The 57671-nt window shown below is 34.1% G+C and carries 51 protein-coding genes and 1 riboswitch (1 of these 52 only partly in view); of the genes, 16 read left to right on the top strand and 35 right to left on the bottom strand.

What is annotated here, in order from left to right; translation table 11 throughout:
* The first annotated feature begins 411 nt into the window (after positions 1-411).
* Positions 412-1113: a hypothetical protein gene (locus AC23MB_RS08770; protein WP_487787028.1), complete on the top strand. Its 702-nt coding sequence runs from the start codon at positions 412-414 to the stop codon at positions 1111-1113.
* A 47-nt stretch (positions 1114-1160) separates the two neighbouring features.
* Here AC23MB_RS08770 and AC23MB_RS08765 read toward each other — a convergent pair whose 3' ends face one another.
* From AC23MB_RS08765 to AC23MB_RS08740, 6 genes are all read right to left on the bottom strand, one after another.
* Entirely contained in the window at positions 1161-1766 is a 606-nt protein-coding gene (locus AC23MB_RS08765; protein WP_487787027.1) for a hypothetical protein, read from the bottom strand.
* Positions 1767-1801: 35 nt separating this feature from the next.
* Positions 1802-2404 (bottom strand): tetratricopeptide repeat protein, encoded by a 603-nt coding sequence (locus AC23MB_RS08760; protein ID WP_312323330.1) that lies wholly within the window; start codon positions 2402-2404, stop codon positions 1802-1804.
* A 116-nt stretch (positions 2405-2520) separates the two neighbouring features.
* The gene (locus AC23MB_RS08755) at positions 2521-2949 is read right to left on the bottom strand and encodes a hypothetical protein (RefSeq protein WP_313029002.1); all 429 of its coding nucleotides are present in this window, start codon (positions 2947-2949) and stop codon (positions 2521-2523) included.
* 434 nt (positions 2950-3383) lie between these two features.
* Positions 3384-5147 (bottom strand): arginine--tRNA ligase, encoded by a 1764-nt coding sequence (argS, locus tag AC23MB_RS08750; protein WP_487787026.1) that lies wholly within the window; start codon positions 5145-5147, stop codon positions 3384-3386.
* A 79-nt stretch (positions 5148-5226) separates the two neighbouring features.
* On the bottom strand, positions 5227-6798 hold the full coding sequence (locus AC23MB_RS08745; protein WP_487787025.1) for a SusD/RagB family nutrient-binding outer membrane lipoprotein: 1572 nt from the start codon (positions 6796-6798) through the stop codon (positions 5227-5229).
* 5 nt (positions 6799-6803) lie between these two features.
* Entirely contained in the window at positions 6804-9725 is a 2922-nt protein-coding gene (locus tag AC23MB_RS08740; RefSeq protein ID WP_487787024.1) for a SusC/RagA family TonB-linked outer membrane protein, read from the bottom strand.
* Between the two features lie 120 nt (positions 9726-9845).
* Here AC23MB_RS08740 and rnhB point away from each other — a divergent pair, with 120 nt between their 5' ends.
* Together rnhB and AC23MB_RS08730 are read left to right on the top strand one after the other, a co-directional pair.
* The gene (gene rnhB / locus AC23MB_RS08735; protein ID WP_313215051.1) at positions 9846-10451 is read left to right on the top strand and encodes a ribonuclease HII; all 606 of its coding nucleotides are present in this window, start codon (positions 9846-9848) and stop codon (positions 10449-10451) included.
* A gap of 50 nt (positions 10452-10501) precedes the next feature.
* Complete coding sequence (locus AC23MB_RS08730) at positions 10502-13660, top strand: UvrD-helicase domain-containing protein (RefSeq protein WP_487787023.1); 3159 nt, start codon at positions 10502-10504, stop codon at positions 13658-13660.
* A gap of 58 nt (positions 13661-13718) precedes the next feature.
* Here the strand turns inward: AC23MB_RS08730 and AC23MB_RS08725 are convergent, their stop codons facing one another.
* From AC23MB_RS08725 to AC23MB_RS08680, 10 genes are all read right to left on the bottom strand, one after another.
* A complete protein-coding gene (locus AC23MB_RS08725; protein ID WP_079666047.1) occupies positions 13719-14231 on the bottom strand; it encodes a ferritin in 513 nt (170 codons plus the stop codon).
* Between the two features lie 101 nt (positions 14232-14332).
* Entirely contained in the window at positions 14333-14707 is a 375-nt protein-coding gene (locus AC23MB_RS08720; protein WP_313028980.1) for a hypothetical protein, read from the bottom strand.
* A gap of 184 nt (positions 14708-14891) precedes the next feature.
* On the bottom strand, positions 14892-15911 hold the full coding sequence (locus tag AC23MB_RS08715) for a hypothetical protein (RefSeq protein ID WP_487787022.1): 1020 nt from the start codon (positions 15909-15911) through the stop codon (positions 14892-14894).
* 125 nt (positions 15912-16036) lie between these two features.
* Entirely contained in the window at positions 16037-18694 is a 2658-nt protein-coding gene (locus tag AC23MB_RS08710; RefSeq protein ID WP_487787021.1) for a 4-alpha-glucanotransferase, read from the bottom strand.
* Positions 18695-18786: 92 nt separating this feature from the next.
* Complete coding sequence (locus AC23MB_RS08705; RefSeq protein ID WP_487787020.1) at positions 18787-19545, bottom strand: carboxypeptidase-like regulatory domain-containing protein; 759 nt, start codon at positions 19543-19545, stop codon at positions 18787-18789.
* A 109-nt stretch (positions 19546-19654) separates the two neighbouring features.
* Positions 19655-21100: a pyruvate kinase gene (gene pyk, locus AC23MB_RS08700; protein ID WP_312323360.1), complete on the bottom strand. Its 1446-nt coding sequence runs from the start codon at positions 21098-21100 to the stop codon at positions 19655-19657.
* Positions 21093-21563, bottom strand: coding sequence for an IPExxxVDY family protein (locus tag AC23MB_RS08695; protein ID WP_312323359.1), 471 nt, complete (start codon positions 21561-21563; stop codon positions 21093-21095). Before AC23MB_RS08695 ends, pyk begins: the two co-directional genes overlap by 8 nt.
* Positions 21538-22305, bottom strand: coding sequence for a ribonuclease III (rnc, locus tag AC23MB_RS08690; RefSeq protein WP_312323358.1), 768 nt, complete (start codon positions 22303-22305; stop codon positions 21538-21540). The genes AC23MB_RS08695 and rnc overlap by 26 nt, the downstream gene beginning before the upstream one ends.
* A gap of 6 nt (positions 22306-22311) precedes the next feature.
* Positions 22312-23559, bottom strand: coding sequence for a beta-ketoacyl-ACP synthase II (fabF, locus tag AC23MB_RS08685; RefSeq protein WP_487787019.1), 1248 nt, complete (start codon positions 23557-23559; stop codon positions 22312-22314).
* Positions 23560-23598: 39 nt separating this feature from the next.
* Positions 23599-23838 (bottom strand): acyl carrier protein, encoded by a 240-nt coding sequence (locus AC23MB_RS08680; RefSeq protein ID WP_002976354.1) that lies wholly within the window; start codon positions 23836-23838, stop codon positions 23599-23601.
* 234 nt (positions 23839-24072) lie between these two features.
* Between AC23MB_RS08680 and folE the strand changes: the two genes are divergently transcribed.
* Complete coding sequence (folE, locus tag AC23MB_RS08675; RefSeq protein WP_487787018.1) at positions 24073-24738, top strand: GTP cyclohydrolase I FolE; 666 nt, start codon at positions 24073-24075, stop codon at positions 24736-24738.
* A 129-nt stretch (positions 24739-24867) separates the two neighbouring features.
* Positions 24868-26328 (top strand): cysteine--tRNA ligase, encoded by a 1461-nt coding sequence (cysS, locus tag AC23MB_RS08670; RefSeq protein WP_487787017.1) that lies wholly within the window; start codon positions 24868-24870, stop codon positions 26326-26328.
* A 76-nt stretch (positions 26329-26404) separates the two neighbouring features.
* On the opposite strand, the gene AC23MB_RS08665 is transcribed toward cysS, so the two are convergent.
* From AC23MB_RS08665 to AC23MB_RS08635, 7 genes are all read right to left on the bottom strand, one after another.
* Positions 26405-27694, bottom strand: a complete 1290-nt coding sequence (locus AC23MB_RS08665) for an aldehyde dehydrogenase family protein (RefSeq protein ID WP_487787016.1) — start codon at positions 27692-27694, stop codon at positions 26405-26407.
* Between the two features lie 84 nt (positions 27695-27778).
* Positions 27779-28372: a hypothetical protein gene (locus tag AC23MB_RS08660; RefSeq protein WP_487787015.1), complete on the bottom strand. Its 594-nt coding sequence runs from the start codon at positions 28370-28372 to the stop codon at positions 27779-27781.
* A gap of 34 nt (positions 28373-28406) precedes the next feature.
* Positions 28407-29051, bottom strand: a complete 645-nt coding sequence (locus AC23MB_RS08655) for an HD domain-containing protein (protein WP_487787014.1) — start codon at positions 29049-29051, stop codon at positions 28407-28409.
* A 7-nt stretch (positions 29052-29058) separates the two neighbouring features.
* Positions 29059-29901 (bottom strand): alpha/beta hydrolase family protein, encoded by an 843-nt coding sequence (locus tag AC23MB_RS08650; protein ID WP_487787013.1) that lies wholly within the window; start codon positions 29899-29901, stop codon positions 29059-29061.
* A 9-nt stretch (positions 29902-29910) separates the two neighbouring features.
* Entirely contained in the window at positions 29911-30798 is an 888-nt protein-coding gene (locus AC23MB_RS08645) for a PfkB family carbohydrate kinase (protein ID WP_487787012.1), read from the bottom strand.
* Between the two features lie 10 nt (positions 30799-30808).
* Complete coding sequence (locus tag AC23MB_RS08640; protein ID WP_409508502.1) at positions 30809-31444, bottom strand: DUF4241 domain-containing protein; 636 nt, start codon at positions 31442-31444, stop codon at positions 30809-30811.
* Between the two features lie 31 nt (positions 31445-31475).
* Entirely contained in the window at positions 31476-34094 is a 2619-nt protein-coding gene (locus AC23MB_RS08635; protein WP_487787011.1) for a valine--tRNA ligase, read from the bottom strand.
* Positions 34095-34226: 132 nt separating this feature from the next.
* Here AC23MB_RS08635 and AC23MB_RS08630 point away from each other — a divergent pair, with 132 nt between their 5' ends.
* The 3 genes from AC23MB_RS08630 to AC23MB_RS08620 all read left to right on the top strand — a co-directional run bounded on the left by AC23MB_RS08630 (position 34227) and on the right by AC23MB_RS08620 (position 37179).
* The gene (locus AC23MB_RS08630) at positions 34227-34742 is read left to right on the top strand and encodes a DUF1573 domain-containing protein (RefSeq protein WP_487787010.1); all 516 of its coding nucleotides are present in this window, start codon (positions 34227-34229) and stop codon (positions 34740-34742) included.
* 73 nt (positions 34743-34815) lie between these two features.
* Positions 34816-35691, top strand: coding sequence for a polyphosphate kinase 2 family protein (locus AC23MB_RS08625; RefSeq protein ID WP_487787009.1), 876 nt, complete (start codon positions 34816-34818; stop codon positions 35689-35691).
* Positions 35692-35703: 12 nt separating this feature from the next.
* Complete coding sequence (locus AC23MB_RS08620) at positions 35704-37179, top strand: DNA recombination protein RmuC (RefSeq protein WP_487787008.1); 1476 nt, start codon at positions 35704-35706, stop codon at positions 37177-37179.
* Positions 37180-37435: 256 nt separating this feature from the next.
* Here AC23MB_RS08620 and hemB read toward each other — a convergent pair whose 3' ends face one another.
* The gene (gene hemB / locus AC23MB_RS08615) at positions 37436-38422 is read right to left on the bottom strand and encodes a porphobilinogen synthase (protein WP_487787007.1); all 987 of its coding nucleotides are present in this window, start codon (positions 38420-38422) and stop codon (positions 37436-37438) included.
* A gap of 107 nt (positions 38423-38529) precedes the next feature.
* On the opposite strand from hemB, the gene AC23MB_RS08610 reads away from it, so the two are divergent.
* The gene (locus AC23MB_RS08610) at positions 38530-38892 is read left to right on the top strand and encodes a T9SS type A sorting domain-containing protein (RefSeq protein ID WP_313030807.1); all 363 of its coding nucleotides are present in this window, start codon (positions 38530-38532) and stop codon (positions 38890-38892) included.
* A gap of 70 nt (positions 38893-38962) precedes the next feature.
* Here the strand turns inward: AC23MB_RS08610 and deoC are convergent, their stop codons facing one another.
* The 7 genes from deoC to mutY form a co-directional block, all read right to left on the bottom strand.
* Entirely contained in the window at positions 38963-39706 is a 744-nt protein-coding gene (gene deoC, locus AC23MB_RS08605) for a deoxyribose-phosphate aldolase (protein ID WP_313030809.1), read from the bottom strand.
* Positions 39707-39780: 74 nt separating this feature from the next.
* A complete protein-coding gene (locus tag AC23MB_RS08600; protein ID WP_487787006.1) occupies positions 39781-40251 on the bottom strand; it encodes an Lrp/AsnC family transcriptional regulator in 471 nt (156 codons plus the stop codon).
* Between the two features lie 346 nt (positions 40252-40597).
* Positions 40598-41278, bottom strand: coding sequence for a tRNA (guanosine(37)-N1)-methyltransferase TrmD (gene trmD / locus AC23MB_RS08595; RefSeq protein WP_312321902.1), 681 nt, complete (start codon positions 41276-41278; stop codon positions 40598-40600).
* Between the two features lies 1 nt (position 41279).
* Complete coding sequence (locus AC23MB_RS08590; protein WP_487787005.1) at positions 41280-42542, bottom strand: NAD(P)/FAD-dependent oxidoreductase; 1263 nt, start codon at positions 42540-42542, stop codon at positions 41280-41282.
* Positions 42543-42680: 138 nt separating this feature from the next.
* Positions 42681-43745, bottom strand: a complete 1065-nt coding sequence (locus AC23MB_RS08585; RefSeq protein ID WP_487787004.1) for a DUF5074 domain-containing protein — start codon at positions 43743-43745, stop codon at positions 42681-42683.
* Positions 43746-43756: 11 nt separating this feature from the next.
* Entirely contained in the window at positions 43757-45577 is a 1821-nt protein-coding gene (locus tag AC23MB_RS08580) for a TonB-dependent receptor plug domain-containing protein (RefSeq protein ID WP_487787003.1), read from the bottom strand.
* 27 nt (positions 45578-45604) lie between these two features.
* A riboswitch (cobalamin riboswitch) is annotated at positions 45605-45788 on the bottom strand.
* A gap of 22 nt (positions 45789-45810) precedes the next feature.
* Positions 45811-46851: an A/G-specific adenine glycosylase gene (mutY, locus tag AC23MB_RS08575; RefSeq protein ID WP_312321896.1), complete on the bottom strand. Its 1041-nt coding sequence runs from the start codon at positions 46849-46851 to the stop codon at positions 45811-45813.
* 46 nt (positions 46852-46897) lie between these two features.
* Between mutY and AC23MB_RS08570 the strand changes: the two genes are divergently transcribed.
* From AC23MB_RS08570 to AC23MB_RS08545, 6 genes are all read left to right on the top strand, one after another.
* Positions 46898-47191, top strand: a complete 294-nt coding sequence (locus tag AC23MB_RS08570) for an HU family DNA-binding protein (RefSeq protein WP_079666019.1) — start codon at positions 46898-46900, stop codon at positions 47189-47191.
* Positions 47192-47470: 279 nt separating this feature from the next.
* Positions 47471-49027 carry an Rne/Rng family ribonuclease gene (locus AC23MB_RS08565; protein WP_487787002.1) on the top strand — a complete coding sequence of 519 codons (1557 nt, stop codon included), beginning with the start codon at positions 47471-47473 and terminating at the stop codon, positions 49025-49027.
* Between the two features lie 139 nt (positions 49028-49166).
* Complete coding sequence (porX, locus tag AC23MB_RS08560) at positions 49167-50711, top strand: T9SS response regulator signal transducer PorX (protein ID WP_313215251.1); 1545 nt, start codon at positions 49167-49169, stop codon at positions 50709-50711.
* Between the two features lie 208 nt (positions 50712-50919).
* Entirely contained in the window at positions 50920-51309 is a 390-nt protein-coding gene (locus AC23MB_RS08555) for a hypothetical protein (protein WP_312321893.1), read from the top strand.
* Positions 51310-51434: 125 nt separating this feature from the next.
* Positions 51435-52196: an exodeoxyribonuclease III gene (locus tag AC23MB_RS08550; protein WP_312321892.1), complete on the top strand. Its 762-nt coding sequence runs from the start codon at positions 51435-51437 to the stop codon at positions 52194-52196.
* Between the two features lie 9 nt (positions 52197-52205).
* Positions 52206-52838, top strand: coding sequence for a trimeric intracellular cation channel family protein (locus AC23MB_RS08545; RefSeq protein WP_487787001.1), 633 nt, complete (start codon positions 52206-52208; stop codon positions 52836-52838).
* A gap of 37 nt (positions 52839-52875) precedes the next feature.
* Here AC23MB_RS08545 and AC23MB_RS08540 read toward each other — a convergent pair whose 3' ends face one another.
* Complete coding sequence (locus AC23MB_RS08540; RefSeq protein WP_487787000.1) at positions 52876-53445, bottom strand: DUF2892 domain-containing protein; 570 nt, start codon at positions 53443-53445, stop codon at positions 52876-52878.
* A gap of 116 nt (positions 53446-53561) precedes the next feature.
* Between AC23MB_RS08540 and AC23MB_RS08535 the strand changes: the two genes are divergently transcribed.
* The gene (locus AC23MB_RS08535; protein ID WP_374330556.1) at positions 53562-54161 is read left to right on the top strand and encodes an LURP-one-related/scramblase family protein; all 600 of its coding nucleotides are present in this window, start codon (positions 53562-53564) and stop codon (positions 54159-54161) included.
* Positions 54162-54188: 27 nt separating this feature from the next.
* Here the strand turns inward: AC23MB_RS08535 and AC23MB_RS08530 are convergent, their stop codons facing one another.
* The 3 genes in view from AC23MB_RS08530 to porM are tightly spaced (at most 57 nt apart) and all read right to left on the bottom strand, a layout consistent with a single transcriptional unit that may run on beyond the window.
* Complete coding sequence (locus tag AC23MB_RS08530) at positions 54189-55217, bottom strand: NAD(P)/FAD-dependent oxidoreductase (RefSeq protein WP_374330554.1); 1029 nt, start codon at positions 55215-55217, stop codon at positions 54189-54191.
* A gap of 57 nt (positions 55218-55274) precedes the next feature.
* Entirely contained in the window at positions 55275-56384 is a 1110-nt protein-coding gene (gene porN / locus AC23MB_RS08525; RefSeq protein WP_374330551.1) for a type IX secretion system ring subunit PorN/GldN, read from the bottom strand.
* Positions 56385-56441: 57 nt separating this feature from the next.
* Positions 56442-57671, bottom strand: the 3' portion of a protein-coding gene (gene porM, locus AC23MB_RS08520; protein WP_312321886.1) for a type IX secretion system motor protein PorM/GldM. It continues 345 nt past the right edge of the window; the window shows 1230 of its 1575 coding nt (coding positions 346-1575); its start codon lies beyond the right edge, outside the window; the stop codon is at positions 56442-56444.

Raw genomic sequence — 57671 nt, 5'->3', positions numbered from 1 at the left:
CTTGTTAGATTAAAAACTCTTTATTTAAAGGGTTTTATAGTGCTATTAAAAATATTAAAATTTAAAGAAAAACAAAGATTGTATTTCCTGTGGGTCTACGATTATCCAAATAGCTTGCTAAATTTAGCAAGCTATTTTTTTGTGCTTTATTTCAAAATAATTTATTCTAAAATTTAATTTCACCTTGCAATACTTTAGCTTAGTCTTCCAAATGGTTGCGAGATTTATTCTCACAAACTCCGAAAATAATTCAACAATAAATAAAAACTTAGATGTGATTATTAATTTAATAAAATAAAAAACATTGCTACTGACTACAGAATGAGAAAATTTAACTAAAATTTTCAATAAAATAATTGCATTCAAATAACAAAGACTTTATTTTTGGCGAAACATGCTAAAAATAATTAAATGACAAAAATTAAACTTATCTGGACACTATTCTGTGTTTTAACCATTCAAATCCTTTCGGCACAGACTGAAGTTAAAAAGCCAGCTGATGCTTTCGATCTTTATTTCAAATCTTTTGTTAATAAAAACGAAACCGCACTGAAAGCACTTAACGATTACATGCGACCAACCGTTGAAGGAAAAGATATGTACGCAATTAATTTTACTGAGGGAAATTCGGAAATGATTGCAAATATGTCTGACAACTTTTTGAGCATCTTCTCTCCTGCCGCTGCAAAAGCCAACAAAAAAGAGGCGGAAGACTATTTCGCTGCAATGATTAAAAACTTCAACGAAGCCACTTATAAAATAAGCAGTGCAAAGTTGGTTGACAACGAATATGTCAAAGGCGAAAAAATAGCAGAAATTTCTTATCGTGTTACTTTCAAAATGCCGAACGAAGCTTCTGACGACATCCTGTCTGTCTACAAAAATAAAAATCCTAAAACACTGAAAGCGGACGAACTTAAACAACTTTTAATTTCGCTTAAAAACACCTATAGCAACGCAACTAAGGAAGAAAGTATCGACAGAGAAATTAGCCTTTATCAACTAAAAGAAAAAGGGAAAATATATTACAACAGCGGAAATATCTATGAAGAAATTGTTACCAACTTAACTGATTTCTATTTTGGGAGTGATGACGAACTGGCTGAGGAATAAAAATATTTTAATAAATAAAAAACGCAATTTGTAAGTTGCGTTTTTTGTTATAATATGAGGTTCTGAATAAAGCTTTGTAAATCTATTTCTTTATCAAGACCTAGTTTTATTTTCAATCTATATTTCGTCATCCTAACAGTTTTAACCTCAACCTTTAAAAGATTTGCAATCTGTTGGTTATCCATATTCAAATAAATATAGGACGCATATTTTAAATCTTGTGTCGTTAGCTTTCCTTTGGAAGTTTCATTCAACTTTTTGAAAAGTTGCGGATGTACTTCCTCGTGCATATCTTTGACACGCGCCAAATCTTGATCTACAAATTTTTCTTTGCGAAGAAGCTTATCCAGATCCGCATCTGCATTGGTTTTAATCTTTTCAGTTAATTCATTAATAATAGAATTTTTCTGATCCAGTTGGATGGATTTTGCCAAGGCCTGTTTATGCAGTCGATCCTGTTCAATTTCCAAAAGTCTTTGCTCAGCTTCCAATCTCGCTTTTTCCTCAGATTCTAACTGAAGTTTTAGCTCGGTTTCAATTTTTTCTGACTCTAAAAGATCTGCACGTTGTTTAGTGAGTTTTTTTTTGTATCTCTGATTATTGAAAAGTACGATAAATCCAGCAACTGCAATAATAACAATCGCCAACAACATCCACAATTGACGAGTTCGACCTTGGTTAATTTGTTCTAGCTGATGGATTTGTTCATTTTTTTCTCTGTGTCATAAAAAATTTCCAAAGACATTGTATTATTGTCAAAGCGCTCTTTACTTTCTTGACGAATCATATCTTTAGCTTCACGCTCGATGGCCAATGCCTTTTCAAAACGACCAGAATTAGAATAAACACGAGACAAATTGTCGATTTTAGAGATTTTTGAACTTAACATAATCTCTGTATTTGCACGCCCAAGATCGTAAGCTTTTTGATAGTAATTCTCAGCTAAACCAACATTACCTTCATTCTCATAATTGTAACCAATATTATTATAAATAAGTGAGGTAAGATCTCCGTAATTAGCATCATTACTTGTTAAATCTAAAGCTTTGAAAGCTAAATCCAAACTTTCCTTACTCGCATTACTTGTACGAATGAACGGAACTAAACTTCCATAATTGATGTAATAAGCAATGAGAGAACGCTTTTGCGCAACTTTAGGTTCGATCTTAGAAATAACATTGAAAGCACGACGATAATTAACATCCGCAGAATCTAAATATTTCTTTTCGCGCATGGCCGTACTTAGATTTTTGTAATAAAAACCAACATTGTTAAAAGTAAAATTTAACAACAAATTATTCTTAGACTTCTTAGCATAATCTAGAGCCTTGAAAGCCGAATCTTTATACTCTTGGACATCAGCTGCATTTTTGACTTGATATGAAAATTTAAGAAAATACAGTTGGGTTAAAATAAATTCTCTCGATCTGACTTTTCAAAAACCGAAATACTACTATTAATAGCCTTTACAAATTGATCTTTTTTATTAAGTTTTAAATAATATCTCGCATATCCATAATCAACATAAGCATTCGACAGATTATCATTAGCCTCATCTAATAGGTCTTTTGCTTTTTTTAAAGAATTAACCTGCGCTTGCTCATCTTTAGTCACCGAATAATAATCGGACAAATAGACAAGCCCAATTATTTTGCGACGAACATCTTGGCTAGGAAGAAAATCTTTTTCGAGAAGACTTCTAGCCTTTTCGTTCTCCTTTGCATAAAGATACGCATATACAGTTTGTTGACTTTTATCCAAATCACTTTGTCCAAAATAACAAATTGGAATTAAAAACATCAACAGCAAAAACCTAGAAAATATCAATCTCAGCATTATAACTTATCTTCTTTCTTATATTGAATAAAAACACCTTCTTTAAATAAAAAAACTTTAAAGCATCTTATAATCAACGAATTAAATATTACAAAATTTAACAAAAAACAAAAAATCGAAATTCATAATTGAGTGTTAATTTCGTACAACTCCTGCAAAAATATAAATAATTGATTAATAATACATTATAAAGTATCGTATATATTTTGTAGACAAAAAATCTACAAATGTAAATACAGTGTCGATTACAAAATATAACATAACCTATTTATTTTTAAGAAATTTGAAATTACAAAACGGACGAGACTAAACTGAAATTTTAAACAATTAGAAAATCAGTAAAACGGATTTCTTAACTGAAATCCGTTTTTTATTATTCGTAAAAAAAGAGCCATCAAATTTGACAGCTCTTTTATAAAATTATTTTGTTAAAATTACATTCTATTAACAACGCCAATTCCCATTAAAGCCAAAGCCTTCTTGATAGTTTTAGCTGTTAAATTGGAAACCTGTAATCTAAATTGAATTGTATTTTGATCTTCTTGATTCAAAATTGGATTATTTTGATAGAATGAATTATAAACTTTCACCAATTCGTAAACATAATTCGCCACTAATGCTGGACTTAGTTGTTCAGCTGCTCTAGCAATAACTTCTTTGAAATTTGACAAAGTCATCACCAACTCTTTCTCATTATCATTAATCGCATAATCTTTTGTAATAGCAGAATCAACGAAATTTGCCTTATTTAACAAGGATTGAATTCGGGCATAAGTATATTGGATAAACGGTCCTGTATTACCATTAAAATCGATACTTTCCTCTGGATTAAACAACATTTTTTTCTTTGGATCAACCTTTAGCATAAAATACTTAAGCGCTCCAATCCCAACCTTTTCGTAAGAAATTTCCTTTTCTTCCTCCGTTAAGTGTTCTAATTTTCCTAATTCCTGAGATTTATATTTTGCCGTTTGATACATCTCTTGCATCAAATCATCAGCGTCCACAACCGTCCCTTCGCGAGATTTCATTTTACCATTCGGAAGTTCAACCATTCCATAAGACAAATGATAAAGTTGATCTGCCCACTCGTATCCTAATTTTTTAAGAATTAAAAATAAAACTTGGAAGTGATAATCTTGCTCGTTACCAACAGTATAAATTAATTTCTGAATATCATTATCTTTGAAACGCTCAACGGCAGTTCCTAAATCTTGCGTCATATAAACTGAAGTTCCGTCAGAACGAAGAAGTAATTTTTGATCCAAACCTTCGTCAGTTAAATCTGCCCAAACAGAACCGTCTTCTTTTTGGAATAAAACACCTTTTTTAAGACCTTCCTGAATAATATCTTTTCCTAATATGTAAGTGTTACTTTCGTACTGAACTTGGTCAAATTCAACACCTAATCTTTGGTAAGTTTGATTAAACCCAGAATATACCCAAGAGTTCATTATTCCCCAAAGCATTCGCACATCTGGATTTCCGTTTTCCCAATCTAAAAGCATTTTTTGCACAGCCAACATAGACGGTGCTTGCTTTTTAGCAGTTTCCTCATCCATGCCTTCTGAGACCAAAGTAGCAATTTCTGATTTATAATTTTTATCAAATTCTACATAGAAATTACCAACTAATTTGTCACCTTTCAGCTTTTCAGATTCTGGTGTCACGCCGTTTCCAAATTGCTCCCAAGCCCACATAGATTTACAAATATGCACACCTCTGTCGTTAATAATTTGAGTTTTGATAACATCATAACCATCAGCTTCTAGAATCTGCGCCACAGAAAAACCTAAAAGATTATTTCTGATATGTCCAAGATGCAAAGGTTTGTTGGTATTTGGAGAAGAATACTCCACCATCACAGTTTGATTTTTAGGATCTACCTTCCCAAAATCTTGGTAAGTATTTTCGAAATTATCAAGAAACAGCGAATTGTTAATTTTCAAATTAAGAAAACCTTTAACCGCAATAAAACTTTCTACATATTCAACTTCGTTGGTCAGCTCACTACCTAACTCCATACCGATGACATCTGGACTTTTCTTAAGAAGTTTAACCAATGGGAAAACCACAACGGTAAAGTCACCATCGAAATCCGTTTTGTTTTGCTGAACTTCCAACTTCAAATCCTGAATCTGGTAAAGGTTATTAATAATATCTGAAACCTTCTGCTGAATGCTATCTTTAATATTCATTATGCTAAAAAATAATGGCAAAGTTACGAAAATAAAAAAACCGCCCGAAGGCGGTTTTGATATTTATTAATGAAACAAATTAGTTTTTGTCCCAGATTAATTTTGTGTTCATTTTATCACCTCCAATTGCTTGAGAAGCTGCTTGATAATTAACAGTATTTACAGTTTGAACATTTGTAGGATAAAATAATCTTGTAGGAAGATCTGTCAAACCAGCAATTAAAGAAGTAAATGTATATTCTGTTTGCCCTGTAGCAGAAGGTACATTTAATTGCTCTGTTTGTCCAGGAAGCAACAATGTATTAGGGTATCCAGTTCTTCTATACTCTGCCCAAGCTTCTGCTGGTTGCATAAATAATGTAATATACTTTTGAGTCAACACATTCTCTTTAGAGGCAGCAGGTAATCCAGCAATAAATGTTTGAGCCTTTGCCTCATCTACACCCCATTTATCTAAAGATGCTTTAACACCTTTTTCATAATGAGCCTGATCCCATCCGTTAGCCTCAGCTAATAAAAACTCAACCTCAGAATACTCCATGAAAATTTCTGTATAATTAGGCTTTAAAATATCTCGTCCAAAATAACTGAAAGCACCAGCAACCGCTTGACTAGCTGCTAAGTTACTTGGCACACCATAACACATACCTTTAATTTGGCTTGCAGATGTAGCCTCAGTCATTGTCTGATTTCTGACGTCAGAAACTTTAACGCTAGTTGGGGCTGCATATTTGAATAATCGCGGATCTTCTCCAAAATTACCTTTTTCACCTTTTAACAACTTAACAAATGGTTTTGCAATTGCAAAATCAGACCTTGTTTGATATGTTAAGAAGAACGGTGATGGATTAATTAGATTGTTTTCATAAGTTAATCCTACATTATCTTCATTAGAAGTCATAACACCTGAAGCAATAGCGTCCGTGATATGTGCTTCAGCTCCTGGAACAACACCTTTAACTCTTGTTGCAACTCTTAATCTAAGAGAATTTGCAAATTTTTTCATTTTTTCCGCAGAACCAAAAAGTTTATCTCCTTGTACAAGAATTGTTTTATTTGTTTCAATCATAGCCGAAGCTTCTTTAAGCTCCTTTAGAATATCAGAATAAATCTTCTGTTGACTAGCAAATTTTGGCTGAAGAGTAGCATTAATATTCAAAGCTTGGAAATCAGGATCACTATTACCATATGAATAATAAGGAACATCTCCAAATGCATCAACTAAGTTAAGAAAAACATAAGATAACATAATTCTAGCTGCAGCAATCTGGTTGTTATTAGAACCATAATTCGCCATCATTGTTTTTGTTGCAGGATCCGTATTAAGATCTATAATTTTCTTATAATCGGTTGCAACATAATAACTTCTTGTCCAAAGCTGAGTAGCAGTGGTCAAACGATATTGATATCTATCCTCTTCTGTATATTGTCTTTGCGCTGAGTATTGAACCCAAGGTAATGTTAATCTACCAGATACCCAACCGTCTCTAGTAAAATCCATGTATTCTTTATTCGCATTATTGAACAATCCCGTAGGCAGGGGATTCTCAGTTGAATTTGGGTTAATATCAATTTCTTCAAACTTATCAGAACAACTATTAAGTACTACTGATAAACATGCGACTGATAATATTGAAATTATTTTTTTCATCTTAATTAAAATTTAAAGTTTACATTAAATCCAAACATTCTTGTTGATGGCAAAGAACCACCCTCTAAACCTTGGATATTTCCAGATCCATACGCGGTATTTTCAGGATCAACTCCTTTATATGCAAGATTCCATGCAAATAAGTTTCTAGCAAACGCTGATACTCTAACGCCAGTTAATGTATTTCCTATAATAGACTTTGGTAAATCATAAGCAAGAGTAACATCACGAAGTTTTATATAGCTTGCATCAAATACATTCTGTGCATCAACAGTAGAATAGTATGTACCACCCCATTCAGAGGCATCTAATCTAATATCATTAGGCGTACCATCTTCTTTAACACCAGCTAAGATAACACCATCTTCTCTATGTCCTCCCAACGCAGTCTCTTCAAGCATACCAGAATACATCCCCCACATATGCGTTGTTGAGAAGTATTTACCACCTTTTTGGATATCAATCAAGAACGATAAACTTAAATTCTTATATTTCAAGGTATTTCTGAATCCCATATTGTAGTCAGGTAAAATAGACCCTAATGGTTTAATAGCAGATGCTTTATAATAACCATTTCCGTCTACAACTTTATTACCATTTGCATCATAAACAAAATCAGTCCCTAAAATCGTCCCATAAGAATAACCAACTTGCGCTGCTAATTGTGCTCTAAATGGAGCGTTTGTTAAAATATAATTTTCTAAGTCCCCTTGTAACTCAACAAGTTTGTTTTTATTCTTAGTAAAATTCCAGCTTAAGTCCCAAGAGAAATCACTTGTTTTAATAGGTGTAACATTAACCATTGCCTCTATCCCTTTGTTCGTCATTTCTCCAGCATTAATTCTTTTAAATCCATAACCTGTTCCAGGGTCAATAGGTAGAGGAATAATTAAATCTGTAGATTTTACATCATAATATGTAATATCAAATCCAAATCTATTCTTAAAGAAGCTTGCTTCTAAACCAATTTCTTTTGTAGTTTTAACTTCTGGTTTAATATAAGGCTCTCCTTTTGTAGCTGGCATTGAATACATAGGATCACCAAATGGAGTACCAATAGTAGCATATGTTCCTCTAATATAAGGATCTGAACCTCCTGCAATTTGCGACCATCCAGCTCTCAATTTACCAAAAGATAACCAATCCGTCTTTAAAGCATTAGAAAAAACAAAACTACCTGTTACTGAAGGATAGAACTGATCATCGTTTAGCATAGAGAACCAGTCATTTCTCCCCGTTGCTTCCAAATACAATAAGTCTTTATACCCTAAAGATACAGAAGCAAATAAACTCTTAACACCTAAATGGAATGAAGCATTAGAAGATTGGGCAGCTTCAACACTATTAGCTAGATTATATAGTCCAGGTATAACAAGCCCCCCAACAGAGTTCCCATTTAAAACATCCCATTTACGATTCATAATGTTGAACCCTACAAAAGTATTTAAACTAAAATCCCCAAAGTTATCATTATAGTGTAATCTACCTTCGTAATTAAATTCAGAATTATTACGTTTTTGCAGATTGTACTCAGCTAATGCAGCAGAACCTACTGCTACTTGAGAACTAATAGTTTGTGCATATGTATCGCCATAAACTTTCCCAACTACAAAAACTTTTTTAGAAAAATTATAAGTTAAGCCTGCATTTCCGAAAAATCTATTTCGACTATCTGCAGATGTATTTTCATAAATTGTCCAATATGGATTATCCGAGAAGTTAGGTGTTCCGTCACTCCAAGAGGTTCTATTCCAAGATCTTTGCATCCCATTAGAAAGCTTGTAGTTTTTCAACGATACAAAATCTAATTGTCTTTGTCCCCATTGATAAAATTTTTGAGCAACTGAATTATCACCGTAACCTTGTTCTGGTCTGTTAAATCCTGCTGTATGTGCGTAATTAATTACCGCTTCAGCTTTTAATCTTTCAGAAAGTTGGCTTGATAAATTAATACTTAAATTATCTTTTTTAATTTCAGAATTCGGAACAATACCATTAATTTTAGTATTTGTATATGATAATCTAACGTTTGTATTTTCAAAAGATTTAGATACTGAGAAATTGTTAGTATATGTAGTACCTACTCTAAAAAAATCATCTACATCTTTTCTTGGAGCAACCCAAGCCATTGGCTTCATATATTCAGAAGCAAATTCAGGATCAAAAGAATTCCATCCTAAATACATTAAATTAGGATCATACTTTGGCCCCCAACTTTCATCAGTACCAAAATCTGTAATATTGTACTTCACTCCTCCTATCGTCGCAGTTGGAAGTTTAGATTCTAAACCTCCACCATAAAGATTTTGCAATTTTGGTCTAATATAAATAGATTCGAACGAAACACCTGTATTCAATTGCACTTCAGTTCTACCTCTTTTTGCAGATTTTGTTGTATAGATGATCGCTCCATTTCCTGCTCTATAACCATAAAGAGCTGCCGCAGGACCTCCTTTCAATACTGTTACACTTTCAATATCATCAGGATTAATATCAAATGTAGCATCACCATAGTCTCTACCACCGGCACCTCTTTGAGTATCAACACTATTAACATTTGAGTTATCTAAAGGGATACCATCTACAACTATTAAAGGTCTATTTTCACCCGTTACCGAGCTAATACCACGCATAGTAATTCTAGTGGAACCTCCCATAGAAGAAGGAGCAGTTACTTGCACACCTGCTACATTTCCAGACAATGCACTTACTGCATTCGTTTGACCTGCATCAGACAAAACCTCTCCTTTCACCTCTTGAGATGCATAACCTAGAGATTTCTTTTCTCTTTTAATACCTAAAGCGGTTACTACAACCCCCTCGATATCGGTTTGCTTAAGTGTATCACCCTTTTTAGCTTGCGCGGAAACCATCGCAACTGAAGAGCTTAACACCAATGCTAAAACGCTAGCTGTTAATTTTTTCATATCAAATTAAATTTTTCAATAAAACAAATGTGCAAAACTTTCTCAACATAAACAATAAAAAAGTTAAATATTTCTTAATTTTTCTTTAACGTTTCGTTCTTTTATTGATAACTTTGTTAAATGATTACTGAAGTAAAACTTTCTAAAAGTTTCTCAAACAGCCTGATAGAAGTCGGTTGTGATGAAGTTGGAAGAGGATGCCTTTCTGGTCCTGTTGTAGCGGCTGCTGTTATAATTGACCAAAAATTTAACCAAAATTTCATTAATGACTCTAAAAAATTAACGTTTAAACAGCGAAATGAACTTGATTTATACATCAAAAATAACGCGTTAGACTACGCAATCGCCGAACTTTCTCCAGAATTCATAGATAAACACAACATTTTACAAGCAAGTATACATGCAATGCACCTTGCTTTAGATCAATTAAAAATAAGACCTGAATTGATCTTGGTTGATGGCAACAAATTCCATCCTTATAACTACATCCCTCATCATTGTATTGTTAAAGGAGATTCAAAATTTCTTTCCATTGCGGCAGCCTCTATCATCGCAAAAAATTATCGTGATAATCTCATGATCGAACTTGCAAAAGATTTTCCCGAATATGGATGGGACAAAAATTTTGGATATTGTACTAAAGTCCACCAAAGAGCACTTATGGAACACGGACCAACGATACACCACAGAAAATCTTTTAAACTTATATATAATATAGAATACTAAATTTTGAAGATGCGGAAGTTTAGATTAAATTGTGCGTAAATTTCCTTGCAATGCAAAATTCTTACCTTGTTATCAATGCGTCGGCTGGTTCAGGAAAAACCTACAGCCTTGTAAAAAACCTTTTGAAAATCTGTCTTCGATATCCTAATCAGACAGAAAGCATTCGTCATATTTTAGCGCTAACCTTCACCAATAAAGCAGCTAACGAAATGAAAGAGCGAATCATCAATTGGCTTTTTTCATTTACAAAAGAGAATTATAAGGAAAATATTGAATTACAAAATATAAAATCGGAATTCGATGATGAGGGCATTCATATTACTATAGAAGATCTACATCATCGTGCAAAGCAAATCCTAGATTATGTGCTACACCATTATTCTACGTTGAATATTGGAACCATTGACAAATTTAATGCAAGGTTGGTGAGAAGTTTTACGTATGAGTTGGGTCTTGCACAAAATTTTAATTTAGAAATAAACGCTGAGCCGTTTCTTATCGAAGCGGTTGATCAACTTTTGGACGAAATTGGTGACAACAATCACATTTCTGAGGCTTTTATGGATTTTGTTAATTATGGTCTAGATAACGAAACTCGTATCAACATTAATAAAAACCTTTACGATTCTGCTAAAAAATTTATTAGTGATACACATTACGAAGCACTTTCGGAAAACAAAAACTTCGAATGGGAAGCTTATGAACGTAAAAAAGAAAATCTTAGAAACGAGATAAAAGCCGACAAAAAGCAATCCATTTCTTTAGCAAAAGAAATTATACAGACACTTACAGAACAAGATCTTAATATCGAAGATTTTGCAGGAGGAAATGTAAATGGTATCGCAAAATTTTTCCATGAAGTTATTAAGTTTTACAATGATGAACGTTCTGAATTTCCAATTCCAGCAAGTGAAAGCGGCGCTTTACAAAAATTTGCAAGAGGAAGTTCAGCGAAAGGAAAAAAGAAGGAAGCCGACATACAATCTATTTTACCAAAACTAACCGACCTTCGCCTTGACCTCATTGCGAAGTACGTCAATATTGAAAGAAATACAAAAATCCTCGATGTGCTTTTACCTTTAAAAGTAAATTCTGACATCCAAAAAAAACTAAAGGATATTGAAATAGAAAATGATTTAGTTCTTCTTTCGAAATTTAATGTGATTATCGGGGAAAATTTAAAATCGGAACCTTCGTCTTTTATTTATGAAAAAGTCGGCACACAATTCCAACATTTCTTTTTTGATGAATTCCAAGACACTTCGAAAATGCAATGGGAAAACTTCAAACCGCTTCGCGACAATGCTATTGCGAGTGCCAACACGAGTTTTACTTTGGTTGGCGATCCCAAACAAAGTATTTACCGTTTTCGAGGTGGCGAAAGTCAATTAATGCTTGATATTATTAGTCATAAAGAAGCGGTTGAAAAGGAAGCGGAAGTCATAAATCTAGAACATAATTGGCGTAGTGCTAAAAACATCGTTGACTTTAATAATCAGTTGTATTACAGCATTTCGAGAGGTTTAGAACCGATACACGAATACATTTTTGGTGAAGCAGCAACGCAAATTGCAAAATCAAATATCAACGGAAGAGTCAGAATTAACCTTCTTGAAAATGATGTTAAAGAAATCTTCTATGAAGAGACTGTCAACAAAATGCGTGATGATATCCAACAATGTTTGGATAATGGATTCGAACTTTCAGACATTTGTATACTGTGTCGTGGAAACACAGATATTTTCAATTTTTCGAATCTTCTTGGTCAACAACTTATCAACTATAAAGGGCAAGAACAATACATTAAAAGCATCTCTGAAAGTGGCTTAACCATTGGTTTATCTTACACCATCAAAGCGCTTATCGAATTTTTAAATTGGAAAGTAAATCCTGACAACTATCAATTTTTGATTAAGACGCTTTATCACCTTAATCATTTAGGAAGAATTGAAATAAAAGACTTTACCACAGAAGTATTAGACATACTCGAAACTAAAAATTTCGTTGAAATAAATTCTAAATTAAAATCAAATTATAATCTAGATTTAAGTTCAGAGCGTATTTTAAATCTAAACCTTTACAACTATATCGAATACTTTCTACAAAATTTTTCAGTGGAAAATAAAGAAGTCGATTTTCTTTTAAACTTCTTGGAGATGTTGTTTAATTATACTCAAAATGCAGGCGCAACCATCAAAGATTTCCTAAAATATTGGAATGAAGAAGGCGTTAACCAAAGCATCCAAGCCAGCGAAAATATTGACGCCATCAAGATGATGACGATCCACAAGTCAAAAGGTCTAGAATTCCCAATTGTGTTTTTACCAATGCGCAATAAGAACAAGGACGCCGAGTTTTCGAATTGGTTTGATCTAAAAAGCGACGACGAACTAAAAAAAGTCAACATTACAGGTTTTAATAAAAAGCTTTTGGAATATGATCAAGAGATGTCAAACTTTAATATTGACAACGAATACAAAAATAAAATCGATAGATTCTGTCTTCAATATGTTGCGACAACGCGCGCTGTTGAGCAATTATATCTTTATCTTGAAAAACCAAACAAGTCTGCAAATCATTTAGAAATCATCGATTATATTAATGCAAAAAGGCCTTCAACTGACAACGAAGAAAGCGATTCTTTCGACTTGTATCACGTCGAAGAATTGGATTTAAAAAAGCAAAAAATCAAAACGAAAAATATCGTTGAAAAACTATCGATAACCGCATTAAAAGGAGAAAATTCACAAAATAACAACATCCAAATTGCAACACCTAGTAAAAATTATCAAGAACGCGTTGCAAAAGTAAGAATCGGAATTTTTGTCCATGAAATTCTCTCCAAAATTAAATCAAATCTCGACTTAGAAAAGGTTTTAGAAAAGTATGAGCTAGAAGGTGTTTTCACATCAGAAGAGCGCATTAATATCGAGCAACGTATTTTTGAAATTATTAGCTCAGAAGCTTATCGTCACTTCTTTGTTCCAGATTTAAAAATCATCAGCGAACGCGACATTATGATTTCTGAAAATGATGAAACAAAAGTTCTCCGTCCTGACCGACTCATCGAAACAGAACATGGTTTTATCATTATTGATTTCAAAACTGGTGATAAAAAAGGTAAGCACGAGCAACAAATTGAAGTCTACAAAAGTGCTCTAGAAAAACTCGGAAAAAAAGTTTCGGAAACACATATTATTTACATTTAAAAATAAAAAAAGCTTAGAAATTCTAAGCTTTTAATTTTTACATTAACTGAATGAACAATTAAGCCGCTCCGTTATCTGGAGTGAAAACACGTTGCGCTAATTCTTGATCAAAAAGATACATTGCTGACGGATTGTCTTTAACACGTTTGATTTTTGTTACTAAAAGAGATGCGCTAGCTTCTTCTTCAACTTGCTCATTAACGAACCATTGTAAAAATGTTGTTGTTGCAAAATCGCTTTCTTCAGTTGCTGCTTTTACAATATTGAAAATACTTTTTGTAACTAATTTTTCGTGCTCTAGCGCTTTTTCAAAGATTTCTTCCGCACTATTAAAATCATGTGGAGGTGCATCAACAGCTCCCAAAACAACTTTTCCACCGATATTGTTGATATAATCAAACATCTTGTCAGAGTGCATCAACTCCTCCTTCGATTGTACTCTAAAGTAATTACCGATACCTTCCAAATCTTGAGCATAACACCATGCCGACATCGACAAATAAAGTTGTGCAGCATATTGCTCTTTCGTGATTTGCTCGTTGATTAGATTAATAATTTTTTCCGTAACCATATTTTTTTCTTTAAAGTCAAATATACTAAATTCTTAACTTTATTTTACACAAAAATAGGAGTAAAGTTTCCCTTACTCCTACTTCTAAATTTGCATTACAATTATTTCTTCATCTCCATTTTTTCTTTTCTCATCCCTTTATGCTCGGCCATCTTTTGCTTTTTCATTTCTTGCCATTTAGTATATTGGTCAGGTGTAAGAATCTGCTTCATGTCTTCGTTATTCTTTTCCATTTTCAATTTCATCTCTTGACGTTGCTCTTTCATTTGGTCCATTTTCGCTGCTCTTTTTTTCTCGTGCAGTTCCTTAATTTTTACCACTTGAGCATCTGTCAAATTAAGATCGGTTTTCATTTTAGCAAGACGTTCTTGTTGTTTTGCTTCAAAGTTTTCTTTTTTTGCAGTTGGTGTTGTTTGTTGTGCAAAAGCAAAAGAACCTAGTACTACGAATGCTGCACTTAAAATCAATTTTTTCATTTTATTAAAATTTTACGTTAATTACCATTTTGTTTAATTACATCTATTGGATGAAGCACATCATTTAAAGTTAAATCAAAAAATATTAAAATTTGTTAAATTTTAAACATTCATAATTAAAATAAAATGGAGAAAGCTTAAAAAACTTCCTCCATTTCCAAAATAACACAAACACTAAAAAAACTTACCTACCTCTAGAAGCTCCGTTATTAGAACTTCTCATTCCACCCGCATTATCTCTTTGAGATTCTCTCGTCCCAGAGCTTCTAGTCGCTCCACTGGATGATGAACTTCTCATATTATTACTTCTTAGTTCCATACTAGAAGAACGAACCGGCGCCGAACTTCTAACTGGATTATTTCTAACACCTCCTGCGTGATAATTGTCAGCAGATGGAGTTTGATTTCTTACATTATTTCTAACATCAGAATTATTAGTTTCGATCATCGATTGATTTCTAGTTCCTGATGACGTTCTGATTCCACCATTGTTATCAGATACCGCAGCCTGATTTCTAATACTTGATGAATTCCTAATTCCGTTATTGTTAGTATTATCTGCCAACATATTTTGATTTCTAGTACCAGAATTAGATCTAATACTATTAGCATTAGTATCAATCATCGCAACGTTACGTGTTGACTTCCAACTATCATTAAGGTTAGAACGATCTACTCGATATCTTATCACATCTACATTTCTATATTTAGGACGAATATGATAATTAACTACATAATAAGAAGTTCTATAGTTTTGGAAGTACACGATTGGACTTACACCACGGTAATAATTTTGCTGATAAACAACAAAAACTTGTGGCCCCAAAATTCTTTCTAACTCGTAGAATCTATCATAATACCAACGATCAGGATTCATTCCGTAATAAGAGTTCCAAGCCATAAATGACGGAAATCTATTATTAAGATTAATTATAGCTTGCACTTGCATTGGCGACAATCTATAAGTTCTAAAGAATCTATTCCAGTTAATATTTACAATACTATTTCTGTAGTCGTTGTAATAATTTTGATAATAATCTTCAGGATAATAATCCGTAGGATAATTGTAATAATAATCGTCTGGATAATTATATTGGTTATCATAATATTCGTACCCATAATAGTCAGGATACGTATCTTGATAATATTGTGAAAAAGCAAAGCTACTTATAACAAGTGACATTGCAAGAATCATTTTTTTCATAACAAATTGGTTTTTAGCAAAACAAAAACTCTTGTTTAATTCTATGATACTTAATAAGAAAAAAAGTTAAAAGCATTTCGCACTTTTAACTTTTTTTATAATTTTTAATATTGAAAATCAAAGACTTATTTTCTACCCGAATCTTTAACCCAATCCGATATTTTTTGATTAAATGCTGTTTCGGTTTTTAAATCTTCTAATTTAAGGTGCATTCTGTAACGCCAATAGTGTGGAAAAATAGCTGGAACGTTGATTCGTTCGTCGTCCATATTTTCGTTCATTAATCGGTGATCTGTCGCCAAAAATTCTTGAATAGGGAAAATGGCCAACATTGCATCTGTGTACAAATGTTGTTTCATAATCATTTCTGAAAAATCTGGTAACAAATCCCACGGCGCCGTGCCGTATTGTTTCAATTGTTGATTAAAATATTGTTGCGTCATTTCTCGATCTTCGTACCACCATTGTCGCAAAGTCGAACTATCGTGCGACGAAGCCGTAACCACATTCATATAACTTGCATTTTTCGGATCATAAAAAGGAATATTTTCCGAAGGCATCCTCTGGACTTTAAGCGCCGTTATCGCCAATTGATCCATAACTACTGGCACAGAATCTGGTACCAAACCCAGATCTTCGCCACAAATTAACATCTTGGTAGAAGTCAATAAAGCTGGAAGTTTTTCCATGGCTTTTTCGTACCACAAATCGTCCTGTCGAACAAAGAAATAATCGTTATAAATCTCTGCTAATTTTACGCGTTCCCATTCTGGAAGGTTAGCAAAAGACAAGGTTTTTTCCATGTTAAACCTTGGATGATAAACGTTATCGCCATCTTGAGTAGTTTCAATTATAAACAAAACATTAGCAGCTAAAGACAACAATTTTTCTTCCTTCCAATCCCAAGATTGTTTTTTGAAACTATCACTAAGTTTTCGTTGCGTATCAAATTCTGGTTTAAATTTATAAAGTCCGTTAGAATTTAATTCAAAAAAATGAGCTTTAACAACGTCCGCTTCTTCTCCAAAAGTATGATGAATAATAGAATCGTTAATAAATGGCTTACAAAAACGATCTTCATTAAAATCGATATGATTAGCGTGTAATTCTTCTCTCGTAACTGGAATTGCAGGATAAAAATAACCCAAAACACCTTGCGTCGCGTCAATCGGCATTCTCCAAATTCTGAAAAAACCAAGAATATGATCAATCCTCATCGCATCAAAATAACGTTCTAAAACCGCAAAACGCTTTTTCCACCAATTGTAACCATCAGCTTTCATCACTTCCCAATTGTAAGTCGGGAATTCCCAGTTTTGTCCTAAATCTGAAAACTGATCTGGCGGTGCGCCCGCTTGGAAATCCATCCCGAATAGTTCTGGTTCTGCCCAAGCTTCAACACTATAGCGATAAATACCAATCGGCAAATCTCCTTTAAGAGAAATTCCCAAATTATGAGCATAATCTATCGCTTCTGTCAACTGCAAATGCAATTGATATTGCACCCATGCATGCATCATCACTGCCGAATAATCTTTATGTTTTGCATCAAACATCGTTGCGATTTTACCAGCAACATAACGTTTATGCGTTTTCCAATTGTTGAAATTCGGTGTTTTGTACTTATCTCTCAAAACACAAAAAGCAGCGTATGGCAACAGCCAATCTTTATTCTCTTTTAAAAATGATTTAAAAGATTTATCCTTAAATATAATTGACGCATTCTCATTGAAAACTTTTTTTATGACGTTCCATTTTTCGGACATCATCACTTCGTAATCAACAAATTTTTCTTGGTTTAGTTTTGATTTTAAATTATTAAACGCTTCCAAATCTGCTTTTGCAATCGGAAAATCCAAAGCATCAACTCGCAAATATTGCGGATGTAAAGCATATACCGAAATTGCTGCGTATGGATAACTATCTGTCCAAGTGTAATTTGCAGTTGTATCGTTAATCGGTAAAATCTGGATAATTGACAAATCTGTATCTCTCGACCAATCTGCCAAAAGTTTTAAATCCAAAAACTCTCCCACACCAAAGCCATCATCCGATCTCAAAGAAAAAACAGGAACAGCAACGCCCGCCGCATGCCATAATCTCGCATCATCAAACACGAAATAATGATCAGCATTAACTTGCAAAATTTCGTTATTGTTGTTAGCAGAAGTTATTCTGTTTTCTCCAGATTCTATAAAGATTACTTTCTTAGTTTCATCATCGTAAATACCGTATTTGTAAGTAAAATCATGATTTACATTCAACTCAACTGCAACTTCCCAAATTCCAAAATCGACTTCCTGTAAAGCGACAGCTTTATCGTACTGCCAAGCGCCAAGTTCTGGAATTTCTCCAAAAATTAAAATCTTCCAATTCGGTTTGTAAAGCGGCGCTTCGATACGGAAAAGATGCGTGTGTTTTTTACGAACATTAAGCTTTTCTGGAACGAAACCTTGTTTTGTATTTCTAAAAATTTTGTTGTTAAGATAGTTTTCGGGGAAGTTTTTACTATTCCAAGTATCAATAACTTGATATTCTTTAAAACTATATCCAAGAAATAAACGATGCGGAATAATCTCTTCTTGTAAAAGCTGATTATCCTTATCTAGGACTTGATATTTGTAGCAAATCTCTTTCGAAAAATAATCGACTTCTCCTTGCCAAATAAAAGTATTTTCGCAATATAAATCGTAGGATTTCCAAGTTTGGTTATCCATTAAAACTTGTAAAACGAGACGCTCACCAAGTTTGGTTACGTAATTAATTTTAAAATAAAGTTTCATCAAAAATGTTATTTGATTAAAGTAAAATGAAGACTTTTATCGATTGCAATTTAATGAAATTAAGCATTTTATAAAAGATGAAAATGCTGAGATTAATATTTTTTAATAAGTTTCAGAAATTCGGGGATATGTTTTTCCATTGTAACGATAAGACCGCCTTCATTTCGAGCTTTTACATAACGTCGCACATCTGGATCCACCATGATAAAATTTAAAAAAGAATTAATCTGATCATCAGGAATTTCAGCACTTTTAAAATAAGAATGGTCTATTCTCGTACGAATCCACTTCATGTCGTCCTGAGAATCCTCATAACGATAAAGCGACTTCATTTGACGTGACTTTCCAGATACAATTTTATACAAACCATCAACATTTAATGTGCCGAAAAGTATTGGCAACAATACATTTTTTGTCATTTCTGGCGCTTTTTCTCGAGGTTTTTCCGGTGCTTTTGGTGTACCAACTTCTCTACGCAATCGCTCGGCGCTTTCATCTGTTTTTAACCTAGAAGCATCATCAATATTACCAGTCACTTTGATGTTTGACACAGTCACTTCTTCTATTTCTTCAGCAGATTTTACCAAGGTTACAACGAAATTACCATTAAGACTAGCTGTTATAGTTTGACGATCGTAATTATCTTTAAGAACACGAATCGTCTCTCCAACTTTAGCACCAATGTAGAATTCTCCAATGTTGTTGGAATACGCCTTAGCACCAGTTGCAACATTCACCAACATGGCATTAGGAATCCGAAGTCCATTTTCGGTCTGAACAACACCAGAAACTTGATTTTGTCCAAATATTAAATTCGAAAAAATGACTAGAAAAAATAAATGTAGTCTCAAATAGTTTTTTTTCAAAAGTAAAGTTTTGAGCGTTACCAAAAATAACTTTAACGCTGATTAACGCGCTTTAGGATATTTTAAGAAAAAAGCCCCAAAATTGGGGCTTTCATTATATTGTTGTTAGTCTTAACGTATTGGTTTTACCACCATAATGCACCGGCATCGCATTGAGATTGATGACAAAATCACCTTGCTCTACAAAACCATAATTATGCGCCAACATATTAACCTGAATTACCGTTTCGTCTGTAGACTTTTGCATATCATAGTAGAAAGCACGAACGCCCCAAAGTAAATTCAACATCGTGATAACGCGTCTATTTGAGCTAAAAACGATGATATGAGCATCTGGTCTGTGTGCTGAAATTTGGAATGCTGTATAACCTGATGATGTCAACGTAATAATCGCTTCTGCACCAGCATTTCTAACGATATCAACCGCCGAACGACAAACCATATCTGTTACGAAACGATCATCAACACAATTAATTTTTTCTTCCAAAGGAACATTTTGTTTTGCATAAAGATGCGTCGTTTCAGTTGTTTTAACAATCTTCGTCATGTTTTTAATAACATCAACTGGATATTTACCAACCGAAGTTTCTCCTGATAGCATTACCGCATCCGCGCCGTCCATAACAGAGTTAGCAACGTCGTTAACTTCTGCTCTTGTAGGCGTAAGACTTGTAATCATCGTTTCCATCATTTGCGTCGCAATAATAACAGGTTTTGAATACAATCTTGCTTTATGCACCAAATTCTTTTGAATAACAGGGACTTGCTCCATTGGTACTTCTACACCAAGATCTCCCCGAGCAACCATCAATCCATCACATTCAATAAGGATTTCGTCAATGTTTTTAACACCTTCTGGTTTTTCAATCTTAGCGATAATTGGTGTTTTAATATTGTTGGTCGGATGGTTTTCTATTAAAATTTTTAAATCTTTAATATCTTGTGCGTGACGAACAAAAGACAATGCAATCCAGTCAAATTCTAAATCCAACATAAAGTTAGCATCCTGAATATCTTTCTCTGTTAATGCAGGAAGAGAAACATTTGTGTTAGGAAGATTTACCCCTTTTTTAGAACTCAGAGGCCCACCTTGGATGGTTTTTGCTTTAACGGTATCTTTTTCATTAGTTTCGATAACTTCTAAAACCAACTTCCCATCGTCAATAAGGATTCTTTCTCCTACTTTTACATCCTGCGGAAATTTCTCATATGTCATATAGACTTTTGTAGAATCGCCTTCAACTTTTTCATTAGTAAAAGTCAAAACATCTCCAGGATTAAGGAAAGAACCTTCTTTAACAACACCAACACGAAGTTTTGGACCTTGCAAATCTCCAAGAATAGCTACCGAGTAACCATATTCTTGATTGATTTCGCGGATAATGTCGACATTACGTTTTACAAGATCGTAATCGGCATGTGAGAAATTTATTCTGAAAACATCAACACCCGCTTTTACCATTTGGATCATCGTTTCTTTGTCAGAAGACGCTGGGCCAAGGGTTGCGATGATTTTTGTCTTTTTTAAATTTTTATTCATAATATTGAATTATTTGATAGAGCTCTGTATCTGCAGACAACTCGAACTCTTGTATTGGAAAGAACAACTTTTCCGGCAGCAAAATTACTGAAAAATCCGCAAATGAATCCGACGATTTAACAATATAATCAACGTCATGATGATCATTTAATAAAAATTTTACATCTTCTTCATCTTGGAAAAGCTGACTTTGTTCCTTTTTAAATATTGTTGAGATGGACTTGTTAGAAATTAACTTCCAACAGTTTTTGTTAGATTTGTCATAAGCTTCATAACACTCAAAAAAATAATCATTATACACACCTTCGAAAACGATATCTTCGCTCCTTTTTAGGTTGAAAGTATTAAAATTATTTAAGTGAAAAAAAACTTCGAAATGCGGCAAATTACTAGCAATACGCATCAATCCAACATCGATGCATTCTTCTTCTTCAAAATCAAGAAATAGTTTTTTGCTTTTCAATAATTTGTTCTTTTTTATTTAACATGTAGAACGCACGCTGCGCTGCTTTTTCTTCGGCCTTCTTCTTTGATGTCTCCGATGCATTAGCAATTTTTTCGTCCTCTAGCCAAACATTACAACGGAATGCAATCTGCTTGCCAACTAGATGTTCTTCACAAGTTTCGTACTTAATAGAAAGTTTTTTCTTTTGGCTCCACTCTAGCAGAAGACCTTTGTAACTGATAATTTTGTTTTCGAGCTTGTTGATTTCTTCTGGTGGAAGTAGTTTTTCAAGAACAATTTTTTTACAAGCTTCGTACTCGACATCCAAAAATAATGCGCCAACAAAAGCTTCCAAAAGATTTCCTGCAATATTCTCACTCAATGTGACACTATTATCAGCAAAAATTAGTTTTGGTAAACCAAGTTCGTCACCCAGTTTATTAAGGTTTTTGCGGTTAACGATTTTGGATTTCATTTGCGTTAGAAAACCTTCATTAGCCTCTGGATACCTTTGAAATAAGTAACAAGAAATAATCGAACCCAATACAGAATCGCCCAAAAACTCCAATCTTTCGTAGTTTTTTTTCTCAGAATTTTTTCCAGAAACTTTTAATGAAAAAGCCTCTCGAAAGACTTCAAGATTGTTAACCTGGTAGCCGACAAGGTCAGATACCTCTTTTTGAAATTTAGAATCTCTTTGAGAAAGTCCGTTGGTTTTTCTTTTTATTAGGAATTTAGAAAGTAAATTCTTCAACTCCATAATAATTTAGATTTTTTTGAAAAGTACACAAGCGTTATGTCCACCGAATCCGAATGTATTGCTCATAGCAACATTCACTTCTTTATGAACTGCTTCGTTAAAAGTAAAGTCTAATCTCGCGTCGATCTTTTCATCATCTGTAAAGTGATTAATCGTCGGAGGAATAATCCCATGGATAATAGTACCAATAGTCGCAATAGCTTCGATAACACCAGCTGCACCTAAAAGGTGACCTGTCATCGACTTAGTAGAATTAAGATTAATATCATAAGCATGCTCGCCTAGTAATTTTGCAATTGCACTAGATTCTGCAATATCTCCTAACGGCGTAGATGTACCATGCATATTGATATGGTCCACATCGTCAGCAGTAAGTCCTGCATCTTCCAAACAATTTTTCATTACAAGATAAGCGCCCAATCCTTCAGGATGTGGAGCTGTCATGTGGTGTGCATCTGCACTAAGTCCACCTCCAGCTAATTCTGCATAAATCGTTGCGCCTCTCTTAACAGCGTGGTCATATTCTTCAAGAATGATACAACCAGCACCTTCACCTAGTACAAAACCATCTCTGTCTTTGTCAAAAGGTCTTGAAGCCGTTTTTGGATCATCATTTCTTGTAGAAAGCGCCATTAAAGCGTTAAATCCTCCCATACCACTTGCTGTAACAGCAGCTTCTGATCCACCACAAACGATAACATCAGCTTTACCCAATTGAATAAGCATTCTTGCATCGATAAGTGCATTAGCAGACGAAGCACAAGCCGAAACGGTTGTATAGTTAGGACCGTGGAATCCAAACTCGATAGAGATATTACCAGGTGTAATATCAGCAATCATTTTAGGAATAAAGAAAGGATTGAATCTAGGAATATTTTGAGAATTAGCCCAACCAACAACTTCTGTTTCAAAAGTTTCTAGTCCGCCAATACCCGAACCCCATATAACACCTACTCTATTTTTGTCAACAGAATCTTCGATAATACGGCTATGTGCAATCGCTTCGCGTGCTGCAACTTGACCGAATTGTGAGTTTCTGTCCATTTTTTTCGCCTCTTTTTTGTCAAAATGATCCAATGGATTAAAGCTTTTGACTTCGCAAGCGAACTTCGTTTTAAAATTAGTGGAATCAAAAAGAGTAATGGGAGCGGCTCCGCTCTCACCTTTTACAAGACTGTCCCAATATTCTTTTGCATTATTTCCTATCGGTGTAATGGCACCAAAACCTGTAACAACTACTCTTTTTAATTCCATATAATTTTTTATAATTTCTAATTAATTCGTTAGAAAATATTATTTGTTAACTACTTCCTCGATGTAAGCGATAGCGTGACCTACAGTAGTAATTTTTTCTGCTTGATCGTCTGGAATCTGAATGTTAAATTCTTTTTCGAATTCCATAATCAATTCTACAGTATCCAAAGAATCTGCTCCTAAATCGTTAGTGAAGCTAGCCTCTGGAGTCACTTCTGTTTCTTCAACGTCAAGCTTATCAGCGATGATAGCTTTTACTCTTGATGCAATGTCTGACATAGTATTTAATTTTAATTAATGTTAATTTGGTGCAAATATATAAAATTTCAATTCAAAATAATTAAATTTTGTAATTCCCTTTCCATAAAAACACAACGGAAAGATTATCAGTTAGTTTAATATTTGAAGTCTTTTATAATATTAAAGCTACAATAAAATTTTAATAAGCCGATGCTTTTAGTCACAAAAAGTATAATTTTTCCTAATTTTGCTTATTATAATTAGTTTTTAGAAATGACGGAACATTTTGATAATGACGATGACCTTTTCACAGGTAAAGAACATACACCACTTCGAGAAGATGCTTTTGCATTAAGTCCAGATGAGAAAATTGAAAAAATCCAAGGACTTTTTGGTGAAATAATGCAGACTTTGGGACTTGACATGACCGACGATTCTCTTAAAGATTCGCCAAAGCGTGTTGCCAAAATGTATGTTAACGAAATTTTCGGAGGTCTTCTTCCTGAGAACAAACCTGGTATTTCGACTTTTTCTAATAAATACAAGTATCGTCAAATGCTTGTTGAAAAAGACATTACAGTTTATTCTTTTTGCGAACATCATTTCTTACCGATTATTGGTCGAGCGCATGTCGCATACATCTCCAATGGTGAAGTGATTGGTCTTTCTAAAATTAATAGAATTGTAGATTATTACGCCAAAAGACCACAAGTACAAGAACGATTAACCATGCAAATTGTTGAGGCGCTTAAAATAGCTTTGGGTACTAAAGATGTTGCGTGTATCATCGATGCCAAACACCTTTGCGTTAATTGTCGTGGCATTAAAGACACGGCGAGTTCGACGATAACAGCAGAATTAAGCGGAATTTTTCGTACCAATCCAATCACACGTCAAGAGTTCTTACATTATGTAGGAAGCCATGCGAAACTAGATTAAATAAAAAAATGATAAAATTCAAAAAAGTATTAAGTAAAATTTTCATCACGACAATTATTTGTTGTTGATGAAATTTCATATTAAAAACAATTATTAATTTTTGAATTTAAAATCTTTTAAAACTAAACAATGCAACTTAAAATATATAACTCCTTAACTGGAGAAAAAGAAATTTTCGAACCGATTTTACCTGAAAATGTTGGGATGTATGTCTGCGGACCAACTGTCTACAGCAACGTACATTTAGGTAATGTTCGAACATTTTTATCTTTTGATTTCATCTACCGAAGTTTGATGTTTTTGGGTTACAAAGTTCGTTATGTTCGCAACATTACCGATGCCGGGCATTTGACGGACGATGGCGACATTAACAACGATAGATTCATCAAACAATCGCGTTTAGAAAAATTAGAACCAATGGAAATCGTACAAAAATACACTGTCGATTTTCATGATGTACTTAAAAAATTCAATCTTTTGCCACCGACAATTGAACCGACAGCAACTGGACATATTGTTGAACAAATAGAATTAACCAAAACCCTTATCGAAAAAGGATTTGCTTACGAAAGTAATGGTTCTGTTTATTTTGATGTTTTGGAATATAATAAACGAGGACTTAACTACGGCGAATTATCTCGTCGTAATATCGAAGAACTTTTCGCCAACACGCGTGACCTAGACGGGCAACATGAAAAGAAAAATCCACAAGATTTTGCGCTTTGGAAAAATGCTTCGCCACAACATATTATGAAGTGGATTTCGCCTTGGGGAGAAGGCTTCCCAGGTTGGCATCTCGAATGTACTGCAATGAGCACCAAATATCTTGGTAATCAATTTGACATCCACGGTGGCGGAATGGATCTTAAATTTCCGCATCACGAGTGTGAAATCGCACAAGGAAAAGCTTGCAATGGTGAAGAACCTGTGAAATATTGGATGCACGCCAATATGCTAACGATGAATGGTCAACGTATGTCAAAATCGACGGGTAACTACATTCTTCCGATGGAATTGATTACAGGAAATAACAATTTCTTTGAGAAAGCTTTCCATCCGAGTGTGTTGAGATTTTGCTTTATGCAAGCACATTACAGAAGTGTTTTAGACATCTCTAACGAGGCGATGTTGGCTAGCGAAAAAGGTTTTAATAGATTAATGGAAGCCGTAAAATCTTTGGATAATTTGGAAGCTTCAGCAACGTCGAGCATTAATGTTGAAGAACTGAAAACTAAAGTTGTAGAGGCTTTATTAGACGACTTTAACAGTCCAATTGTTATTGCTAATCTTTTCGAAATTGTTAAAACAATATTCGCTATTAAAGATAAAAAAGAAACGATTAACCAAGCGGATTTGGATACATTAAAGCAATTTGTTCATGATATTGTTTTCGAAGTTTTGGGCTTACAAAATGTTGAAGAAAATAATAGTGAAAAATTAGATCAAGCTTTAAAAGTTCTTATCGATCTAAGAAATCAAGCGAGAAAAGCAAAGAATTTTGATTTGTCAGATCAAATTCGAGATCAACTTTTGGAGCAAGGTATCGAGCTAAAAGATAGCAGAGACGGTACAAGTTACCAACTTTTATAAAAAGATTCGGCGCCCAAACTGGCGCCGAATTTATTTTAATCTTATTTTAAAAATATTTAATTCAGAAAAAGATTAATTAAATATTCCCAACAATAGTTTTTGTAATTGTAAATTCTTTAAGTGCAACCGTCGAAAGCTCTACACCGTAACCAGATTGTTTTGCGCCTCCAAACGGCAATCTAGCATCAGAACTTGTAGATTTGTTAATAGAAACTGTACCAGAATCTAAATTATCAATAAAGAATTGCGCACGTTTTTTATCTTTCGTCCAAATCGCATTTCCTAATCCAAACGGAATATCATTAGCCAAAGTCAGTAATTCTTCATCCGTTTCGCCAACCATCAACATTGCCAAAGGACCAAACAATTCCTCTTGAAGAATTGGATTTCCAGCTTTTACTTTGATGATTCCAGGTTTTAATTCTTGATCAGAAAGTCTTTCTAAAGGCAAGACAATTTCAGCTCCATTTGCAATGGCTTTATCATATTGCGCCAATAATTCGTCAGCCAAATCTTTTCTAGCCATTTTAGAAATACGCGTGTTTTTATCCATTGGATCGGCAGGAACATAGGTTTTATATTCCTCTACAAAAGCAGGAATAAACTCATTTTCCACAGATTTTTGAACTAAGAAACGTTTTGCAGCATTACAAACTTGACCTGTATTTTGAAGTTTTCCGCGAGGCGCTTCTTTGGCAGCTTTTAAAATTTCGGCATCGTCCAACACAATATAAGCATCGCTACCACCCAATTCTAAAACCGATCTTTTAATATTTTTACCAGCAATTGATGCCACTTCGCCACCCGCTTTTCCACTACCTGTCAAGCTTACACCTTGCACATAAGGACTTTCTAAAATCTCTTGAATCTCTTTATGTCCAATTTCAAAATTTTGAAATACTGCTTTAGGAAAACCTGCTTGCACAAACAATTCTTCGATTAATCGTCCGGTTCCAAAACAAATAGAAGCATGTTTAAGAACAACAACATTTCCTGCTAAAATTGCTGGAACCGCAAATCTCAACACTTGCCAGAAAGGAAAATTCCAAGGCATAACACCCAAAATAATCCCAAGTGGTGCATGATGAACTTCGGAAACATTAAATTCGGTTTCGATTTTTTCAGGTACAAAAACATTTTCGCAATTCGCGTAATAGTCGAGCATACCTGCAGTTTTATTGATTTCGGCAATCGATTGGGTAATCGGCTTGTGCATTTCTTTAGTAATGGTAACCGCATATTTGTCAACATCCGACCTCATCAATTCACCCATTTTTGAAAACAATTTTTGACGTTCTTCAAAACTTATTTTTCTCCAATTGAGAAAGGCTTGGTTACCTAATTCTAATTTTGCTTGTATATTCATAGTATAAAATTTCCGCACAAAATCTGTGCTAGAAAGTTTGATTTTAATAAAATTTAAATTTGTTTGTAATAGACAGAATCAGTTTTATTTTCGCCTAAAAAGCAAAACTGAATTAAGGAAAATTAGCAATAAATCTAGCGTTACCCAAATACTAATTTTCATGTTGTCATACTTCAAAATACCAACTTGATCCGAAGCAATACTTGACAATTTCTGACTTTGATTAATATAGTTGCGTACTTCTACAATCTGGTCACGATTGCCTTCTGCAACGGCATGTTGCGAAAAATAAGCTAGTCTCGACTTGTTAAGATAACCGACGATCCAAAACTCATTTGACTTTTGCATATTAAGATATTCTATGCGATAAAAATCTGGGCGAATTCTTCCAATATGTTTAGAAAGGTATTTTTCGTTGTTTTCATCTTTATCCGACACACGAACAACATAAAAATCCAACGGCTGCGGAAGATGGTTGATAACTTGTACCGCCATCGAATTTTCTAGAAATTGGCTTAGACTTTTTTCGACAAACCAATATGCAAAATAAGCAATACTCCCAACAACAATAACAAATCTAAGAATCTTGCTTACAACCGCAAACCGACCTTTTTTGTGCAAAGACAAAACTAAGGCAGCGCATAACGACAAGAAAATCAGAAATATTATTAAATACATATTGCAAAGATAAGAAAGCTTTTGAAACTAGAGCTTAGTCGACATTCCATTCTTTATAAAATTGATCCAAAAAGCTTAACATAAACTGGTGACGCTCTTTGGCAATTTCCTTTGCAGAATCGGTATTCAACAAATCTTTTAGCAATAACAATTTTTCGTAAAAATGATTAATGGTTGTCCCATTCGATTTTTTGTATTCTTCTTTTGACATTCCAACTTGCGGCGGAATATTAGGATCGTACATTAAGTTGTTTTTAAAACCTCCAAAATTAAATGTTCTCGCAATACCAATAGCTCCAATAGCGTCGATACGATCAGCATCTTGTACAATTTTTAGCTCGATCGGAAGATGTTCTGGCGCTTCATGTGTGTTTTTAAATGAAACATTATTGATGATAAAAACAACTTTTTCGATGCGGTCGCTTGGGAAATTTAAAGATTGTAAAAATTCGGTTGCCACTTTTGGCGCGAGAGTTTCATCGCCGTTATGGAATTTGGGATCGGCAATATCGTGTAACAAAGCGCCCAACTCAACCATTTCGGCATCACAAGTTTCGTTTTCGGAAATTTTTTTTGACAATTTCCAAACGCGTTCTATATGGTACCAATCGTGTCCAGCTTCTGCGCCTTGTAGTTTTTCTTTTACAAAATCTGTGGTTTTATCAATAATTTGACTCATTTTCTCTTTAATTAATTCGGTTGGAAATAATACTCCACAACTTTTGATTATAGCTTCTGAAAAAGTTGACATGTCCAATATTCCCGACTTCCGAATCTTTAACTTTTATTAAATGATATTCGGGTTGCAGTTTTGGATACGTACTTTTTAATAAAGATTCTACGCCTGTTTTGGTTAACCAAGCATCATCTTCGGCATAAAGAACGAAAACTTTTTTAGAAATATTTTTAGAAATATCAACTTTTGAATTCTCTAATAAATAATCGGTTGACTTTTGTTTTAAAATTAAATTGCGCCAATCATAACCAACGCCTGCTGGAAGACTCTCGCCCAATCCAAAGCGATGCGCGGGGAAATAACCGAATAATTTAGTTGACAAAGGCTGCATAATCCCAAAACCTAAATAAGCCGAAATTTTGGTTTTAAAATTGAGATGACCAACGTAGGCATTTTGCGTCGCTATAAAAAACAATTTTTCGAAAACGTCAGAATACGCATTCATTCCTAAGATTAAAGCGCCAACACTGTGACCTAGACTATATTTAGAAGAATCAGAATAATGCTTAATAACATATTCTGTCACTGCTTTGTAATCGAGGTTGCCCCAATCTCTCATTGTTGCAGAAAAACCTTTCATCTTCTTAGGTTTTGACAAACCTATTCCGCGGTAATCGTAAGTGATTACCGTTATTCCGTTCTGCGCGAGAAACTGTGCGAATCCAAAATACATTTGCTGCTTAACACCCGTTGCTGAATTAATAATCAAAATTTTTTTCTTATCAATTTCGGGCACAAATAAGGTTGCGGCTAACAGATATCCATCCTCAGCTTTTATTAATACTTCTTGCATTAGATGTGGCTATTTGATCTCCTTAAGATTAGGAAGACCTTTTTGAGAATCTAGTTGACTAGCCGCGCGAAGGGCAATTTTATTACCAAACTTCACACAATCTTCAATGTTATTTTGATGTAAAAGTGCAATTGCAAAACCAGAAGTAAAGGCATCGCCCATTCCCATTTTGTTGACCATTTGACTAGGATTTTCGCGGAAGTATTTCATTTCTGCGCCATCATAATAACTTGTAGAATTGGCATCATCACGCAAAAATAATTTATTAGGAAGACTCTTCATCATGCTTTCTACAGGCACATCGCCGAAGACGTTTTTAACATCATGATTTTTAGCAACGATAAAAGTCGCCGCCTCAACAACTTCTTGAGAAAGTTGCGCTGCTGGTGCGGCATAGACACCTAATTTTTTAGAATATTTCTTACACTTTTCTGCAACATAATTGATGGTTTCTGCCGGAATTTCCATTTGCATTAAAACCAAATCCGCATTTTGAATAAAACGATCTGCTTCGTCAATATAACGTTTTCCTAATTTGTAATTAGCTCCAGGAATAACAACAATCGCATTGCCTTCGGCAGAAGTCGTTACATAAGCCGTGCCCGTTGGCTCGTCGGTCTCATTGATAAATGCCACATTAACGCCCTCATCATTGAGGTTTCTAATAACTTGTTGTCCATAAGGATCCATCCCGACACAACTCACCAAATAGACATTAGCACCAAGTCTTGCCGTCGCTATTGCTTGGTTTGCGCCTTTTCCTCCAAGAAAACTTTTGGATTCGGATGCCAAAATAGTGTCATTAGCTTGCGGAATTTTGGAAGTTTCTAAAACAAAATCTATTGAAGAACTTCCAACAACAACTATCAAAGGATGTTTTTGTGTTACTTTTATCATGCTTTAACGTTTATTGAATTTCTATAAATTCAGTAATAAGTCTAACAGGTTGCTTATCTTTATTATATCCAATGTACGACGCGTAAAAACCTTCGCCATAACCGGCTTCGAAAGCTAAAAGATTATTAGGTTCTTCTGGATAAGGCTTCATCATTGCAAATTGATCGATTGCCCCATTGCTATCATAAAAATAACTATGGAAAAACTCTTCGTAAAGTCCCATAAAATCAGCACCTTTCTTTTGGAAAAGCTCTTGCTCATATTCATTAACTTTTTTCTGCGTGTCAAAATCCATCAATCCTGCCATTCCTGATTCTACTGGAAAACCAAAAATTTCTCCATTTTCTAAATCTTCTAGTTTTTGATCATCGCACAAAGCCATAACCCAAGTATTGACTTTGTCATCTGCAAAGACAATTTCCGAATATGCAATGCAATTACTACTCGCTTCTTTATGTATTATCACTGGAAAATCGCCTTTCGGAAATAATTGGTTGAAAGCTGTCTTATCTGGCGTAACCACTGGATCGCAAGCCACCAATCTTCCTGACGAAATATGTAAAAAACCCGCCTCAAAGCTTTCTAGAAGCGGATTTTCTACATGTGATTTTGAAAATAATTTCGTGATATTTTCTATATGATTCATTCTTGTGAAAGTAAAGAATAATTCTTAAGTATTATAATGTTTTTAATTTTTCTTCTAAAATTGCAATCTTATCCATCGCGTCGCGTTGTTTTTTAAGCTCGTTATCAACAACTTGTTGTGGCGCACCAGCCATGAATTTTTCGTTTGACAATTTCTTCTCAACAGAGATTAAGAAACCTTTTAAATATTTAATTTCTTCCTCCGTTTTTTCTTTTTCTTCGCCTAGATCTAAGTTCTCACTTAACGGGATTGCACATTCTGTTGCACCAACTAAGAAACTAAAACTTGGCTTATCCGTTTTTTGACTGAAATGAATTTCTCGCAAATTAGCCAATTTTAGAATGACAGCTTGATTAGCAAATTCAGACGAATTTGTAAAAATTTCAACTTCTTCTCTTGGCGAAATTCCTTTTGATTGTCTATAATTTCTAACACCAGAAATCACTTCTTTAGCAAAATCAAACTTAGAAATTAAAGCTTCATCAAAACCATCAACTTTTTTCTGTTGTGTAATAATCAATGCTTCATCTATACTTCTGTCGCTGATAATATGCCAAACTTCTTCTGATAAGAAAGGCATAAATGGATGCAACAACTTCATTAATTCTTCAAAACAAGTGATTGTTTTATCATAAACTTCCTGGCTAATTGCATCACCATAGTTTGGCTTAACCGCTTCTAGATACCATGAGCAGAAATCATCCCAAATCAACTTGTACAACACGTGAAGCGCATCCGAAATACGGAATTTTGAGAAATGATCTTCCATTTCTAAAATACTTTTCGCCAGTTGTTGCTCAAACCAATTAATTGCTTGCGTATCGGCATCGTTTGCCTTTATGTTAACATCTTTTGTCCAAGTTTGTGTAAGCTTAAATGCATTCCAAATTTTGGTAGCGAAATTACGTCCTTGCAACATCAAATCTTCGTCAAACAACAAATCGTTACCTGCCGCAGAACTTAATAAAATACCTACACGAACACCGTCTGCGCCATATTTATCAATTAATTCGATTGGATCTGGAGAATTTCCTAAAGATTTTGACATCTTTCGACGTTGCTTGTCACGTACAATTCCTGTGAAATAAACATTCTTAAACGGAATTTCCTTTCTATATTCTAGACCAGCCATTACCATTCTCGCAACCCAGAAGAAAATAATATCTGGACCAGTCACCAAATCCGAAGTTGGATAATAGTAATTAATGTCTTTATTATTTGGTTCTAAGATCCCTTCGAAAACAGAAATTGGCCACAACCACGACGAAAACCAAGTATCCAACGCATCTTCATCTTGTCGTAAATCTACAATTGTCAGTTGTTGGTTATTCGTTTTTTGTTTGGCTAAAACTAAGGCTTCTTCTATCGTCTCAGCGACAACAAAGTCATTTTCACCTGTTCCGTAATAGAAAGCTGGAATCTGTTGCCCCCACCAAAGCTGACGAGAAATATTCCAATCATGTACATTCTCCATCCAGTGACGATAAGTGTTTTTAAACTTTTCAGGATAAAACTTAACCTCATCCTCCATCACAACATCCAAAGCTGGCTTTGCTAATGATGCCATTTTCAAGAACCATTGTACCGAAATTTTAGGTTCGATAACAGCATCTGTTCTTTCTGAAGTTCCTACTTTATTAGTATAATCTTCCGCTTTTAATAAAAGACCTTTTTCATCAAGTTCTTTAACGATTTCTTTTCTAACAACAAATCTATTTTTGCCAGCATAATGTAATCCGTGATCATTAAGATTAGCATCATTATCCATAGAATCGATGATTGGCAAGTCGTGTTTTTTACCAATTTCGTAGTCGTTAAGATCGTGAGCTGGCGTAATCTTCAAAGCACCAGTCCCGAATTCGATATCAACATACTCATCTTCTATGATAGGAATTTCGCGATTAACGATTGGTACAATCAGTTTTTTCCCTTTTAAAGCATGGTAACGCTCATCATTAGGATTAACACAAACTGCAACGTCTCCAAAAATAGTTTCTGGACGGGTTGTAGCAACCGTCACGAAATCTTCTGAACCTTGGATTTTATATTTGAGATAAAATAATTTCCCTTGTTGTTCTTTAAAGATAACTTCCTCATCCGAGATGTTTGTTTTCGCCTCAGGATCCCAGTTGATCATTTTGTAACCTCTGTAGATTAAGCCTTTATTGTAAAGATCTACAAAAACTTTAATAACCGATTTTGACAAATTATCCTCCATTGTGAATCTTGTACGATCCCAATCACAAGAACATCCTAATTTTTTAAGCTGCTCCAAAATTGTCCCACCATATTGATGTGTCCAATCCCAAGCATGTTTTAAGAATTCTTCTCTTCCGATATCTGCTTTAGAGATCTCTTGCTCTTTTAGTTTAGCAACAACTTTAGCCTCGGTTGCGATAGAAGCATGATCTGTCCCTGGTACCCAGCACGCATTGAAACCTTGCATTCTTGCACGTCTCACCAACACATCCTGAATTGTATTGTTCAACATGTGTCCCATGTGAAGAATCCCCGTTACATTCGGTGGAGGAATTACAATTGTGTAAGGAGGTCTATCATCTGGTGTCGAATGAAAATATTTGTTATCTATCCAGTAGTTATACCATTTTTGTTCTGTCTCTTGAGGATTATATTTGTCTGCAATCTGCATTATTAATAATTTTTTGGCTTATTATTTGCAAAAATAAGATAAACAAAATTATTTATAGTTATATTTAAATTTATTTATAACTTTGATTCTTAGTATTTTCAAGAATTTTAACTAACAAAATAGATAAACAATATGAAAAAGACACTTTTAGGAATGGTTGCTGTTTTAGGTTTCGGACTTGCTTCTGCACAATCAATCTCATTTGACAAAACAGTTTTTGATTATGGAAAAGTATCTGCAGGTAGCGATGGTCACAGATACTTCACAGTAAAAAACACTGGAGATAAGCCACTAATCCTAACAGAAGTAAAACCAGCTTGTGGATGCACAACCCCCGAGTGGAGCAAGGATCCAATCTTACCTGGAAAATCTGCTCAAATTAAAGTAGGATATAATACAAATTTAATAGGTGCTTTTAGCAAGCCAATCGAAGTATTTTCGAATGACCCAAAAAATCCTAGATCTGTATTAACGATCAAAGGTGAAGTTGGTGCTGCTACACAACAAGTACAAACTCTACAAGCAACTCCAGCTTCTATGAAGGCTGAAATAGTAAAAGAAGCTTCTCCTGCACAATCTAAAAAAGCAGTCAGAGCGCAACAAGTACAACTTGCTGCACCAGTTAAAATGGAAGAAGTTAAGAAATAACATTTTTCAACTAAAGATTTTTAAAACCGCTTATACAAGCGGTTTTTTTGTTACATTTACATAAAAACCGAATATGAAATCTATATCAACAAAAGACTTTTTAGCTAGTAAAAAAGATTTTAAAATCGCTGATCACAAGACCGATTACAAAGCAGATATTCCAAAAGAAGAAGGTGAAAAACTTCTTAATTCTGAAAAAGAAAAACTTTACGATTTACAAGAAAAACTATATGCCGACAGCAGTCAATCTTTACTCATTGTTATCCAAGCTATGGATGCTGCGGGTAAAGACAGTCTGGTAGAGCATGTTTTCAGTGGGGTTAATCCGCAAGGTTGCGAAGTCACGAGTTTTAAAACACCTAGTTCTAAAGAATACGATCACGACTTCTTGTGGAGACATTATCTGGCGGTTCCGGCGAAAGGAAAAATCGGAATTTTCAATCGCTCTCAATACGAAAGTGTTTTGGTGTGTAAAGTTCATCCAGAATACAATCTTAAAGAACGCGTCTGGGATGATGTTAAAGATTTTGACAAAAAATTCTGGGACAACCGCTACGAAAGTATCCGAAATTTTGAAAAGCATCTTGCGAATAATGGAACTAGAATTATTAAATTCTTCCTTAATGTTTCTAAAGATGAACAAAAACAAAGATTCTTGGACCGAATCAACGAAGAAGATAAAAACTGGAAATTCGAAGCGGGTGATGTTGTAGAACGCGGTTACTGGGAAGATTACATGAAAGCATACGAAGAAGCTATTCAAGAGACCAATACCGATTATGCGCCTTGGTATGTTATCCCAGCGGACAAAAAATGGTTTACAAGGCTCGCCGCTTTACAAATTATTATCGACACTTTGGAAGACATGAATCTTAAATTCCCTGAGGTTAGCAAAGAGGAAAAAGAAGCTTTACAACAATCAAAAATTGAATTAGAAAACGAAAAATAAAATATGGATGTCATGTCGCTGCTTTTAGGCGTTGTAGTTGGGTTTGTAATTGGTGCGGTGATTTTGCATTTTTATTATCTATCCAAGACTGCGAAAAATTCTGTTTTGATGGAACAGAATCTTGCAAGCTTAAAATCTGAAAACTCTTTTCTTAAATCTAATCTAGAAACATCCGAAAAGCACAAAGCAGATTTGCAATTAAAAATTGACGAGCTAGAATCTAAAACTTTTTTGCAGCTTCAGAAAGTAGCTGAGCTAAATGCAGAAAACATCAATCTAGTTCAGCAACTTGATGATTTTAAATTTGAATTAAAACAGCTTCTCGATAAACAAGACATTATTCAGCAAGAAAAACAACATCTATTCGCCCAAAATGCTGAATTTTCTGCGCAAAACAAAAATCTGAAACTTCTTCTCAACAATCAAAAAGAGGACATCGAAAAATTGCAAGAACAAAGCAAATTGCATTTTGAGAAAATGGCGAATCAAATTCTAGAAGAAAAAACAGAAAAATTCACGAATCTTAATCAACAACATCTAAAATCCATTCTTGAACCATTCGGAAAAAATATTGACGAGCTAAAGAAAACTGTTTTTGAAACTTATGATAAAGAAGCTAAAGAACGCTTTTCGCTTGGTGAAAAAGTAACGGAATTAAAACTTCTAAATCAGCAAATCTCAGAGGAAGCACAAAAACTTACGCAGGCCCTAAAAGGTAATAACAAAACCCAAGGAAATTGGGGCGAAATGATTTTGGAAAGTATTTTGGAAAAATCGGGACTTGCAAAAAATAGAGAATACTTCCTCGAACACGAATTACGTGACGACGCCAAAAACCCTATATATTCGGAGTTTTCTGGAAAAAAAATGCGTCCCGACGCTTTGATTAAATATCCAGACAATCGCAATGTTATTATCGACAGCAAAGTATCATTAAATGCTTTTATCGAAATGGCAAACCAAGAGGACAAAGACATTTTCAAAATTAAGCAAGAGCAACATCTTCGTTCGGTAAAACAACACATCAACGAATTAAGCTTAAAAGCTTATGATGATTATGACAAAAGTTTGGATTTTGTGATGATGTTTATTCCGAATGAAGCGGCGTACAATGCAGCTTTGCAAGCGGATTCGCAGCTTTGGAATTACGCTTATGATAAACGAATTTTATTACTTAGCCCCACCAACCTCATCACGTCGCTCAAACTAATAGCTGATCTGTGGAAGCGTGATGCGCAAAATAAAAATGCTTTAGAAATCGCGGATCGCGGCGCAAAGCTTTATGATAAATTTGTTGGTTTTGTGGACAATCTGGAAAAAATTGGCAAGAATATCGAGCAAGCGCAATCTTCTTATAATGAAGCTTACAAACAGCTTTCCACTGGTAATGATAATCTTGTCGCTCAAACTGAGAAACTCCGAAAGTTGGGATTAAAAAACAAAAAACAACTTTCTAATAATCTTACTGATTCTCCGGAAAGTGAGTAAGGAAATTAACTTGTTTTCGATACACTTTTCTGCGAAAACTACTCAAACTGACGTTAATTTTCTTATCCCAAACTCAGGGTAAACGAAAAAGCCTTTCAGGGTTTAGAACCCTGAAAGGCTTTTTTGTATCCGCAATCCCTAGCCCCGATGGAAGCGACATCCTTTTGTGGTGACGCGAGGCGACGGAGCGTAGCGGAGCCGACTATGCGTCACTATAAAAGATATAGCGAACAGCGGGATTAAGCTCCTAAAAAAATTATTTATTAAGTAGTTTGGCTACTTCTGGCGCTGCATAAGTGAAAATCATATCTGCACCAGCTCTTTTGATACTTGTCAAACTTTCGATAAGAACCTTGTCATTGTCCAACCAACCATTCTGCGCAGCGGCTTTTATCATTGCATATTCGCCGCTTACTTGGTAAACCGCAATTGGTTGCGTGATAATTTCGCGAACTTTAGAAACGATGTCCAAATATGGCATTCCTGGTTTTATCATAATAATATCAGCGCCTTCGGCAACATCATCCAAAACTTCGGTAATTGCTTCACGAGAATTATGAAAATCCATTTGATAGGTTTTTTTATCCTCTGGAATATCTTGCGAATCTACTGGCGCGCTGTCCAAAGCACTTCGGAACGGTCCGTAAAACGCACTTGCATATTTGGCGGCGTAAGATAAAATTCCGCAATCTGTATAATTGGCTTCATCCAAAGCTTCGCGAATTGCCAACACACGACCGTCCATCATGTCACTCGGAGCCACAATGTCCGCGCCAGCTTCTGCCAATGACACTGACATATTGGCAAGCGCTTCCAAAGTAGAATCGTTGTCCACTTTTCCGTTTTTGATGATACCGTCATGACCATAAATTGAATACGGATCCAAGGCAACATCAGGCATAATGATAACTTCTGGAACTGCATCTTTTATCGCTTTGATCGCAGTTTGCATAAGTCCGTTCGGATTCCAAGCTTCTTTTCCTGTGTTATCTTTTAGGTTGTCCGAAACCTTCATATAAATGTTGATAGCCTTGATGCCTAGCGCATAATTTTCTTTAACCTGCTGAACTGTTAAGTCCAAAGATTGACGAAAAACACCCGGCATTGAAGAAATGGCTTCCTTTTTGCTATTACCTTCCATGACGAACATTGGTAACACAAAATCGTTAGTTGTAAGTTGCGTTTCTTGAATTAGACTTCTAATAGACGCATTAGATCTAAGTCTTCTATTTCTTGTAAACATCAGTAAAAATTTTACTGCAAATTTACATCACAATTGTGGAATAATTATTGTATAATTGAAATGAATTAAATACATTTGTGTTTAGACTTTCAAAAAAGTTTATTTAAATGAAGAAATTTTTACTATTTATATTTTTTATCGGCTTTTCCTTTGCATTTTCTACTAAGATTAATGCTCAAGTTAGTAAAGCTAATTTTAGCATCAACTCAGGAATTAGTAAGAGTGATGACGGTGTTTTGGTGGCATATCCTAACCCAGCGAAAGATTTTATCATTGTAAAAGCAAAAGATAATGAGTCAAAAATAAGATCTGTGACTTTTTATTCTATTCTTGGTGTACAAGTTTTGGAATATAGCGTTAACATGAACGCTGCCGAAGTAAGACTAGACAAACTTCGTCCTGGTAAATATCTAATGCGTTATTTATTAGACGACAACACACAAAGAGTTACACAAATTATTAAACAATAATTAAAACTCTAGATAAAACAAAAGCCTCAACAAATGTTGAGGCTTTTTTATGTTTAAAACTTTATCTCTATTAATATCCGTCTTTTGAAGTTTCATCTTTTGTTAAAGCTAAAGCTGAAGAAGTGCCGATTCTTTTAACGCCAAGTTCAATCATCTTAACAGCGTCATCGTGCGATCTAACGCCACCTGCTGCTTTTATAGGAAGTTCACCAGCATTATCTAACATAATTTTGATTCCTTCAAAAGTTGCTCCATTTGGCTTACCTCCCTCTGTTTGATAAAAACCAGTTGATGATTTAACAAAGATATTTTTGAAATCCGTCTCCGAAAAATTCTCTTGTGACCAAATCCAAATTTTAGCAGTAATGTCAGCAATTTGCTCATCGGTTAAAGCAGCGATTTCGATAATCCATTTTGCAACTTTTCTGTTATCTAAAGCAAGTTTTGTACATTTAATAAATTCATTTTTCACTAAATCTGTTTCTCCTTTTTTGAAAGCTTCATAATTAATAACGAAATCTAATTCGTTAGCGCCATCTTTAATCGCTTTTTCAGCTTCTGCCAACTTTTCATCAATAGAAGCCGTACCTTCATGGAAACCAATTACAGTTCCTAAAATTACATTTGCTTTTTTAGCGTCAATGTAATTTCGGATTTCCGATACATATTCAGGACGAATCATCACAGCGAAAAGTTGATTATCAATTGCCTCGTCAGTTAATTTTTTAACGATTTTAATCGTTTCTTCTTCTGTTAATCCTGACTGAGCAGGCGTTTTAAGATATGTTGAATCTAAATACTTTTTAATATCCATAGTTGAAAATTTAATAGTACAAAGATAAAAAAAGAGCGCCATGTGTGCACTCTTAAAATCTTATTAAGTATCGATCAAACTTTAAGTTGACGATTAATACTTTGCTCCAGAGAGATGAAAGTTTCGGTTCTTGTAACCCCTTTTAAACTTTGGATTTGGTTGATAATGTCCATCAAATGATCATTATCTCTACAAAGCACTTTTAAGAAAACTGTGTAGTTACCTGTCGTGTAATGCGCTTCGATGATTTCGTTAATCTGTTTGAAAGCATCCACAGCATCCTTGTAATGACTTGGTTTTTCTAAATAAACACCAATGTACGATACAACCTTGTATCCGACCTTACGAGGATTAAGAAATGAAACTGAATTTTCGATAACACCAGCTTGCTCTAGTTTTTTGATACGCTGATGTACCGCGGTGGTAGAAATACCAACATTTTTTGAGATCTGCGCTAAGGATGTTTTAGCATTATCCATAAGCATGTAGATGATCTCCTTATCAACGCTGTCGAGTTGATAACCATAGAGTGTAGCACTTTTCATTATTATTAATTTTTACAAAACGGTTGAAACTTTACGAAATTAATCTATATTAATCAATTATCTATGCTTTTATAATAAAAATCATGTTTAAAGAATATTAAAATTAAACATTTAGGTGTAATATTATTCAAAATTTTCATAAAAAAAATGAGTTATCTTTAAAAAAATAACTCAACTAACTTTGCGAATAAAATCACAATAATTAAATATTATTAATTAACTTCAGTGTAAATATACAAATAATTAAAAATATACTATTAACAATTTATCAATCAACACAAAATAAATATTTATTTCACATATAATATATACAAATAAAACACAGTGTCGTTGAAAAATAAAAATTTTACTTTTTTTCGAATAAATCGGGACGACGTTCTGTTGTAATCCTAATTGCCTCATCATGTTGCCAATCTTCAATCGCTTGGAAGTTTCCACTCAACAGAACTTTTGGCACTTCTAGACCTTTGTACACATCTGGACGCGTGTAGATTGGATAAGATAACAAGTCATCCTGAAAACTGTCTGTCAACGCACTTTGTTCATCATTAAGAACGCCTGGCAACAATCTAATGATAGAATCTGCCAAGACACAAGCCGCCAATTCGCCCCCCGTCAAAACATAATCACCAATAGAAATTTCTTTAGTAATATGTAAATCTCGAACGCGTTGATCAATGCCTTTGTAATGACCACACAAGAAAATTAAATTCTCAACCGTCGAAAGTTTATTCGCAATTCTTTGATTAAGCGTTTCACCATCAGGCGTCATATAGATTATTTCGTCATATTGACGTTCGGATTTTAATTTAGAAATACATAAATCCAAAGGTTCAACCATCATCACCATACCAGCTCCACCGCCATAAGGTGCATCATCGATCTGACGGTGTTTGTTAGTTGCAAAATCTCTAACATTATGAAAGTGAACCTCTGCCAAACCTTTTTCCATAGCGCGTTTCAAAATTGAAGTTTCGAAAGGACTACGCATCAAATCTGGCAACACACTTATTATATCAATTCTCATATTATTGTTCTGTATTATTTTTCTTAGTAGAAACGATGATCAAACGAAGCGAAGAATCTTTATTAAAATAGCTCCACATCCAGTTAAAGAAAATCGCTATTTTATTTCTTACACTCAAAATAAGCATCAAATGTAGAAACATCCAGAAATACCAAGCAAGAAAACCTTGAAATTTAAGATCCGGAAGATCAACAACCGCACGGTGTTTACCAATTGTTGCCATCGATCCGCGATCAACATATTCAAACTCTGTCCATTGACTAGACGACGAGCGACGAAGATTTTTTCCTAAATTTTTCCCTTGATTAATAGCGACATTAGCAACTTGCGGATGACCTTGTGGATATTTTGTAGTTTCCATATAAGCGATATCACCAATTGCAAAAATATTATCAAAACCAATAACACGATTGTATCGATCAACTTTATATCGATTTCTGACTAAATTTTCTTTATCAAATTCTCCAATAACATTACCCGTTACACCAGCTGCCCAAATAACATTATTACAAGGAATGGTCTTACCACTTTGCATGAAAACCGTTTCGCCATCGTAATCTACTACACGTTCATTTTTCATAAATGTCACACCAAGCTTGACAAGATATTCTTCAGCTTTATTCTGAGATTCAACACTCATGGCTTCCAAAGGTTTTTCGCCCGAGCTAATCAAAATAATCTTTAGATGGTCAAAACTCATGTTTGGATAATCGCGTGGTAGAATTTCGTTTTTCATCTCTGCAAAAGCACCAGCCAACTCTACACCAGTTGCACCACTACCAACGATAACGATATTCCAGTTGCCATCATCACTTCTAGATTTTTCGATAATTAATTTTTCGAAAGTCATCAAAATATGATTTCTGATACTGATGGCTTCCTGTGTATTTTTCATTCCAAATGTCAAATTTTCCATTTTGGAATTCCCGAAAAAGTTGGTTTTACAACCTGTTGCAATTATTAATTTATCGTAAGAAAAAGTGCCTTCTTCACAAATTACACGATTTTCGGCAGTGTCAATTCGCTGCACCTCGGTCATTCTAAACTGAATATTCCGAGAACGTTGAAAAATTTTTCTGAAAGGAAAAGAAATATTAGAAGGTTCGATACGACCACTAGCAACTTGATAAAACAGTGGTTGAAACATGTGATGGTTAACCTTATCTATCAAAATAACTTTTTTGTTACTATCGGCATTCAGTTGTTTTGCCAATTGCAAACCAGCAAAGCCACCTCCTATTATTACAATTTTCTCCCTAATCATCGTTTAAAAATTTATACAAAAATACTCCAAATTTCTCGCTTTTAATGAATAGCAAAATCTATGCTTCTAAAATTTAATCCAAAAAAAAAACGACAACTCCGAAAAGTTGCCGCCATTTAATATTTTTAAAACTAAATTTTAGTTCTTGTAGAAACCGCTAACACCGTTACCCATGCTGAATGATTTTAATAAACTTCCTGTCATTGAATAAACCATCACCTTACTAGAAGAATTGAAGTTAACATCTGCAATGTAGATTTTACCATCGATAATATCAAGAGCATAAGGATAAAGATTTTCTGTACTTGGATAAGTGAACAACTTAGTTGGTGCTGCAGTACTAGTAGTTGCTTTTGTATAAACACCACGAGAACCATCCATAAAGTAAAGATTTCCTCCTGCAAATCTTAATTTATCTGCATTAGCAACATTTGCTAATTTTGAACTTTTGAAACTTCCTGTAGCTGCATCGATTTCATAAATATAAGAATCTTTTTTACCAGAAGAAAGCACATAAGCATAACCGTTTGCAGAAACCATATCTCTGATGATACCATCATCTGTAAGTGTAATTGTTTTTTCAATTGCGTTAGTGCCAGCGTTAACCGTTGTAATCGTGTGACCTGACGGGATTTCTGCATACGGCTCCGTTGTTTCATAGGCTGAGCCATCCGTTTGTACAACAACATAATTACCAACGCTAACTACTTTCTCTGCGTATCTATCAAAAGTAATCGTTTTAACTGGTGCGTTGTTCGCTGCATTAAAAACATTAAGAGCATATTTTCCGAAGAAATTATTAGTTGTGATGTACATGTTGTTTCCGTTAAATGCAATCGCTCTTGGTTGCTCAACTTGGAAAGTCGTCAACTTTTGGAAAGAATAACGATTGACAACCTCAACTTTATTAGAGTTATTAACAACCAAATAAGCTTTATCATTCTTAAAACCAAGTGTTTGTAAAACATCACCAAGGACTTGCTTATTATTATTTGCAGCAAAAATATTTTCGCTCATCGAAGCTAAATCTGGCGTAATGTAAGAAACTTCTCCTTGATTTTTATTAAAACTACCTTCGACACTTACAAGGATTCCGCCTTCATAAGCTCCTTTTGATACAATAACATCGTTATCATCCTTACATGCTGTCATAAACAACAAACTCGCTGCGAACACACTCGCAAATAGATTTTTAATTTTCATATATATATTTTTTAAAAGTTAAAATTCATGTTAACCGCAAAATTCCGTTTTGGCATGTAGTAAGCGTACACCGTTCTGTAGACTTCGGAAGTCAAATTATTGACTTTTACGCCAAGTTTTAAAGATTTAAGAACTTGAACATCCGCACCTAAATTAATAACGTAAAACGGATCCATTATATATTGTACAGACTCGTCACCATCACTGAAAATCTTAGAATTCCAGATAGATTGTAGATGCAATCCGAATATTTTATAATTAAAATTAGCCTCCAAACTCACTTTATGATAAGGCACGTAAGGCAATTGTTTTTTATTAGCTTGATCTTCTGATTTTGTAAAAGCATACGAAAGCATTGTACGATACGAGAAGTTTTGATACTTTTTTTCTAAACCTAATTGTGTTTCGACACCGTAAGATTTAACCTCGCCCGTGTTAGTCGCATGATACATTCCGTTTTTTCCGGGCACCCAACGCAACATATTTATAATATCCATATAATACGGCGTTACAGTAGCAGTCAAAGATTTCCATTTAAAATTGTTGGATACTTCAAATTGGTAAGAAGTTTCAGGTTTCAAATCTTCATTCCCACCTGGCTTCCAGTACAAATCATTAAAACTTGGTGCACGAAAATTTTTAGAAGCGCTAAATTTAATAGCGTAAAAATCTGCTACCGAATAATTACCCGCCACCGAAAAAAGGAATGGACTTTTTACCCCTTCCACAAATTCCTTCTTTGCGCCAACTTCCCAATTAAAATTTTTAATACTAAAATCTCGATACAATAACGCCGAAGAACCTTGTCGACGTTTAACAGAACCAATTCCAGTCTTAACACCTAAAGCTTCAATTTGACTAACCTCACCTAAAAAATTAAGTTCAGAATTTGCGTTTATTTGATATTTAAAATCATCTTTTAAAATGAATTGTTTCGTCCCGCCACCAGATTCGGAAGCAGCAAAATTAGAATTCATATAATATTGATAATCATCTTTAAGATGTGCAACTTTAAAATCGTTTTTAAAATTTTCATTCTTAAAATACCAACCAACAATACTTTTAAAACTTTGGCTTAAATACTTACTTGGTGTCGAAAATTCTGACAACAATGGATAATTTTGGATCGCATCAAAAATCTGACTTTGCGAGTAGATTTCGTTTTTATCATCAACTTTGTAAGCAAAACCTAAATTAACGCCAGTATTGTCATAAGCGCCATTTCGGTTGACATAATTTCTCTCTTCGACTTCGTAATTGTTTTTACTTCGGTTATGATTAACTGCAAATTGAAAGCTAAATTTATCGTTACTAAAACTAGTTTTCAATAAAGAATTTGAAGTTTCAAAAGACGCATACTCCGAAAAAACTTGCCCTTTAAAACCTTTATTATATCCAAACGAATTATTTAGGTGAATAGAGCCGCCAATAGCACCACTGCCATACAAAACACTTCCACCTCCGGATTTAACTGCGATGTTATCATAACCTAAAAGTGAAATATTATTGATATCGCCTTGTCCTAAAAACTGAGAATTAATGTTAATTCCGTTCCAAACAAAAGCGGTTTGCTGCGCTGTTGTTCCACGAAAAGAAGGCGAAGACACCATTCCACGGCCATTCTCTTTAATATAAATAGGCGTTTGGAAACTCAATAAATCTGAAAGTGAAGTGGCATTTTTGAGAACATCGTCCGATTTTATCACTTTAATTTTTGAAAAATTCTTAGCATTTTCAAATTGTGAATCAACGAAAACTGTGTCTATGACAGCTTCTTGGGCGAAACCAAAAACTGGAAAGATAAAACTAAAATTTAAAAAAAATCTCTTCATACTGATCACTTTTCTCCCGAAAGCCTTTTGTTAAGTTTAAACTTGGCAGGTCTCCTGACTTTCGTTGATTACATCCCTTCTCGTCAGCGACAATGGTCTTGATGCAATCTCTTTATACGATCTACAGTTGCGGGGACAGTTGAAGACTTACACTTCATTCCCTTTTAATTTCGGATTATTAAGCCCGAAAACCAATTTTGCAAAAATATGTAAAGTTTTTCTTTTAATTCAATTTATGATGAAAAGTATTTAATATAATAATCGTGTAGAGGTTTTGGAAAAGACTTTTGTTCGGCTTCAGTAAAACTAAAACTTAAAAAATCATTTTCAGTTTTTAGTTTATCAAAATCGGATTTATTTGGTATTAAAATTTTAGAAATCGAAATTTCTAAATTGCGATGTGTTAATTTATGTTGAATAACCTTCTCATGTTCTTCAATAAAATCAATTCCATTAAAATCTAAACTCTTTGGAAACTCAAACAATTTTTTCCAAATATCTGACGTGTCACGTTGTTTAACTAAAAACTGGTCATCATGATAAACGAATTGATAACTTAAGGCTAAATTTTCAACTTTTGTTTTTTTAAGTTTAACAGGAAATTGATTAATTTTTCCGATAGCAAACGCGTGACAATCATCTTGCAAAGGACAATCCGAGCAAAGTGGATTCTTGGGTTTACAAACTTCTGAACCCAGATCCATCATCGCTTGGTTAAAACAACCTGCATCTTTTTCAGGCATAATTAATTCTGCCAGTTCTGAAAAATATTGAAAAGCTCTAGAATTAGAAATATCAAAATCATCAGCAAATAACCTCGACAAGACGCGATAAAAATTACCGTCCACCGCCGCAACCTTCTCAAGAAACGAAATACTTGCAATCGCCGCTGCAGTGTATTTGCCAACACCTTTTAGTTTTAATAATTCGGAATAAGTCTTAGGAAATTCTGAATTGTAATCGACTACCAATTGCTTCGCCGCTTTGTGAAGATTAAGAGCACGAGAATAATAACCAAGCCCTTTCCAATAAAGCAAAACTTCCTCTTCATCTGCATTTGCAAGCGCATCAACATCAGGAAAACGCTCTACAAAATTGAGATAATGTTGCATACCTTGTTTGACTTGCGTCTGTTGTAACACGACTTCGCTAATCCAAATATTATAAGGATTTATACTTTTGCGCCAAGGAAGGTCACGTTTATGGGTTTGATACCATTTAAGTAGCTTAACGCCAATATAAAGAAAATCAGTCTTTTGTTTGTAAGTTTTCAAAAATATGTTTTATATTTGCACACCAAAATTATAAACAAAAAAGGAAATGACAAAGGCAGAATTGGTAAACATCATCTCAAATAAATTAGGCGTAGAAAAAAATGATACTCAGAAGGTTATCGAGGCATTCATGCAAGAGATAAGAACATCGATGTATAATGGAGACAATGTTTATCTAAGAGGTTTTGGATCATTCGTTATTAAAACTAGAGCGGCTAAAACGGGAAGAAACATTTCTAAAAATGTTGCAATTGAAATTCCGGCACACAATATTCCGGCTTTCAAACCATCAAAAACTTTTGTTGAAAAAGTAAAAACGAAAGTTGCAGTAAAGAACTAATTAAATTAATATTAACTTATAATAAAATTTCTAAATTATGCCAAGCGGAAAGAAAAGAAAAAGACACAAGGTTGCTACCCACAAAAGAAAGAAAAGAAGAAGACAAAACAGACACAAGAAGAAGAAGTAACATTCTGACGCTCAGTCATATAAATATAAATATAGTTGGTGTTTTTCGCCGACTATATTTTGTTTTCTACATACACAAGTACAACGCCAAATTGGCAAAAAATTGACTATTGATGTCTTTCGTAAAAGGCAATTATTAAAACAAAATTTATGAAGAAAGAATTAATCATTTCGCATGAGAATGATTCTTCACAGATTGCCCTGTTAGAAGACGGTAGATTGTTCGAGCTCCACGAGATCGAGTCAGAGTCTGACTTTGTCGTTGGAGATCTATTCCTTGGAAAAATAAAAAAACTGGCGCCCAACCTTAATGCAGCATTTGTCAACATCGGATACGGCAAAGACGCATTTTTGCATTATCAGGATCTGGGACCGCAATTTTTGTCTTATCAGAAATTCTTGAAAGACACGATTGCAAAAAGACAAAACACGTCAAAACTTAAAGACTTTGCAGTACAGAAAGTTATTGATAAAAATGGTACTATAGACAAAGTTGCCACTGCTGGAGATCTCGTTCTTATCCAAATAACAAAAGAACCCATCTCAACAAAAGGACCACGTATTTCTACACAAATATCGTTAACTGGTCGTTTTTTGGTACTTATACCTTTTGATAATAAAATTTCGATTTCAAAAAAAGTAAAAGATCCAGCAGAAAAAGAAAGACTTAGGACTTTAATAGAAAGTATTCGTCCAGAAGGTTTCGGAGTTATTATAAGAACCGTTGCCGAAGGTAAAAAGGTAGCGGAACTTCATAATGATATGAATCAGCTTATCGAAAAATGGGACGATTGTTTCAAAAACATTCAAAAAAATAAAGTACCAAGCAAATTGTTAAGTGAGGAAGACAAAGCCTCATCCATCTTGAGAGATAACTTCAACCAAGATTTTGTCAACATTATATGTGACGACGAAAGTATGGTTCGCGATATGAAAAATTATCTAGAAGTTATCGCGCCAGAAAGTAAAAATATTGTTCAGTTTTACGACTCTCCTACTCCGCTTTTGGAGTATTACAACGTTGAAAAACAACTAAAACAAAGTTTCGGGAAAAATGTTAATATCCCTAGCTCAAAAGGTGCCTATCTTGTAATAGAACATACAGAAGCACTGCACGTTGTTGACGTCAACTCTGGTAACAATATTTCGTCAGCTACTACCAATAAAGGTCATGCACTTAATGTCAACAAAATGGCAGCCACAGAAATTGCCCGACAATTAAGATTGCGAGACATGGGAGGTATCATCGTCATTGACTTTATCGACATGACAGATCCCGAACATCGAAAAGAATTATATGAGCATTTCCGAGATGAGCTCAAACGTGATAAAGCTAAGCATAAAGTTTTACCACCTAGCAAATTCGGACTTATCCAAATGACAAGACAAAGGGTACGTCCAGAAAAATATATTGAAACCAAGGAAGAAAATCCGAACAAAGACGGAGAAATCGCTGCGCCAATCGTTATCGTAGAGCGCATGGAAGAATCTATCAGAAACATTATCCAAAAGGAAAAGGGCAAATTGTATCTTCACGTCCATCCATTTGTAGAGGCTTACCTTACCAAAGGACTTATGAGCATCCAAAACAGATGGTTCCTTAGATACAAAAAATGGGTAACCATTATCCCACGAGATTCATTCAAGTACTTAGAATTCAAGCTCGTCAATTCAAACAAAGAAGAATTGATGTCTTATTCCAACTAACAACTCAGACTTCGGTCTGAGTTTTTCTTTTTTACAACATTAACTTATTTTAACGATAAGCAGAGGCTTTTTAATTTAAACTTAAGATAATTTGGTCGTACTTTTGATACCGTTCGAATACAAATTATACCCTAAAACTATGTCAGAAAAAATTTTATGGATAGATGATGAAGTTGATTTACTAAAACCACATATCGTGTTTTTGGAAAATAAAGGCTACAAAGTCACACCAGTTAACAATGTTAATGAAGCACTAGAACTTATTGAAAAAGAAAAATTTCAGCTGACATTATTGGACGAAAATATGCCAGGAATTTCGGGACTTGAGGCTATCCCAATGATTAAAGAAAAAGATAATAGTCTTAAGATCGTAATGGTAACTAAGAGTGAGGAAGAGCATATTATGGAACAAGCTATTGGATCGCAAATCGCCGATTATATCTTGAAGCCTGTTAACCCGAACCAAATTTTATTATCATTAAAAAAGAACCTACAAAGCGAAAATCTGGTAGAACAAAGAACAATTACCGAATATCAGCAAGAGTTCCGTAACTTGAGTATGGAATTATCCTATCTAAGAACTTTCCAGGATTGGGCCGAATATTACAAGAAAATCCTTAATTGGGAAATTAAATTCGATAAGGTTTTTGATAGCGAGTTTGCAGATCTTTTACAATCGCAGAAAGAAGAAGCTAATATTCAGTTTTCAAAATTCATCGAAAAAAATTACGAAGATTGGTTACACGATCAAGATAAACCTAGCATGAGCCACACGCTTTTTAAAGAAAAAGTGAAACCCGAATTGGCTGACGACAAAGTCCTGTTACTTATGATTGACAACCTTCGTTATGATCAATGGAAGGTGATTGAGCCGCTTTTTGCAAGATTCTACAACAAAACTTCCGAAGATTATTATTTCAGTATTCTTCCGACTGCAACGCAATATGCAAGAAACTCTTTTTTTGCAGGATTAATGCCTTCTGAGATCGAAAAACGTTTCCCAGACAAATGGTTCAATGACAACGAAGAAGGTAACAAAAACGAATACGAAAGAGAGTTTTTGGAAGATCAAATGAAGCGTCTTGGTTTATCAGGAAAATCCATGAAGTATCTTAAAATACTTAACGCCGATTTTGAAAGAAAAATACTAGACGATTTTAATCAACATAAGAATAATGATCTTTTGGTTATTGTCTACAACTTTATCGATATCCTATCTCACGCGAAAACAGATAATAATATTGTCGATCAATTAATTAGAGATGACAAAACTTTCCGATCGTTGACTTATAACTGGTTCGAAAATTCATCACTTTTAAAAATTATTAAAACGGCTGCAGAAAATGGATTTAAGTTGGTTATAACGACCGACCACGGCACTGTCTATGTTAAAAAACCTAGTAAAGTTGTCGGCGATAGAGAAACCTCGACTAACATCCGTTACAAAACTGGACGTAGCTTAACCTACGACGACAGCGATGTTTGGGCGATTAACAATCCCGAAAAAATATTTTTACCGAAAGGAAATTTAAGTTCAAAATATATTTTTGCGAAGAACAATATTTTCTTGGCTTATCCGAAAAATTACAATCATTTCGTCAACTATTACAAGGAGACATACCAACACGGTGGGATCTCTTTGGAAGAAATGATTATCCCATTTAGTATTTTGGAACCCAAATAGTTTTTTTCATAGTTTATTTAAATTTGGGTTACTGGCGGAAAAAATCTTTGATTTTTTCCGCCTTTTTTATTTTTAATTGATTTAAAAGAAAACAAGTTTTAGCTTCTAAAAAATATATTCCAAACAGATTGATATTTAATTTATTTTTGAAAAATCAAAAAGTCAGTTAACACCATCTAAACTTTACTTTCAAAAAACAAAATAAATTATGACAAAACGATTACTAAAAAAGAACATCTTAAATGTTATTTCTTTACCAATACTTTTCAGCCTGATGTCTTGTGAATATATGTTAGAACGCCGTATTGAAAAAGAACAACAAAACAATTACACCTCAAGATACATGGGTAATTGGGTTGGCACTTATAATGGAGCAGAAAGTGGTAATGTTTCCTTTAAAGTAATAAAAAATGGATATATATCTGGTACTTATGGGATAGAAGATGAGATTATAGGAGGAGCAGTTTTGGACGATGGCGGCTTGTTAAGTGTTCTTTCGGTTAATTCTGGATTTCATCTTTATGGAAATCTTAATCAAAATTCTGGTACTTGGAAAAAAGGTGATAAAATAGGAACTTGGACTTTCAAAAAGCAGTAAATACATTTGGTAGTTCATTAAAATTGTGAGAATGATTTAAAATTTATTTTAAAATAAATTTAAATTTTAAAGGCATTCTTCAAAAGCCAAACATATTTCCGACCTTTGCCATTAGAAAAACAAGAATGAAAATTATTTCTTATAACGTTAACGGCATTCGTGCTGCTTTTACTAAAGACTTTCTCGGATGGTTGACTTTGGCGAATCCCGACGTCATCTGTATCCAAGAAAGCAAAGCGGGTAACAACCAAATTGACATCGAAAGTTTTGAAAAAGCTGGCTATCACAGTTATTGGCATTCGGCAATTAGAAAAGGTTACAGCGGTGTTGGTATCGCTTCCAAAATAAAACCAAACCATGTTGTCTATGGTTGTGGCATCGAAAGTTTTGACAATGAAGGACGTATTATCCGAGCTGATTTTGACGATTTTTCGGTAATATCAGTCTATGTACCGTCGGCTTCAAATATCGATCGATTGGAGTTTAAAATGCAATTCTGCTACGATTTTTTAAGTTATATTAAAGAATTAAAAAAGACAATCCCAAATCTTATTATTTCGGGAGATTATAATATTTGTCACGAAGCTATCGATATTCATGATCCTGTGCGACTTGCAAATGTTTCTGGGTTTCTACCAATGGAACGCGAGTGGATGACTAAATTTATGGACGAATGTGGATTAATAGATAGTTTCAGATTCTTTAATAATCAACCCGATCAATATTCTTGGTGGAGTTATCGTGCGGCGTCGCGCGAGCGTAACAAAGGCTGGAGAATAGATTATAATATGGTTTCAAAAACTTTGGAAAATCGACTTTCGCGCGCTGTAATTTTACCAGAAGTAAAACATTCTGATCATTGTCCAGTTGTTGTTGAATTGAAATAAGCGTTTTTTATGCACGAACAGTTTAGTTTCATGATAGAAGTCCTTGGGACAATTGCCTTCGCCATGTCGGGAAGTTTCGCGGCAATGCAGAAACGTTTGGATCCATTCGGTGTTATCATTATAGCATTTATCACTTCTGTTGGTGGTGGTACGGTGCGGGATTTACTTTTGGATGTTCCCGTTTTTTGGATGCACGATCTACGCATGTGTAGCATTATTTTGATTACCAGTGTTGTCTCAATGATTTTTAAATCTTTAGAGAAAAACTTCCAAGTCACATTGTTTATATTCGATAGTTTTGGACTAGGGCTTTTTACTATAATCGGTGTACAAAAAGGTTTAACTGCAGAACTTCATCCGCTTATTTGTATTATTCTTGGGACGATAACAGGTTGTTTTGGTGGAATTATAAGAGATATTTTATTGAATAGAATTCCGTTAATTTTTAGAAAAGAAATCTATGCAACCGCATGTATCATTGGTGGCGCAGTTTTTTTACTACTTGTAAAATATGCTAACCTAAGTTACACTTTTGTTCAGGTTTTTACAATTTTATTAATTGTTGCTATTCGATCTCTCGCGGTCAAATATCATTGGCAAATGCCTAAATTCTACGATACGCCCAACAATTCTGAAATGTAAAATAAAAAAAGCTCCGAAAAATTTCGGAGCTTATATTTTAGTGGAATTTGCCTCTTTGTCTCATATGTGGATTATGCATATGTTTTTGCATCGATGGCATTTTCAGTTGTTCTTTTAACATTTTAATTTGGTCGGTCATCATCCCAGCCGAATCAAGGCTTTTTGCTTCTTCCAAAAGTTTAGTTGCTTCTTGTCTTCTACCTTTCGACATAGCACCAGCAGCAAGATTAAGCGTCGCCATCGCACGATCGTGCTTCATATTCAGTCCATAATCTAAAGCCTTCTTCATAAGAGCTTCTGTTTTTGCTGGGTTATTTTCTTGCGCTGTTGTAAGTCCAATTAAATAATGGTAATAACCATATTGACTTTTATGAAGTTGACTTTCAAAATTTTTAATATTTGATAAAAACTGATTTGCTTTTTCAAAATTTTGCTTTCTAAGTTGCCAAAATGCCAACAAGATATATTCGTTTTTATAAAACAATAGAATCGGAATAGCAGCTAAAATTACCATTACAATTCCCCATCCGATATTTCGGTTAAACATTAAAAATATACCAAAGCCGATAAATATGGCTGCTATTACAAATTTAATATACTTATTCATTCTAAATTTTTACGATGCAAAGATAAACAATGTAAAAGAAATTACAGAATTGTAACGTTGAATAAAAATAAATTCTCAAAAAAATAATCTATATTTAATCCGCAAAAATAAAACAAATGAAAAATTTACAGTATCCTCTTGAGTTTAAGTTCAAAGTAACAACACTTGCGAGCGATTTTACGATTACTGACAAAAATGGTCAAATGCAGGCTTATGTCCGTTCAAAAATTTTTAAACTAAAAGACGACGTACAAGTTTTTGATAGCGATGCAAAAAATCAAGTTTTGTATACCATTAAAGCTAATAAATGGATAGATTTTAATGCTTCTTACGCAATAACTGACCCTACTACCAACACTGAAATTGGAAAAGTTGCAAGAAAAGGATTGCGCTCTTTTTGGCGTGCAACATATAATATTTTGGATAATCGTGGGGAGAATCTTTTCACTATAACAGAAGAAAATCCTTGGGTTAAAATGTGGGATTCATTTGTTGGAGAATTGCCATTAATCGGGATGTTTACAGGATATTTCCTTAACCCAGCTTATATTGTTAAAGATCAAAATGGTCAAATTATTTTTAGACTAAAGAAAACCCCATCTTTGTTAGGACGTCGATTTGTACTCGATAGATTGGTTGACATACCAGACGATCAAGAATCACTTTGTACACTTAGTTTGATGATGATGGTCCTGCTAGAAAGAGCAAGAGGATAACAAAAAAAGCGACTTAAGTCGCTTTTTTTATTGAAATCGTTTAACATCAACTACAGGAAAAATATCTTTCCCGACTTCAATATGTTCAAATAATTGTTTAGAAAAGAAACAGGAATTCATAACACCTCGAGCGCCCATTCCGTTTAAGACAAACATGTTTTCATGTTCTGCATGACGACCAAGAATAGGTCTTCTATCATGGACAACTGCTCGAAAAGCGACATTGACTTCATCGATTTTATATTCTTTATCGAAAATCTCTTCAAGTCCCGACGTTAGCTTATTAACAGATTCTGGAATAATCTCTAGAACAGTTTGATCCCATTCATAAGTTCCACCAACAAAAAATTGCTTCTGATTTGTTTTAAACAAAAAAAATTTCTTTTTAATAATATAAGGATCAACTTCTACATCCGAAGAAATTAAAATCGAATGTCCACGATTGCCTTTAACAGGAAGATTAGAAAAATAAGGATTGTTGTTGACATTAACACCTTCGCAAAAAACAATTTTATCAAAACGAAAATCTTTATAGGTATTGGTTTCTAAATTTAATTCAGAAAAATCAAAAGCTTCTTTTAACCATAATTTATTTTTTTCTAAATAGGAATAAAAACTCCGAAAAAAAGCTTTGACATCAACTCTCAAAGAATCATGAACTCTACCAGATAGATATTCATTTTTAACAGATTTGAGTTTAATAAAATCTGTATCGAGGAAATCTTTTAAATCTTCATTTTCTGATTTTTTAAGCCAAAGATCACGCTCTACATCATCATGGAAAATACGAACAAGATTTTCTGAATTGATGAAATTTTGACCAAGATAAGTTTCCATCTCTGAAAAGTTGCTTCGGACAGTTTCTATTTCATTCTTAGCATTCCATACGCCCGTAAAACGTTTTAAAACAACTGGATTACAAACGCCAGCAGAAATCTCCGATGCTGACCTAACGCCATCAGAAATTAAAATAAAAGATTTATTATTTTTAATAAGTTGGTGCGCAAACATTACGCCCGCATAGCCTCCTCCAACGATAATATAGTCTAGCTTCATAATAAAAAAACCTGAGTATAAAGATACTCAGGTTTTGTATAATTAGAAATAATATTCTTAATAATTCCAAAGGTCGTTCTCCATTTGCAGAATACGAGCTCTAATTCTGTCACTTTCTTCAATTTGACCATTAGCATCATCAGGAACGTAATCTTCAATGATACCACTACCACCTCTTCCTTGACCGTTATCTGATTTATAAATGATTGAAGAGAATCTTCTTGCATTTAACACATCGTCAAAAGTAATGTCAGAAGTTGTGTTCTTGGAATTGAAGATATAGTTACTAGATAATACCTTTCTAGCGTCTGGATAGAACACCCAGAATAAATCAATTGAATCTGGAGCTGCAGCTTCTGGTGTTACACCACTCTCAATTTGAGAACTTGTAATCGAAGCTTGAGCTTTAGCACCGTTAGGATCTGGTCCCATAGCACAGATACCTAGCAAACGATATTTCAACTGGCTATCTCTTTTGTCAATGTACCATTGTCCCATAATCTTTAATAACTTAACATTCTCAGTGCTAGTTTTAATTTGGTCAACATTGGCAACGATTTCATTCTGAGTAACTTTAAAGTGACTACCATCCAATTTAACAATTACGTTATCTTTTCCATCTTTATAAACATCTTGTAGTCTAGTACTATAGTAACCTTTAAGCGCATTAATACTAGCATCATCCTCGTTCATAACAGACTTGTAACCCTTTAATGTTTTAGTGACATTTTTGTCATCTATCTTACCTTCGTTCATCAACTGAACAAAGTAGTTATCTACATTAATAGCTGACGTAGATGCTGCAATACCTTCAGGTGTTAATCTTGTTGTAAAATTCTCGTCAGAGTAAACTTCTGCAATTTTACCACTAGTAACTGCATCAATAAGAACTTGATATAAAGATTTGTTTTGAGCAACTAATCCATCATTATTATGATAAAAAGGTTGATTGATTTTATCATTCATATCAATAATTTCCCAGACCACCATGCTTTTAAGGACGTCTTTATCTTCGATAAATCCATACTTTAAAGGTGCTGCCAGACTATCTTTCTTTGCCTCTCTTTCTTGTCTAAATTTTTCAGGAGAAGTTGCATTGAGAACACTAGTTTGAGCTAACGCGAAACTAGAAGAAAGTAATAGAAAATTAAAAACTATTTTTTTCATAAATCATTATTAATATTGATTCGAAAACCAATCAAATTCTTTTTTTATTTAACGTTGTTATTGAACATTTATTGCAATACCTGGAATGTTTTGAAGAACTTGTCCTCCTAATCCAGTTGCAGTAGCTTGGATATCAAAAACAATTGCGATATCACCTGATCTAAGACCTTTTGTTAAACCTTCTACAGCGCTAAGAGAACTTCCGTTAACTCTCATCGCAGCTTTACCAGGAACTTTGAACATGAAGCTATTAACAGAAAAACTTACTGGGAAGTCAAAGTCTGGCATAGCAACAGTTACTGATTGGTTAGCAATAGAACTTGCTGGCATAGCCACAACATTTCTACCTCTAATTTGTCCAACTGGTGGTGGTACATTCTTAACTCTAAATTTGAAAGGTTGAGAAATTGTAGCCCCTTTAGGATCTTTACCAGAAATTGTTAAAGTTACTTCGTTACCTGAAGAAGGTGTTACAGTCCATTTACCGTTACCTCCACCAACTGATGCTCCAGAAGCAGAAAGCGAAATATTACCAGAAGCACCTAAGATAGATCCAGAAACTGGGTTAGGAAGACCTCTATATAATACATTCATCTTATCAGCAGAAAGTAAAGCTCCTTTTTGAGCTTTAAGTTCTTGTACACCTGCGATTACATCATAAGTATGCTCGTATGGTAAAGAATGAACTTTTCCGTTTTTATCAGTAAATTTAATTTCACCTCTTAAAGCTTGAGGACCAACAGCACCAGCATTAAGCGTTGCAATACCTTGACCATTTTCTATACGGCTAACACCTGTAATTTGTAGACCTGGGATTGCACTTGCTCTTGTACCAATTGCAACTTTAACCTCTTGCGGAGACCCTTGCAATACTTGTTTTGGACCTTGTACTAAAGCTTCGTAAGCATCAAACTTAATATCTGCATCAACTTTCTCTTGTAACATTGAAGAGATTGCATCTGACTGTAGATTTCTAGCTTCTGATTGAATAACTTCTAAGTTAGACAAAGCAGCAATAAGTGGCTGATTGTAAAACTTATATTGTATCCAATTTTTTCCGCCAGCAGCTCTCTTATCTCCTTTAACGAAATCTGGAACTAAAGTCTTCTGAGCTCTCTTTGCAATATCTGCAAACTGTTGATTAGAAGCAAAAGTTGTGGTGATATAATTTCTTAAATCATCCATTTTTGTCTTTAGTTCAGCAGCTGTTTTTGATGGATTCTTTTCATCTCCATCATTAAAAAATAATTTTGTCGCAGGCTCTGTATTATTTAATGCAGTGAAACT

This window comes from Soonwooa sp. T0.1_25 (genome assembly GCF_057652215.1).
Note: the sequence above shows the minus strand (reverse complement) of the source record. Positions and strands in the feature narration are given on the sequence as shown.

Coding starts and splice junctions, on each gene's coding strand:
- AC23MB_RS08770 (WP_487787028.1), top strand. CDS start 412: ATGACAAAAATTAAACTTATCTGGACACTATTCTGTGTTTTAACCATT.
- AC23MB_RS08765 (WP_487787027.1), bottom strand. CDS start 1,766: ATGTTGTTGGCGATTGTTATTATTGCAGTTGCTGGATTTATCGTACTT.
- AC23MB_RS08755 (WP_313029002.1), bottom strand. CDS start 2,949: ATGCTGAGATTGATATTTTCTAGGTTTTTGCTGTTGATGTTTTTAATT.
- argS (WP_487787026.1), bottom strand. CDS start 5,147: ATGAATATTAAAGATAGCATTCAGCAGAAGGTTTCAGATATTATTAAT.
- AC23MB_RS08745 (WP_487787025.1), bottom strand. CDS start 6,798: ATGAAAAAAATAATTTCAATATTATCAGTCGCATGTTTATCAGTAGTA.
- AC23MB_RS08740 (WP_487787024.1), bottom strand. CDS start 9,725: ATGAAAAAATTAACAGCTAGCGTTTTAGCATTGGTGTTAAGCTCTTCA.
- rnhB (WP_313215051.1), top strand. CDS start 9,846: ATGATTACTGAAGTAAAACTTTCTAAAAGTTTCTCAAACAGCCTGATA.
- AC23MB_RS08730 (WP_487787023.1), top strand. CDS start 10,502: ATGCAAAATTCTTACCTTGTTATCAATGCGTCGGCTGGTTCAGGAAAA.
- AC23MB_RS08725 (WP_079666047.1), bottom strand. CDS start 14,231: ATGGTTACGGAAAAAATTATTAATCTAATCAACGAGCAAATCACGAAA.
- AC23MB_RS08720 (WP_313028980.1), bottom strand. CDS start 14,707: ATGAAAAAATTGATTTTAAGTGCAGCATTCGTAGTACTAGGTTCTTTT.
- AC23MB_RS08715 (WP_487787022.1), bottom strand. CDS start 15,911: ATGAAAAAAATGATTCTTGCAATGTCACTTGTTATAAGTAGCTTTGCT.
- AC23MB_RS08710 (WP_487787021.1), bottom strand. CDS start 18,694: ATGAAACTTTATTTTAAAATTAATTACGTAACCAAACTTGGTGAGCGT.
- pyk (WP_312323360.1), bottom strand. CDS start 21,100: ATGAATAAAAATTTAAAAAAGACAAAAATCATCGCAACCCTTGGCCCA.
- rnc (WP_312323358.1), bottom strand. CDS start 22,305: ATGGAGTTGAAGAATTTACTTTCTAAATTCCTAATAAAAAGAAAAACC.
- fabF (WP_487787019.1), bottom strand. CDS start 23,559: ATGGAATTAAAAAGAGTAGTTGTTACAGGTTTTGGTGCCATTACACCG.
- AC23MB_RS08680 (WP_002976354.1), bottom strand. CDS start 23,838: ATGTCAGACATTGCATCAAGAGTAAAAGCTATCATCGCTGATAAGCTT.
- folE (WP_487787018.1), top strand. CDS start 24,073: ATGACGGAACATTTTGATAATGACGATGACCTTTTCACAGGTAAAGAA.
- cysS (WP_487787017.1), top strand. CDS start 24,868: ATGCAACTTAAAATATATAACTCCTTAACTGGAGAAAAAGAAATTTTC.
- AC23MB_RS08665 (WP_487787016.1), bottom strand. CDS start 27,694: ATGAATATACAAGCAAAATTAGAATTAGGTAACCAAGCCTTTCTCAAT.
- AC23MB_RS08660 (WP_487787015.1), bottom strand. CDS start 28,372: ATGTATTTAATAATATTTCTGATTTTCTTGTCGTTATGCGCTGCCTTA.
- AC23MB_RS08655 (WP_487787014.1), bottom strand. CDS start 29,051: ATGAGTCAAATTATTGATAAAACCACAGATTTTGTAAAAGAAAAACTA.
- AC23MB_RS08650 (WP_487787013.1), bottom strand. CDS start 29,901: ATGCAAGAAGTATTAATAAAAGCTGAGGATGGATATCTGTTAGCCGCA.
- AC23MB_RS08645 (WP_487787012.1), bottom strand. CDS start 30,798: ATGATAAAAGTAACACAAAAACATCCTTTGATAGTTGTTGTTGGAAGT.
- AC23MB_RS08640 (WP_409508502.1), bottom strand. CDS start 31,444: ATGAATCATATAGAAAATATCACGAAATTATTTTCAAAATCACATGTA.
- AC23MB_RS08635 (WP_487787011.1), bottom strand. CDS start 34,094: ATGCAGATTGCAGACAAATATAATCCTCAAGAGACAGAACAAAAATGG.
- AC23MB_RS08630 (WP_487787010.1), top strand. CDS start 34,227: ATGAAAAAGACACTTTTAGGAATGGTTGCTGTTTTAGGTTTCGGACTT.
- AC23MB_RS08625 (WP_487787009.1), top strand. CDS start 34,816: ATGAAATCTATATCAACAAAAGACTTTTTAGCTAGTAAAAAAGATTTT.
- AC23MB_RS08620 (WP_487787008.1), top strand. CDS start 35,704: ATGTCGCTGCTTTTAGGCGTTGTAGTTGGGTTTGTAATTGGTGCGGTG.
- hemB (WP_487787007.1), bottom strand. CDS start 38,422: ATGTTTACAAGAAATAGAAGACTTAGATCTAATGCGTCTATTAGAAGT.
- AC23MB_RS08610 (WP_313030807.1), top strand. CDS start 38,530: ATGAAGAAATTTTTACTATTTATATTTTTTATCGGCTTTTCCTTTGCA.
- deoC (WP_313030809.1), bottom strand. CDS start 39,706: ATGGATATTAAAAAGTATTTAGATTCAACATATCTTAAAACGCCTGCT.
- AC23MB_RS08600 (WP_487787006.1), bottom strand. CDS start 40,251: ATGAAAAGTGCTACACTCTATGGTTATCAACTCGACAGCGTTGATAAG.
- trmD (WP_312321902.1), bottom strand. CDS start 41,278: ATGAGAATTGATATAATAAGTGTGTTGCCAGATTTGATGCGTAGTCCT.
- AC23MB_RS08590 (WP_487787005.1), bottom strand. CDS start 42,542: ATGATTAGGGAGAAAATTGTAATAATAGGAGGTGGCTTTGCTGGTTTG.
- AC23MB_RS08585 (WP_487787004.1), bottom strand. CDS start 43,745: ATGAAAATTAAAAATCTATTTGCGAGTGTGTTCGCAGCGAGTTTGTTG.
- AC23MB_RS08580 (WP_487787003.1), bottom strand. CDS start 45,577: ATGAAGAGATTTTTTTTAAATTTTAGTTTTATCTTTCCAGTTTTTGGT.
- AC23MB_RS08570 (WP_079666019.1), top strand. CDS start 46,898: ATGACAAAGGCAGAATTGGTAAACATCATCTCAAATAAATTAGGCGTA.
- AC23MB_RS08565 (WP_487787002.1), top strand. CDS start 47,471: ATGAAGAAAGAATTAATCATTTCGCATGAGAATGATTCTTCACAGATT.
- porX (WP_313215251.1), top strand. CDS start 49,167: ATGTCAGAAAAAATTTTATGGATAGATGATGAAGTTGATTTACTAAAA.
- AC23MB_RS08555 (WP_312321893.1), top strand. CDS start 50,920: ATGACAAAACGATTACTAAAAAAGAACATCTTAAATGTTATTTCTTTA.
- AC23MB_RS08550 (WP_312321892.1), top strand. CDS start 51,435: ATGAAAATTATTTCTTATAACGTTAACGGCATTCGTGCTGCTTTTACT.
- AC23MB_RS08545 (WP_487787001.1), top strand. CDS start 52,206: ATGCACGAACAGTTTAGTTTCATGATAGAAGTCCTTGGGACAATTGCC.
- AC23MB_RS08540 (WP_487787000.1), bottom strand. CDS start 53,445: ATGAATAAGTATATTAAATTTGTAATAGCAGCCATATTTATCGGCTTT.
- AC23MB_RS08535 (WP_374330556.1), top strand. CDS start 53,562: ATGAAAAATTTACAGTATCCTCTTGAGTTTAAGTTCAAAGTAACAACA.
- AC23MB_RS08530 (WP_374330554.1), bottom strand. CDS start 55,217: ATGAAGCTAGACTATATTATCGTTGGAGGAGGCTATGCGGGCGTAATG.
- porN (WP_374330551.1), bottom strand. CDS start 56,384: ATGAAAAAAATAGTTTTTAATTTTCTATTACTTTCTTCTAGTTTCGCG.